The 55395-nt window shown below is 72.3% G+C and carries 55 protein-coding genes and 2 pseudogenes (2 of these 57 cut by a window edge); 35 read left to right on the forward strand and 22 right to left on the reverse strand.

Annotation, left to right across the window (positions count from 1 at the left end):
- Window positions 1-1209: the 3' portion of a hypothetical protein gene (locus ACGFYQ_RS25315; protein WP_393747527.1), read on the forward strand. The gene continues 297 nt to the left of window position 1, outside the view; only the last 1209 of its 1506 coding nucleotides appear in the window; the start codon falls outside the window, past its left edge; its stop codon occupies window positions 1207-1209.
- A 45-nt stretch (window positions 1210-1254) separates the two neighbouring features.
- Here the strand turns inward: ACGFYQ_RS25315 and ACGFYQ_RS25320 are convergent, their stop codons facing one another.
- Both ACGFYQ_RS25320 and ACGFYQ_RS25325 read right to left on the reverse strand, forming a co-directional pair.
- Window positions 1255-1650 (reverse strand): VOC family protein, encoded by a 396-nt coding sequence (locus tag ACGFYQ_RS25320; RefSeq protein ID WP_362389903.1) that lies wholly within the window; start codon window positions 1648-1650, stop codon window positions 1255-1257.
- A gap of 60 nt (window positions 1651-1710) precedes the next feature.
- Window positions 1711-2601 carry a neutral zinc metallopeptidase gene (locus tag ACGFYQ_RS25325; RefSeq protein WP_393747530.1) on the reverse strand — a complete coding sequence of 297 codons (891 nt, stop codon included), beginning with the start codon at window positions 2599-2601 and terminating at the stop codon, window positions 1711-1713.
- Between the two features lie 277 nt (window positions 2602-2878).
- On the opposite strand from ACGFYQ_RS25325, the gene ACGFYQ_RS25330 reads away from it, so the two are divergent.
- From ACGFYQ_RS25330 to amaP, 8 genes are all read left to right on the forward strand, one after another.
- Entirely contained in the window at window positions 2879-4477 is a 1599-nt protein-coding gene (locus tag ACGFYQ_RS25330) for an ABC-F family ATP-binding cassette domain-containing protein (RefSeq protein WP_393747532.1), read from the forward strand.
- 335 nt (window positions 4478-4812) lie between these two features.
- On the forward strand, window positions 4813-5034 hold the full coding sequence (locus ACGFYQ_RS25335) for a helix-turn-helix domain-containing protein (RefSeq protein WP_266937416.1): 222 nt from the start codon (window positions 4813-4815) through the stop codon (window positions 5032-5034).
- A 168-nt stretch (window positions 5035-5202) separates the two neighbouring features.
- Window positions 5203-5982 (forward strand): enoyl-CoA hydratase/isomerase family protein, encoded by a 780-nt coding sequence (locus ACGFYQ_RS25340; protein WP_393747534.1) that lies wholly within the window; start codon window positions 5203-5205, stop codon window positions 5980-5982.
- 519 nt (window positions 5983-6501) lie between these two features.
- Window positions 6502-6933 carry an Asp23/Gls24 family envelope stress response protein gene (locus ACGFYQ_RS25345; RefSeq protein WP_393747536.1) on the forward strand — a complete coding sequence of 144 codons (432 nt, stop codon included), beginning with the start codon at window positions 6502-6504 and terminating at the stop codon, window positions 6931-6933.
- 17 nt (window positions 6934-6950) lie between these two features.
- Complete coding sequence (locus ACGFYQ_RS25350) at window positions 6951-7136, forward strand: hypothetical protein (protein WP_393747538.1); 186 nt, start codon at window positions 6951-6953, stop codon at window positions 7134-7136.
- Between the two features lie 7 nt (window positions 7137-7143).
- Window positions 7144-7548: an Asp23/Gls24 family envelope stress response protein gene (locus ACGFYQ_RS25355; protein ID WP_393747540.1), complete on the forward strand. Its 405-nt coding sequence runs from the start codon at window positions 7144-7146 to the stop codon at window positions 7546-7548.
- Window positions 7545-8138 (forward strand): DUF6286 domain-containing protein, encoded by a 594-nt coding sequence (locus ACGFYQ_RS25360; RefSeq protein ID WP_393747542.1) that lies wholly within the window; start codon window positions 7545-7547, stop codon window positions 8136-8138. Before ACGFYQ_RS25355 ends, ACGFYQ_RS25360 begins: the two co-directional genes overlap by 4 nt.
- A gap of 5 nt (window positions 8139-8143) precedes the next feature.
- Window positions 8144-8701 carry an alkaline shock response membrane anchor protein AmaP gene (gene amaP, locus ACGFYQ_RS25365; RefSeq protein WP_393747544.1) on the forward strand — a complete coding sequence of 186 codons (558 nt, stop codon included), beginning with the start codon at window positions 8144-8146 and terminating at the stop codon, window positions 8699-8701.
- Window positions 8702-8720: 19 nt separating this feature from the next.
- Here the strand turns inward: amaP and ACGFYQ_RS25370 are convergent, their stop codons facing one another.
- From ACGFYQ_RS25370 to ACGFYQ_RS25395, 6 genes are all read right to left on the reverse strand, one after another.
- Window positions 8721-9476, reverse strand: coding sequence for an SDR family oxidoreductase (locus ACGFYQ_RS25370; protein WP_393747546.1), 756 nt, complete (start codon window positions 9474-9476; stop codon window positions 8721-8723).
- Between the two features lie 9 nt (window positions 9477-9485).
- Entirely contained in the window at window positions 9486-10295 is an 810-nt protein-coding gene (locus ACGFYQ_RS25375; RefSeq protein WP_393747548.1) for an SURF1 family protein, read from the reverse strand.
- A 107-nt stretch (window positions 10296-10402) separates the two neighbouring features.
- On the reverse strand, window positions 10403-10636 hold the full coding sequence (locus ACGFYQ_RS25380) for a hypothetical protein (protein WP_328925016.1): 234 nt from the start codon (window positions 10634-10636) through the stop codon (window positions 10403-10405).
- A gap of 185 nt (window positions 10637-10821) precedes the next feature.
- Window positions 10822-11817 carry a DEDDh family exonuclease gene (locus tag ACGFYQ_RS25385; protein ID WP_393747551.1) on the reverse strand — a complete coding sequence of 332 codons (996 nt, stop codon included), beginning with the start codon at window positions 11815-11817 and terminating at the stop codon, window positions 10822-10824.
- 43 nt (window positions 11818-11860) lie between these two features.
- Window positions 11861-14476: an MXAN_6230/SCO0854 family RING domain-containing protein gene (locus ACGFYQ_RS25390; protein ID WP_393747553.1), complete on the reverse strand. Its 2616-nt coding sequence runs from the start codon at window positions 14474-14476 to the stop codon at window positions 11861-11863.
- 147 nt (window positions 14477-14623) lie between these two features.
- Entirely contained in the window at window positions 14624-15250 is a 627-nt protein-coding gene (locus ACGFYQ_RS25395; RefSeq protein WP_393747555.1) for a TetR/AcrR family transcriptional regulator, read from the reverse strand.
- Window positions 15251-15386: 136 nt separating this feature from the next.
- On the opposite strand from ACGFYQ_RS25395, the gene ACGFYQ_RS25400 reads away from it, so the two are divergent.
- Genes ACGFYQ_RS25400 through ACGFYQ_RS25415 form a run of 4 tightly spaced genes read left to right on the forward strand, consistent with a single transcriptional unit; the run spans window position 15387 to window position 19585 of the window.
- The gene (locus ACGFYQ_RS25400; protein WP_393747557.1) at window positions 15387-16184 is read left to right on the forward strand and encodes an acetoacetate decarboxylase family protein; all 798 of its coding nucleotides are present in this window, start codon (window positions 15387-15389) and stop codon (window positions 16182-16184) included.
- A 1-nt stretch (window position 16185) separates the two neighbouring features.
- The gene (locus ACGFYQ_RS25405) at window positions 16186-17070 is read left to right on the forward strand and encodes an SDR family NAD(P)-dependent oxidoreductase (RefSeq protein WP_393747558.1); all 885 of its coding nucleotides are present in this window, start codon (window positions 16186-16188) and stop codon (window positions 17068-17070) included.
- Between the two features lie 11 nt (window positions 17071-17081).
- Complete coding sequence (locus tag ACGFYQ_RS25410) at window positions 17082-18368, forward strand: amidohydrolase family protein (protein ID WP_393747560.1); 1287 nt, start codon at window positions 17082-17084, stop codon at window positions 18366-18368.
- Window positions 18365-19585, forward strand: coding sequence for an amidohydrolase family protein (locus ACGFYQ_RS25415; RefSeq protein ID WP_393747562.1), 1221 nt, complete (start codon window positions 18365-18367; stop codon window positions 19583-19585). Before ACGFYQ_RS25410 ends, ACGFYQ_RS25415 begins: the two co-directional genes overlap by 4 nt.
- Before the next feature lie 28 nt (window positions 19586-19613).
- On the opposite strand, the gene ACGFYQ_RS25420 is transcribed toward ACGFYQ_RS25415, so the two are convergent.
- Window positions 19614-20591, reverse strand: coding sequence for a hypothetical protein (locus ACGFYQ_RS25420; protein ID WP_393747564.1), 978 nt, complete (start codon window positions 20589-20591; stop codon window positions 19614-19616).
- Between the two features lie 114 nt (window positions 20592-20705).
- Here ACGFYQ_RS25420 and ACGFYQ_RS25425 point away from each other — a divergent pair.
- The 3 genes and pseudogenes from ACGFYQ_RS25425 to ACGFYQ_RS25435 form a co-directional block, all read left to right on the forward strand.
- A pseudogene (locus ACGFYQ_RS25425) lies at window positions 20706-21623 on the forward strand (sterol desaturase family protein); the annotation flags it as partial.
- A gap of 218 nt (window positions 21624-21841) precedes the next feature.
- Window positions 21842-22552, forward strand: a complete 711-nt coding sequence (locus ACGFYQ_RS25430) for a lysoplasmalogenase (protein WP_393747566.1) — start codon at window positions 21842-21844, stop codon at window positions 22550-22552.
- A 30-nt stretch (window positions 22553-22582) separates the two neighbouring features.
- Window positions 22583-23626, forward strand: coding sequence for a zinc-dependent alcohol dehydrogenase family protein (locus ACGFYQ_RS25435; RefSeq protein WP_362389862.1), 1044 nt, complete (start codon window positions 22583-22585; stop codon window positions 23624-23626).
- Window positions 23627-23691: 65 nt separating this feature from the next.
- Here ACGFYQ_RS25435 and ACGFYQ_RS25440 read toward each other — a convergent pair whose 3' ends face one another.
- Entirely contained in the window at window positions 23692-25236 is a 1545-nt protein-coding gene (locus tag ACGFYQ_RS25440; protein ID WP_393747569.1) for a S8 family serine peptidase, read from the reverse strand.
- A 258-nt stretch (window positions 25237-25494) separates the two neighbouring features.
- On the opposite strand from ACGFYQ_RS25440, the gene ACGFYQ_RS25445 reads away from it, so the two are divergent.
- The 3 genes from ACGFYQ_RS25445 to moaA all read left to right on the forward strand — a co-directional run bounded on the left by ACGFYQ_RS25445 (window position 25495) and on the right by moaA (window position 28674).
- Window positions 25495-25860 (forward strand): DUF485 domain-containing protein, encoded by a 366-nt coding sequence (locus tag ACGFYQ_RS25445; protein ID WP_362389858.1) that lies wholly within the window; start codon window positions 25495-25497, stop codon window positions 25858-25860.
- Entirely contained in the window at window positions 25857-27485 is a 1629-nt protein-coding gene (locus tag ACGFYQ_RS25450) for a cation acetate symporter (protein ID WP_393747571.1), read from the forward strand. The genes ACGFYQ_RS25445 and ACGFYQ_RS25450 overlap by 4 nt, the downstream gene beginning before the upstream one ends.
- A 199-nt stretch (window positions 27486-27684) precedes the next feature.
- Window positions 27685-28674, forward strand: coding sequence for a GTP 3',8-cyclase MoaA (gene moaA / locus ACGFYQ_RS25455; RefSeq protein WP_393747573.1), 990 nt, complete (start codon window positions 27685-27687; stop codon window positions 28672-28674).
- Between the two features lie 25 nt (window positions 28675-28699).
- Here the strand turns inward: moaA and ACGFYQ_RS25460 are convergent, their stop codons facing one another.
- A complete protein-coding gene (locus ACGFYQ_RS25460; RefSeq protein WP_393747575.1) occupies window positions 28700-28939 on the reverse strand; it encodes a hypothetical protein in 240 nt (79 codons plus the stop codon).
- Window positions 28940-29072: 133 nt separating this feature from the next.
- Complete coding sequence (locus ACGFYQ_RS25465; protein WP_393747650.1) at window positions 29073-29351, reverse strand: DUF3099 domain-containing protein; 279 nt, start codon at window positions 29349-29351, stop codon at window positions 29073-29075.
- Window positions 29352-29591: 240 nt separating this feature from the next.
- On the opposite strand from ACGFYQ_RS25465, the gene ACGFYQ_RS25470 reads away from it, so the two are divergent.
- Window positions 29592-29870 carry a GlsB/YeaQ/YmgE family stress response membrane protein gene (locus ACGFYQ_RS25470; protein ID WP_393747577.1) on the forward strand — a complete coding sequence of 93 codons (279 nt, stop codon included), beginning with the start codon at window positions 29592-29594 and terminating at the stop codon, window positions 29868-29870.
- Between the two features lie 100 nt (window positions 29871-29970).
- Here the strand turns inward: ACGFYQ_RS25470 and tyrS are convergent, their stop codons facing one another.
- From tyrS to ACGFYQ_RS25485, 3 genes are read right to left on the reverse strand one after another with little or no spacing between them, the layout of a single operon-like run.
- Window positions 29971-31239: a tyrosine--tRNA ligase gene (gene tyrS, locus ACGFYQ_RS25475; RefSeq protein ID WP_393747579.1), complete on the reverse strand. Its 1269-nt coding sequence runs from the start codon at window positions 31237-31239 to the stop codon at window positions 29971-29973.
- Window positions 31240-31292: 53 nt separating this feature from the next.
- On the reverse strand, window positions 31293-32696 hold the full coding sequence (locus ACGFYQ_RS25480; protein ID WP_393747581.1) for a metallopeptidase TldD-related protein: 1404 nt from the start codon (window positions 32694-32696) through the stop codon (window positions 31293-31295).
- Window positions 32693-34216 (reverse strand): TldD/PmbA family protein, encoded by a 1524-nt coding sequence (locus tag ACGFYQ_RS25485; protein ID WP_393747583.1) that lies wholly within the window; start codon window positions 34214-34216, stop codon window positions 32693-32695. Before ACGFYQ_RS25485 ends, ACGFYQ_RS25480 begins: the two co-directional genes overlap by 4 nt.
- Before the next feature lie 184 nt (window positions 34217-34400).
- Between ACGFYQ_RS25485 and fabG the strand changes: the two genes are divergently transcribed.
- The 3 genes from fabG to ACGFYQ_RS25500 all read left to right on the forward strand — a co-directional run bounded on the left by fabG (window position 34401) and on the right by ACGFYQ_RS25500 (window position 36567).
- Window positions 34401-35120 (forward strand): 3-oxoacyl-[acyl-carrier-protein] reductase, encoded by a 720-nt coding sequence (gene fabG / locus ACGFYQ_RS25490; protein WP_393747585.1) that lies wholly within the window; start codon window positions 34401-34403, stop codon window positions 35118-35120.
- 5 nt (window positions 35121-35125) lie between these two features.
- Window positions 35126-35896 carry an enoyl-ACP reductase FabI gene (gene fabI / locus ACGFYQ_RS25495; protein WP_393747587.1) on the forward strand — a complete coding sequence of 257 codons (771 nt, stop codon included), beginning with the start codon at window positions 35126-35128 and terminating at the stop codon, window positions 35894-35896.
- Window positions 35897-36105: 209 nt separating this feature from the next.
- Entirely contained in the window at window positions 36106-36567 is a 462-nt protein-coding gene (locus ACGFYQ_RS25500; protein WP_393747589.1) for a hypothetical protein, read from the forward strand.
- A gap of 7 nt (window positions 36568-36574) precedes the next feature.
- Here the strand turns inward: ACGFYQ_RS25500 and ACGFYQ_RS25505 are convergent, their stop codons facing one another.
- Window positions 36575-37252: a FadR/GntR family transcriptional regulator gene (locus ACGFYQ_RS25505; RefSeq protein WP_393747591.1), complete on the reverse strand. Its 678-nt coding sequence runs from the start codon at window positions 37250-37252 to the stop codon at window positions 36575-36577.
- Window positions 37253-37330: 78 nt separating this feature from the next.
- Between ACGFYQ_RS25505 and ACGFYQ_RS25510 the strand changes: the two genes are divergently transcribed.
- The 4 genes from ACGFYQ_RS25510 to ACGFYQ_RS25525 all read left to right on the forward strand — a co-directional run bounded on the left by ACGFYQ_RS25510 (window position 37331) and on the right by ACGFYQ_RS25525 (window position 39818).
- Window positions 37331-38680: a CynX/NimT family MFS transporter gene (locus ACGFYQ_RS25510; protein WP_393747593.1), complete on the forward strand. Its 1350-nt coding sequence runs from the start codon at window positions 37331-37333 to the stop codon at window positions 38678-38680.
- Window positions 38681-38685: 5 nt separating this feature from the next.
- The gene (locus ACGFYQ_RS25515; RefSeq protein WP_393747595.1) at window positions 38686-38805 is read left to right on the forward strand and encodes an SGM_5486 family transporter-associated protein; all 120 of its coding nucleotides are present in this window, start codon (window positions 38686-38688) and stop codon (window positions 38803-38805) included.
- A gap of 145 nt (window positions 38806-38950) precedes the next feature.
- Complete coding sequence (locus tag ACGFYQ_RS25520; RefSeq protein ID WP_393747597.1) at window positions 38951-39190, forward strand: hypothetical protein; 240 nt, start codon at window positions 38951-38953, stop codon at window positions 39188-39190.
- A 106-nt stretch (window positions 39191-39296) separates the two neighbouring features.
- Window positions 39297-39818, forward strand: a complete 522-nt coding sequence (locus ACGFYQ_RS25525; protein ID WP_393747599.1) for a SixA phosphatase family protein — start codon at window positions 39297-39299, stop codon at window positions 39816-39818.
- Between the two features lie 75 nt (window positions 39819-39893).
- On the opposite strand, the gene serB is transcribed toward ACGFYQ_RS25525, so the two are convergent.
- Together serB and ACGFYQ_RS25535 are read right to left on the reverse strand one after the other, a co-directional pair.
- Window positions 39894-41093 (reverse strand): phosphoserine phosphatase SerB, encoded by a 1200-nt coding sequence (gene serB, locus ACGFYQ_RS25530; RefSeq protein WP_393747601.1) that lies wholly within the window; start codon window positions 41091-41093, stop codon window positions 39894-39896.
- Between the two features lie 378 nt (window positions 41094-41471).
- Window positions 41472-43037, reverse strand: coding sequence for a streptophobe family protein (locus ACGFYQ_RS25535; RefSeq protein WP_393747603.1), 1566 nt, complete (start codon window positions 43035-43037; stop codon window positions 41472-41474).
- Window positions 43038-43272: 235 nt separating this feature from the next.
- Here ACGFYQ_RS25535 and ACGFYQ_RS25540 point away from each other — a divergent pair, with 235 nt between their 5' ends.
- The gene (locus tag ACGFYQ_RS25540; protein ID WP_393747605.1) at window positions 43273-45825 is read left to right on the forward strand and encodes an FHA domain-containing protein; all 2553 of its coding nucleotides are present in this window, start codon (window positions 43273-43275) and stop codon (window positions 45823-45825) included.
- Between the two features lie 103 nt (window positions 45826-45928).
- Here the strand turns inward: ACGFYQ_RS25540 and ACGFYQ_RS25545 are convergent, their stop codons facing one another.
- The 3 genes and pseudogenes from ACGFYQ_RS25545 to ACGFYQ_RS25555 form a co-directional block, all read right to left on the reverse strand.
- Complete coding sequence (locus ACGFYQ_RS25545; protein ID WP_393747607.1) at window positions 45929-46606, reverse strand: transglycosylase SLT domain-containing protein; 678 nt, start codon at window positions 46604-46606, stop codon at window positions 45929-45931.
- Window positions 46607-46915: 309 nt separating this feature from the next.
- Window positions 46916-48068: pseudogene (locus ACGFYQ_RS25550) on the reverse strand (S-adenosylmethionine:tRNA ribosyltransferase-isomerase).
- A gap of 92 nt (window positions 48069-48160) precedes the next feature.
- Window positions 48161-48880, reverse strand: coding sequence for an SDR family NAD(P)-dependent oxidoreductase (locus ACGFYQ_RS25555; protein ID WP_393747610.1), 720 nt, complete (start codon window positions 48878-48880; stop codon window positions 48161-48163).
- Between the two features lie 185 nt (window positions 48881-49065).
- Here ACGFYQ_RS25555 and ACGFYQ_RS25560 point away from each other — a divergent pair, with 185 nt between their 5' ends.
- The 3 genes from ACGFYQ_RS25560 (at window position 49066) to ACGFYQ_RS25570 (ending at window position 51235) form a co-directional block, all read left to right on the forward strand.
- The gene (locus tag ACGFYQ_RS25560) at window positions 49066-50199 is read left to right on the forward strand and encodes a GAF domain-containing sensor histidine kinase (protein WP_393747652.1); all 1134 of its coding nucleotides are present in this window, start codon (window positions 49066-49068) and stop codon (window positions 50197-50199) included.
- Window positions 50192-50842: a response regulator gene (locus tag ACGFYQ_RS25565; RefSeq protein WP_393747612.1), complete on the forward strand. Its 651-nt coding sequence runs from the start codon at window positions 50192-50194 to the stop codon at window positions 50840-50842. The genes ACGFYQ_RS25560 and ACGFYQ_RS25565 overlap by 8 nt, the downstream gene beginning before the upstream one ends.
- Window positions 50843-50989: 147 nt before the next feature.
- Window positions 50990-51235 carry a chaplin gene (locus ACGFYQ_RS25570; protein WP_393747654.1) on the forward strand — a complete coding sequence of 82 codons (246 nt, stop codon included), beginning with the start codon at window positions 50990-50992 and terminating at the stop codon, window positions 51233-51235.
- A 296-nt stretch (window positions 51236-51531) separates the two neighbouring features.
- On the opposite strand, the gene ACGFYQ_RS25575 is transcribed toward ACGFYQ_RS25570, so the two are convergent.
- Complete coding sequence (locus tag ACGFYQ_RS25575) at window positions 51532-52317, reverse strand: hypothetical protein (RefSeq protein ID WP_393747614.1); 786 nt, start codon at window positions 52315-52317, stop codon at window positions 51532-51534.
- A 133-nt stretch (window positions 52318-52450) separates the two neighbouring features.
- Between ACGFYQ_RS25575 and ACGFYQ_RS25580 the strand changes: the two genes are divergently transcribed.
- The 4 genes from ACGFYQ_RS25580 to ACGFYQ_RS25595 all read left to right on the forward strand — a co-directional run.
- Window positions 52451-53245: an ABC transporter ATP-binding protein gene (locus ACGFYQ_RS25580; protein WP_393747616.1), complete on the forward strand. Its 795-nt coding sequence runs from the start codon at window positions 52451-52453 to the stop codon at window positions 53243-53245.
- Window positions 53246-53299: 54 nt separating this feature from the next.
- Window positions 53300-53731 carry an NfeD family protein gene (locus tag ACGFYQ_RS25585; RefSeq protein ID WP_393747618.1) on the forward strand — a complete coding sequence of 144 codons (432 nt, stop codon included), beginning with the start codon at window positions 53300-53302 and terminating at the stop codon, window positions 53729-53731.
- Between the two features lie 84 nt (window positions 53732-53815).
- Entirely contained in the window at window positions 53816-54802 is a 987-nt protein-coding gene (locus ACGFYQ_RS25590) for an SPFH domain-containing protein (RefSeq protein WP_393747620.1), read from the forward strand.
- A 105-nt stretch (window positions 54803-54907) separates the two neighbouring features.
- Window positions 54908-55395, forward strand: the 5' portion of a protein-coding gene (locus ACGFYQ_RS25595; RefSeq protein ID WP_393747656.1) for a sulfite exporter TauE/SafE family protein. 283 nt of this gene lie beyond the right edge of the window; 488 of the gene's 771 nt are visible here — the first part of the coding sequence; the start codon lies at window positions 54908-54910; its stop codon lies beyond the right edge, outside the window.

The following is a 55395-nucleotide window of genomic DNA, read 5'->3' on the forward strand; positions in this document are numbered from 1 at the left end:
CTGAACCTGACGCACGGCCAGATCAGAGTCGGCTGGGACCGGGCCCGGCTCGCCGGGCTCGTCGAGGTCCACGGCGGCCACGCCCGGCCCGGCTGGCGGCTGCGCGCCTGGGACCGCGACGACACCGCCGTACTGCGCGGCTGGGTCGCCCTCTTCGACGCCTGGTCCCTCGTCCACCCCGCCCCCGCCGACATCGCCCCCGCGGCCGTCGCCGAGGTCGTCGAGGCGATGCCCCAACTCCTCTCCCTCCTCCAGCTGTCCGCCGGCCCGGTGACCGTCCCAGACCTCCTCGACCTGCTCGGGCAGCGCGTCACCGAACTGCGCGACGAGCGCTGCGAGGTCCCGTACGACGCCCCGCAGGGAGACGCCCCGCGGGACGCCGCGCACGCGCAGCCGACGGTCGACGCGCAGCCGACGGTCGACGCGCAGCCGACGGTCGACGCGCAGCCGACGGTCGACGCGCAGGCGATCGTCCCCGCGCCGCCCGTCCCGCTCGCCCGGCTGCTGCGCTGGGCGCTCGGCGGACTCGCCGCCGTGGACGCCGTCACCCTCGGCCCCGCACAGGCCGCGCTCACCCCGCTCGGCAGCTGGGCGGTCTGGGTCAAGCTGGAGCAGATCTGCGTCGCCGCGCAGAGCCCCGCCGGGAACATCGAGCAGTCCGCCGCCGCCATGCTGCACGGCTGCGCCCGGCTCACCCCCGGCCCGGCCCGCGCCGAGTACCAGGCCTGGCTCGCCGCCCGGCCCGTCCGCCACGCCGTGGCCGAGCTCCTGCACGCCGCCCGCGGCGAGGACGCCCTGCTGCGCGGCCTCGCCTTCGAGGCACTGCGCGTGGTCGGAGCCCCCGCCGAGCCCGAGGTGCGCGCCGCCGTGCGCGAGCCCGCCCTGCGCCCCTACGCCCTGCTCTGGCTCGCCGAGCACGACGGGGTCGACCCCGACGAGGCGCAGGACGTCCTCACCGCCGAGGAGTCGACCTGGCTCTGGGTGGACACCGCGGCCGCCATCGCCGACCACGGCGAAGCCGACCTGCTCGCCCGCCACCTCGACTCGGCCGTCCGCACCACCGTCCCGCGGCTGCTGGACGAGGTCCGGGCGGTGGGTCACCCGCGCACCGTGCAGGTCCTGGTCGCGCTGGCCGCGGCCCACCCCGACCCGGCCCTGGCCAAGGCGGTCCGCCGGGCCGCCTTCCAGGTCCACACCGGCGGCGTGTAGCCCCCGTCGGGACGCGGACGGACGCGGACGTACCCGCCGCGGGTCTCAGACCTGCGGCGCGTACGTCCCGAAGCTCCAGATGTTGCCCTCGCCGTCCCGGGCCATGTAGTCGCGGGAGCCGTAGTCCTGGTCGGTGGGCTCCATCAGGATCTCCGCACCGTGCTCGGCGGCCCGCCGGTGGTGCGCGTCCACGTCCTCGACCACGACATAGACCCCCGCCGGTCCCGCGTCGCCCATGGCCTTGTCGAACACCCCGCCGGTGCCCTTGCTCCCCAGCATCACCAGGCCGTTGCCGTAGGCCAGCTCCGCGTGCACCACCGAGCCGTTCTCACCCTCGTACACCGCGACCTGGCTGAAGCCGAAGGCCTCGGTCAGCAGCTTGATGGCCGCCTTCGCGTCGCGGTAGACCAGCGTGGGACAGATGGACGGAACGCCTGCCATGACGATCACTCCCTCTCGTGACGGTGACCCACGTCACAGCATGGCAGGCGCCGCCGACAGTCAGCGGAAGGTGTTGCACTGGGCCATGTCGCCCGTCCGGTAACCCTGGTAGAACCACTGCTGGCGCTGTTCGGCCGACCCGTGGGTCCAGGACTCCGGTGTGACCCGGCCCTGGAACTTCTCCTGGATCCGGTCGTCGCCGACCGCCGCCGCCGCGTCCAGCCCGTCCCTGATGTCCTGGTCGGTGAGGCTGGTGATCAGCGGCCGGCCGGTGGACTCGTCCGGGGTCTTCGTCGCGTTGTGCGCCCACACCCCGGCGTAGCAGTCGGCCTGCAGCTCGACCTTGACGGCGTTGCTGTCCGGGCCCTGCTGTCCGTCCTGGGCCCGCTGGAGGGTCCCGGTCAGGTTCTGGATGTGGTGCCCGTACTCGTGGGCGACCACGTACGCCTGCGCGAAGGGGCCGCCGCTCGCGCCGAACTTCGTCCGCAGGTCGTCGAAGAAGCCCAGGTCCAGATGGACCTTCCGGTCGGCGGGGCAGTAGAAGGGGCCGACCGCCGAGGTGGCCGCCCCGCAGGCGGTGTCCACACGGCCGGTGAAGAAGACCGTCGACGCCGGGGTGTACGTGCCGCCGCGCCTGGTGAACTCCTGCCTCCAGAAGTCCTGGGTGCTGTTGACCACCGCGACCAGCCGGCAGTCCTCCCGGGCGTTCGCGGCCCGCCCCGTCCTGCAGGCCTGCTTCACCTCGTCGACGGACGACGAGGCCGGCGCCGGCTCCTGGTCCCCGGAGGACAGCCCCAGCTGCTCGGGTCCCACACCGAACAGAAGGCCCATGACCAGTGCGATCAGCCCGACGATGCCGCCGCCGATGGTGGCCCGCCCGCCGGGGACGCGGCTGCCGCGCCGGTCCTCGACCTCGGAAGTGTCCAGATTGGCGTCGTCGTCGAACTGCATCCCGTACCGCCCTCGATTCGTGGAACCACGGGGGCCACGTGTCCGTCCCTGCGGCGAGTATCAACCCGTTCATCCTGATACGCGCCCGGGCCCGCCGGTGCGATCCATGAGCCGAACGGGGGACAGGGGAGAGGGCCGCCGGTCGACCGGCGGCCCGATAAGTAGTTGCGCACCCCCGGTAGAATGACTCCCATGGCAAATCTCCTCGCGGATTAGCGGCGTCGAAGCATCGCGTCCTGCCCCCCTTCCGCCGTCCCCACCGCCCTGGAGTATTTCCGTGATCACCGCCACCGGCGTCGAGCTGCGCGCCGGCGCCCGCGTCCTCATCGAGTCCGCCTCCTTCCGTATCGCCAAGGGCGACCGCATCGGCCTCGTCGGCCGCAACGGAGCCGGCAAGACCACGCTCACCAAGTGCCTCGCGGGCGAGGGGCAGCCCGCCGCCGGCTCCATCGCCCGCTCGGGCGAGGTCGGCTACCTCCCGCAGGACCCGCGCACCGGCGACCTCGACGTCCTGGCCAGCGACCGGATCCTGTCCGCGCGCGGCCTCGACGTCCTCCTCAAGAAGATGCGGATGAACGAGGAGCGCATCTCCAGCGGCTCCGGCGCCACCCGCGAGAAGGCGCTGCGGCAGTACGAGCGCCAGGAGACCGAGTTCCTCACCAAGGGCGGGTACGCAGCCGAGTCCGAGGCCGCCACCATCTCGGCCGCCCTCGGCCTGCCCGACCGGGTGCTCGGCCAGCCGCTGCACACCCTCTCCGGCGGTCAGCGACGCCGCGTCGAGCTCGCCCGGATCCTGTTCTCGGACGCGGACACCCTGCTCCTCGACGAGCCGACGAACCACCTCGACGCCGACTCGATCGTCTGGCTGCGGGACTACCTGAAGAACTACCGCGGCGGCTTCATCGTGATCTCCCACGATGTCGACCTGGTCGAGACCGTCGTCAACAAGGTCTTCTACCTGGACGCCAACCGCGCCCAGATCGACGTCTACAACATGGGCTGGAAGCTCTACCAGCAGCAGCGCGAGGCCGACGAGAAGCGCCGCAAGCGCGAGCGCCAGAACGCGGAGAAGAAGGCCGCGGCCCTGAACTCGCAGGCCGACAAGATGCGCGCCAAGGCCACCAAGACCGTCGCCGCCCAGAACATGGCCAAGCGCGCCGAGCGGCTGCTGTCCGGCCTGGAGGCCGTCCGCGTCTCCGACAAGGTCGCGAAGCTGCGCTTCCCGGACCCGGCACCCTGCGGCAAGACCCCGCTGACCGCCGAGGGCCTCTCGAAGTCGTACGGCTCGCTGGAGATCTTCACCGACGTCGACCTGGCCATCGACAAGGGCTCGCGGGTCGTCATCCTCGGCCTCAACGGCGCCGGCAAGACCACCCTGCTGCGCCTGCTGTCGGGCACCGAGAAGCCGGACACCGGCGCCGTGACCCCCGGCCACGGCCTCAAGCTCGGCTACTACGCCCAGGAGCACGAGACCCTGGACCCCGAACGCACGGTCCTGGAGAACATGCGGTCCTCCGCGCCCGACCTGGACCTGGTCGCCGTGCGCAAGACGCTCGGCTCCTTCCTCTTCTCCGGCGACGACGTGGACAAGCCCGCCGGGGTGCTCTCCGGCGGTGAGAAGACCCGCCTGGCCCTGGCCACGCTGGTCGTTTCCTCGGCGAACGTGCTGCTGCTCGACGAGCCCACGAACAACCTCGACCCGGCCAGCCGCGAGGAGATCCTGGGCGCCCTGCGCACGTACAAGGGCGCGGTCATCCTCGTCACGCACGACGAGGGCGCGGTCGAGGCGCTGGAGCCGGAGCGGATCATCCTGCTCCCGGACGGCGTCGAGGATCTGTGGGGCCCGGACTACCGGGACCTGGTCGCCCTCGCCTGATCCAATTCCTTATGGATCATTCGGCTCAGGGGTGATCCATCATCTGAGTGAGACGGTCTCGTACCGTTGCGCGTCGTACGACGGCCCCGGCCGCGCCCGTGAGGGTGCGCGGCCGGGGCCGTCCGTTTTCCGTCGTCCTGCCCCTGACCTGGCGATTTCCGGTGAGGGCGGCGAAGTGTGACGGAGGTCATGTGGCGGAAGAGGAGATTCCGTTCTGCTCGGGTGTCCACCCCTCGGGAAATGCGGCCGTACCGACCTTGCGGAATGGGTGGCCAGGAAGCGTGGGAGGGGTGATCATGAGAAGTCCAGAGCGCACTTCCCATGAGGAGGCACGGGTGGCCGAGACTCTGAAGAAGGGCAGCCGGGTAACCGGCGCCGCGCGCGACAAGCTCGCGGCAGACCTGAAGAAGAAGTACGACTCCGGTGCGAGTATCCGGGCGCTGGCCGAGGAGACCGGCCGGTCCTACGGATTCGTCCACCGGATGCTCAGTGAGTCCGGGGTCTCGCTGCGCGGTCGCGGTGGCGCGACACGCGGCAAGAAGGCGGCTGCGGCCTGACCCCGGTCCCATCGGTTCCAACGTTTGAATGCTTCAAGGCTTCAAAAGGCTTCAACATGGTCAAACGGTTCCTTCGGTGACCCCCGGTCGGCCTTGTGGTCGGCTGGGTGGTTACTGTGCAGTCACTTAGGCCGGGTTCGCGGCCGACTGCACACCGGAGGCATACGGATGACTCTGCTCGACAAGGACGGCGTACGACTCACCGTCGACGACGCGGTCGCCACGGTGACATTGACCAATCCGGCCAAGCGAAATGCCCAATCCCCCGCGCTCTGGCGGGCTTTGGCGGATGCCGGAAGGTCGTTGCCGGGCACCGTCCGGGTCGTTGTGCTGCGCGGTGAGGGCAAGTCCTTCTCCGCCGGGCTCGACCGGCAGGCGTTCACCCCCGAGGGTTTCGAGGGCGAGCCGTCCTTCCTCGATCTGGCACGCGGTTCGGACGAACTGCTCGACTCCACCATTGCCGAGTACCAGGAGGCATTCACCTGGTGGCGGCGTAACGACATCATCTCCGTCGCCGCCGTGCAGGGGCACGCGATCGGCGCCGGCTTCCAGCTCGCGCTCGCGTGCGACCTGCGCGTGGTCGCGGACGACGTGCAGTTCGCCATGCGCGAGACCAGCCTCGGGCTGGTCCCGGACCTGGCAGGCACTCAGCCCCTCACCTCGCTGGTCGGGTACGCCCGCGCGCTGGAGATCTGCGCCACGGGCCGCTTCGTGCATGCCGAGGAGGCGGAGCGGGTCGGCCTCGCCAACCTCGTGGTGCCTGCGGACGAGCTGGACGCGGCCGTCCAGGACCTGACCACGGCGCTGCTGGCTCCGGCGAGGGATGCCGTCGTCGAGACCAAGGTGCTGCTGCGTGACGCGCAGTCGCGGCCGTACGACGAGCAGCGTGCCGCCGAGCGTGCCGCCCAGGCCCGCCGCCTCCGCGACCTGGCAGGCCTGTCCGACTGACCCACCGCCGGGGCCCCGCCCCGGCCCCCCGCGCCTCAAACGCCGGCGAGGCTGAAAAGACCTGGGGCTCCGCCCCAGACCCCGCGCCTCAAACGCCGGCGAGGCTGAAAAGACCTGGGGCTCCGCCCCAGACCCCGGGCCTCAAACGCCGGCGAGGCTGAAAGACCTGGGGCTCCGCCCCAGACCCCGCGCCTCAAACGCCGGCGGGGCTGGATGTGGCTGATGCCGTCCGCCAGCGCTCCGCGCCCCACTCCGCGGAGCGGGCTGGATTGCGCGGAGCGCAATTTCCGTTCCGCCGGGCGGTAGGTGCGAGCGGAGCTCAGGCAGAATTCAGCCCCGCCGGCGTTTGAGGCGCGGGGTCTGGGGCGGAGCCCCGGTCTTTGAGCCCCGCCGGCGATTGGCGCGGGGGCGGGCGGAGCCCGGGAAATGGTTCCGGCCGAGCGGCGTAGTCCTGGGGCGGCGGCGGCGTCGCGCGCTTACCGTGGTGCGGAGGAGTCCGCACGCGCGAAGGGACATGCGATGACCGAATCCACATCGGGCAGCCCCGGCAAGGCGCCCGCCGACCGGGGCCGCACGAGCATCGCCGACGGCGTGGTCGAGAAGATCGCCGGGCTGGCCGCCCGCGAGGTGGTCGGCGTACACGCCATGGGCAGCGGCAGCGGCCTCTCCCGTACCTTCGGCGCCGTCCGCGATCGCGTCCCCGGCGGCGCCAAGGCCTCCGTCAGCCGCGGCGTCAAGGCGGAGGTCGGCGAGGTCCAGACCGCCCTCGACCTGGAGATCGTCGTCGACTACGGCGTGTCGATCCGGGACGTGGCACGGGCGGTCCGTGAGAACGTCATCTCGGCGGTCGAGCGGATGACCAGCCTGGAGGTCGTCGAGGTCAACATCGCGGTCAGCGACGTCAAGCTGCCCGATGAGCCCGACGAGGAGCCGGAGCCGCGACTCCAGTAGCCGAGAGGAGCCCCGCAATGAGCATGGCGGTCGCCGGCCTGTTCGCCGGCATGGCCCTGGCGTTCGCCGGGTATTTCGGCGGATTCGGAGCCTTCCTGCTGGTGGCGGCACTCGGTGCCGTCGGCTTCGTCGTCGGCCGGGTCCTCGACGGGGACCTGGAACCCGGTGACCTGTTCCGCCGCCGCGACGACCGGCGCGGGTGAGGCGCCGATGAACACCCCGCCCCAGGCCACCCCACCCCAGTCCACTCCGCCCCGGGCCACCCCGCCCCGGGTGGCGCCTGCCGACCGGGGGTCGACCCGTATCGCCGACCGGGTCGTCGCCAAGATCGCCGCCCAGGCGGCCCGGGAGGCGCTCGTCATGCGGCCCGAGCAGGCGGCGGCCCCGCACGCCACGGTCACCGTGCACCACGACATCGCCCGGGTACGGGTGAGCCTGGAGCTCGGCTACCCCTCCGACCTCGCCGCCCAGTGCGCGGCCGTACGCCGTCAGGTCGCCCTCCGCGTCGAGGAGTACGCGGCGATGTCCGTACCCGAGGTGGACATCGACATCGAGCACCTGCACTCCCCGCACATCCGGCCCACCACCGCCGGACGGGACCGGCGGCTGCGGTGACGGACTCCTCCCAGGCCTCCCAGGCCCCTCAGGCCCACCGGCCGCCCCGCGCGCACCGGCCGCACCGCTTCCGCTCCGCCCGCCGCGTCCCGGCCGCCCTCACCGCCCTCGCCGTACTCGGGGTGGCGGGGGTGTTCCTGTACGATCTGGCCGCCGTACGGGCCGACCGGCCGGGCATGCGGTGGCGCCGCGAGCTCGCCGACCAGCTTGACCGGCACACCCCGGCCGACCTGGGCGTACTGCTGGGCGGCGGAGCCCTCGCCGTGGCCGGGGCGGTGCTCCTGCTGCTGGCGCTGGCTCCCGGGAAGCGCGGCATCCTCCCGATGCGGACCCCGGACCCGGCCGCCGGGGTACGCGCCGGGCTCGGCCGCAAGGACGCCGCGCAGGTACTGCGGGACCGGGCCATGGAGGTGTCCGGGGTGCGGTCGGTCCGGGTCAAGGTGGGCCGATCCCACATCCGGGTACGGGCCACCTCGCACTTCCGCGAGCTGGACGAGGTACGGGCCGACCTGGACGCGGTGCTCGCCGTCGGCGTCGAGGAACTGGGCCTCGCCCATCCTCCGCAGCCGCGCGTACGGGTCAGGAGGTGAGCGGGATGCTCGGGGTGGTGAACCGGATCCTGCTGGCGCTGGCCGGTCTGGTCCTGCTGGCGGCCGGGACCGCGGTGCTCACGGCGTCCTGGCCCCTCGGCGGCCGGCACGCCCCGCTGCTGACGGACGAGGCCCGGCGCCGGTACTGGCACGCCGAGGGCTGGTGGTGGTGGGCGGTGCTCGCCGGCCTCGCCCTGTGCGTGCTGCTCGCGCTGTGGTGGCTGCTGTCCCAGCTGAGGCGCTCGCGGCTGCGGGCGGTGGTCGTCGACACCGGGGACGGGGCGTTCGCCCTGCTGCGGGGGCACGCTCTGGAGGAGGCGGTGGCCGCGGAGGCCGGCGCCCTGGAGGGGGTCGCCCGCTGCCGGGTCGCGCTGCGCGGCAGGCGGGGGTCGCCCGCGCTGCGGGTCGCGCTGGAACTCGAACCCCACGCGGTCCCGGCCGACGCCCTGGCCGCCCTCGCGGGCCCGGTCCTGACCCACGCCCGCACCTCGGCGGGTCTCGCCGGACTGCCGACGGAGGCCCGCCTGAAGGTGGCGTCGCACCGGGCCCAGCGGGTGACGTAGACGCAGGGCGGACGGCGGCTCAGAAACCGTGCCGGGAGCCGCCGTCGACCGGGACCATGACGCCCGTCAGGTACGAGGCCGCCGGGGAGAGCAGGAACGCCGCCGTGCGGCCGAACTCCTCCGGGGTGCCGTAACGCCGCAGCGGGATGCGGGACTCGTTCCCCGCCCGCGCGGTCTCCGCGTCCCCGGACAGCGCGTCGAGCTCCCGCACGCGGTCGGTGTCGATCCGGGCGGGGAGCAGGCCGACGACCCGGATCCCCCGCGGGCCGAGGTCCACCGAGAGGGACTTGGCGAAGCCGGCCAGGCCCGGGCGCAGGCCGTTGGAGATGGTCAGGCCGGGGATCGGCTCGTGGACCGAGCCCGACAGGACGAAGCCGATGACCCCGCCCTCGCCCAGCTCGGCGGCGGCCGCGCGCGCGAGGCGGACCGCGCCCAGGAAGACCGACTCGAAGGCGGCCGCCCACTGCTCGTCGGTGTTGTCCGCCGCGAGGCCCGGGGCCGGGCCGCCGACGCTGATGAGGATGCCGTCGAAGCGTCCGAAGCGCTCGCGCGCGGTCTCGATGAGGCGCCCGGCCGCCGCCGGGTCGGAGTTGTCCGCCGCCACACCCACGGCGTTCGGGCCGAGCGAGGCGGCGGCGTCGGCCGCCCGCTTCTCGTCCCGGCCCGTCACGACGACCTTCGCGCCGTCGGCGGTCAGTTCCCGGGCGGAGGCGAAGCCGAGGCCGCGCGTGGCGCCGGTGACGATGTAGACACGGTCCTTCAGTCCAAGATCCATGCCGACACGCTACGCCGTCGCCGGTTCCCGGTCGGCGCCGGATCCGGGTCCGGCCGCCTCTCCGGCGGCCGCCGCCTCCTCGCGCTCGCGCTTCTCACGCCGTACGAGGACCAGCCAGCCCGCCGGGACCGCGCCCGTGAACAGCCACCACTGGACGGCGTACGCCATGTGGGGGCCGATCGAGTCGTGGTCGGGCTCGGGGATGGTCTCCGGGCCGCCGTCGGAGGCGGCCGTGCGGTCGAGTTCGAGATAGCCGCCGAGGACGGGCCGGCCCAGGGACTCCGCCTGCTGTGCGCTGTTGATCAGCATCACCTGGCGGTCCGGCAGTCCCTTGCGGTCCTTGATGCCGCTGCCGCCGCTGGTCTCGTCGGCCTTCAGCCGGCCGGTGACCGTGACCTCGCCCGTGGGGGCGGCCGGCACCGGCGGGTACGCGCGGGGGTCGTCGCCGCCCGGCACCCAGCCGCGGTTCACCAGCACCACCCGGCCGTCGGCGAGGACGAGCGGGGTCACGACGTGGAAGCCGACCTTGTCGTCGGCCGAGGTCCGCATCCGCACGACCACCTCGTGCGCGGTGTCGTACGTGCCGGTCGCGGTGACCGTCCGCCAGAAGTCCGCGCGGGGGACCCGATGGCCGGGGGAGGTGACCTCGGTCACGGGGACCGGCTTCGCCCGCAGGTTCGCGGCGATCAGCTCGTTCTGGGCGACCCGGTGCTCATGGCGGTGGAACTGCCAGAACCCCAGCTTGATCATCACGGGGATGAGGACGAGGGCGATGAGGGTGAGGCACACCCACTGCCGGGTCAGCACAAAGCGGTACACGCCCACGACGGTACCCCCAGCGGATCGGCCCCGGACGGCCGGGTGGCCGTCCGGGGTCTCGGGTACGGGGTCACGGGGTACGGGGGACGCGGTGTCGGGCGTGGTCGTCAGGCGTGGTCCTTGATGCCCACCTTCCCCTCCGCGCGGGCGCAGTGCGCCCCGCAGAACCACTGCCCCTCGACCTCGACGCCCTGTCCGATGATCTGGACCCGGCAGTGCTCGCAGATGGGCGCCATGCGGTGAATGGCGCAGGAGAAGCAGTCGAAGACGTGCACGGCGCCCTGCGCGTGCACCTCGAACGACATGCCGTAATCGTTTCCGCAGACCTCACAACGTGCCATGCGCCGCATGCTCCGCACGGCGGCGGACCGGAACAAGATCCACCGGGGTGAGTCGCCGCGTCGGCACCCACCCGGCGCAATGTCCGGGTCTTCGGCCGGTGCTCGGGCCCGGTCTCAGGCGCGGGCTCAGCCGTGGGCCGCGGCCCGGGCTCAGCCGTCGGCCGCGGCCGGTCCCAGGCCCGGGCTCAGCCGTCGGCCGCGGCCCGGTCCTCGGCGGCCGCCACATCCCGCAGCAGGTGGGTGAAGGCCGCCTCGTCGACGACCGGGGTGCCGAAGGACTTCGCCTTGACCGTCTTCGAGGTCGCCGAGTCGGGGTCGTTCGTCACCAGCAGGCTGGTGAGGCGCGACACACTCGTCGCGACGTGCAGGCCCGCCTCGACCGCGCGGTCCTCCAGCAGCTCCCGCTCCACCGAGGTGTCGCCGGAGAAGGCGATCCGCATGCCCTGCTTCAGCGGCTTGCCGTCCTCGAAACGCCCGGGGTTCGGGTACGGGCACGGCGGCCGCTTGCGCGAGGGCCGCCAGCTGCCGCTCCCGTACGAGGCCTGGTACCCGACGCGCGGGGTGACGGGGGAGTCCGACCACTCCGTCAGCGGACGGCACTCCAGCAGGGGCAGCCGTACGCCGTCGCGCGCGGCCGCGTGCAGGGACGGACGGAACGCCTCCGCCAGCACCCGGGCGTCGTCGAGCGCGTGGTGCGCGCGCTGCTGGACCACGCCGAAGTGCGCGGCGAGCGACTCCAGCTTGTGGTTGGGCAGCGGGAGGTTCAGTTCCTTCGACAGGGCGATGGTGCACAGCCGCTGACGGACCGGCGCGGTCCCGGCGGCCCGCGCGTACTCCCGGGCGATCATCTGCCAGTCGAAGATGGCGTTGTGCGCGACCAGCACCCGGTCCGCGAGCCGGCCGGCGAACTCCTCGGCGACGTCCTTGAAGAGCGGCGCGTCGGCGAGCATCGCGCTCGTCAGACCGTGGATCCACACCGGTCCCGGGTCCCGCTGCGGGTTGACCAGGGTGTACCAGTGGTCCTCCACATTGCCCTGCGCGTCGAGCCGGTAGACGGCGGCGGAGACTATCCGGTCGTCGCGAGCGAGCCCGGTGGTCTCCACGTCGACGACCGCGTACCCCTGTGGGTACGCGGTCGGCCACATCGTCTCTGCGGTCGTACGGTCGTCGAGCATGGTCACAGAGGATATCGGCCCCGACCGACAGCCGTGGCCCGAAGGCCCGTCAGTCCAGCCAGTGCAGCTCCGCCACCAGGTACCCGACGCCCTTGCAAACAAGGGATCCGGCCACTTCGGCGGGCCCCGGGAAGACCCGGCACGTGGTCCCCGTGGCATCCTGCGTGGTCACGCTCGCGGACACCGTGGCCACGAACACGTGCTTGCCCGAGGCCAGTTCCCCGGCGGCCGCGTCGGCGTCGGCGGGCTCCCGCCGCTCCTGTGGCTCCTCCAGGGCGGCGATCCGCGAGGCGAATCCGGCCACGGGCTCGTCCGCCCCGGCCCGGTACAGCCACAGCTCGTCGGGCAGCCCCGGATGCGGAGCCCGGCGTATGACGGCCACCTCGCGGGAGCGGGCCGCGGCCCGCAACACCGCCAGGTCCCACACGGTGGTGCGGGCGCCGGAGCGGAAGTGCTCCCACACGTCGCGGGCGACGGACGCCAGCCGGTCCCCGTGCGAGCGGACGCTCTGGAAACCCCCGGACGCCGGAAGGTGGACGTCCGCCCACAGGGCCCGGCGGGCGGCCAGGTCCATGACCATCGGCATGGACACCCGGGACTCGCCGGCCAGGTCGAAGCGCTGGCGGACGGTGCGCGGATCGTACGAGGCGTCGCGCGGTCCGTCCGCCGGCAGGCCCATGAAGCCCGCGAAGGCGTCCGGCAACTCGTCGAAGGGCACGTTGTTGTAGCTGAGGACCAGGGGCACGGCGAAGACGTCCCCGTTCCTCGCGAGCGCGGCCAGGTCCAGGTCCACGTACTCGGTGGCACCGTCGGGAGCGGGCGCCGAGGTGAAGTCGCCCGAGTGCGTGGCGGCCCCGCGCGGCCCGTGCCGCAGGGAGGTGTAGTCGCACAGGCCGGTGAACTTCCACTCGGCGTCGAAGAAGGCGACGGACAGGTCCAGGTCGGTGCGGTTGCCCGCGGGCTCGGTCCAGTGCAGGAACAGCCGCAGCACCTCGCCCTCCGGCAGGGTCTGCGTGCTGCCGCGCGGGACGGCGACCAGGGACTTGGCGGCGGTGCGCTCACCGAAGGGCACGGTGAGGTCCGCGAGCCCCGAGTCCAGGACGGCCAGGCCGAACGGGTCCCACGCGTCGGAGCCGAACCGGCGCAGCACCTCGGCCTCCAGCCGGGCGGTGACCGCCTCGACGAGGGGCGCGGGCAGCGGGGCCCGTTCCTCCCGCGCCACCTGGGCCCGGGCGACCTGGCCGCGCGGGAAGAACACCCGGCGCCCGCCCCTGCGGTCCTGCGCCCGGATCCGCAGCGCGCCGAGCGCGGACAGCAGCGGGCCCGCGCCCACCTTGGGCAGCCCCCGCTCAAGTGCCTTCTCCAGCTCGGGCAGGAGCTCCTCGCCCGGGTGCAGGCGCAGGAGGTGGTCGAGGCGGCGTACGAGTTCACCCGGGCGCTGCCCGGCGAACGCGGCCGCGGCCCCCGCGTCCCCCGCGGCGAGGGCCTGCTCCAGCCGGCCCGCCCAGGTGGCGGGCCGGATCCGGTCCCCGTCCACGCGCACGGCGTCCGGGTGCGCGGCGGCCGTCTCCAGCAGCGCCGCGCCGAGCGGGGTGGCGGCGGACACGGTGGTGCCCCGCAGCACGGCGAAAGCGAGGGCGGCCCGGGGGTGCCGGGCGTGCCGCTCGAAGGGATGCAGGGTCTCGGCGGCCCGCTTCCAGGCCGCCGGATGCCGCAGCACGTCCTCGACCAGGTTCTCCGTGGGCAGGGCGTCGAGCGCCGCGAGCAGTTCCCGGCGCAGCGGCCGGTCCGGGCTCGTGAACCGGGGGAGCGGCAGCAGGCCCGCCTCCCCGCCGGACAGTACGGCGAGCAGCCGCAGCACGTCGGTGGCGGTGGTCAGCAGTCGCAGCAACGGCTCCCGGTCGGCGACCCTGGGCAGCAGCGTGCCCAGGACCAGCGCCTTGGTCTCCCGTACGGGGATCTCCTCGTCCAGCCATTCCAGATCCGCCGGGACGGCGGCCAGCAGGACGGCGAGGTCCTCGCGGTCCTGCGGGGAGAGCGGGGTCTCCTGCCAGAGGAGGTGCTTCACCTCCGTGAGCACGTCCACACTCTGGTCGCCCAGGCTCAGCCGCCGCAGCGGGCCGGGGGATGCGGTCTTGGACTCGCGGGCTCCGGTGCGCAGGAAGGGGTCGGCGGGGTCGATCGGGAGGTAGCAGACCGGGCAGACCGTGTAGTCGCGGGTGTCCCAGCACAACCGGCACACGAGATGGGCACACGGATCGACGGGGAAGACGGTGCAGGCTGTCCCGCAGAGCGCGCAGATCTGGGAGGGCTGCTGGGCGAGGAGGCTGAGGACCCGGTCCACGTACAGCCGGTCGGTGTCCTCGGGGACGGAGTGCGGGAAGTGGCGGAAGAGCGGGACGTGGGTGCGGTCCGAGCCGAGCAGCTCGTCCACCTGCGCCACCAGCCGGGCCCCGGCCGCGTCCAGGCCGGCGGGGGAGAGGGAGCTCAGGGCGGCGTACAGCCCGGGGCACACCGAGTGGCCCCGGTCGAGCAGGTCGGTCTCCAGCCGCCGCATGCCCGGGGACGGGATCGGGCCCGGCGTGTCCCCCGCGTCCGACGCGGGTGCGTGGTCGACGTAGACGGTCCGGAGCCGGCGCAGCAGGACGGACTCGATGGCAGACACTGGTTGTGGATTCCCCTCCGCGAACGACAAAGCGGGGGCGGAGAGTGGGCGCGCGGGTTCTTTGTAAAAGGAGTGAGAAGGATGCACGCCGCGGAGCCGCCCCCGCACGGCCGATCCCATCACGGGCCCGCGCGCCGGGCAAACCGATTAGCCGCGCGGCGAGTTCAACAGCGCGTCCGTCAGGGCCCGTACGGACAGCAGGAACAGCCGCTCCGGATCCGCGGGGCGGGCCAGGGCGCGGGCGAGGGCCGGGTCGTCGGGGGCCGCGTCCGGGTCCCAGAGCTCGCCCTCGCCGGGCGACTGGGCGGGCGAGCGCTCGCGGTTGCGCTCGACGAGCAGGAACCCGACGATCTGGAACTGGACCGCGCGCACCGCGTCGGCAGCCCGGGCGCCGCGCAGCCCCGCGGCGTGCACCTCGTGCACGAGTGCCTGCTGCGCGGGCAGGAACATCCGCTCGGTGAGCCCGCGTTCGTGGACCATCGCGATCAGGTGCGGGCGCCCGCGCAGTTCGCGCCGCAGGATCCGGGCCACCGAGAGGATCCGCTCGGAGGGTGTGCGCCCGGTGGGGCGGATGGCGCCCATCTCCTGGACGGTCCGCTCCACGAGGGCGTCGAGCAGCGATTCGCGGTTGCCGACGTGCCAGTAGATGGACGTGACAGCGGTGCCCAGCTCGGCGGCGAGTTTGCGCATGGTCAGGGCTGCCGGACCGTGCTGCTTGACCAGGGACGCGGCGGCGTCGAGTACCTCCGGGCGGGTCAGCGTGGATCTGGCCATGTCGGCGGCCGCCAATCTGTCGGAACGTCAGTTCTCGTGCGTGCAGGGGTCTTTACCCTTCATCGGCGTCGGTGTAACTGTGTTACAGAACCTCCCCGGCTTCCGCTGGGAGGGGACCGGAAGGGTGGTGCGAGACATGGCACGCGTACGGTACGGAGCGCGCACCGAGGCCGAGATCGCGGCGTCGCGCGAGAAGAGTTCCAAGCTCCCCGACATCTGGTCCACCGGCGTGGTGGCCGTCTGGGAGAGCGACCCGGACGTGGTGGCGGCGGTCCTGCCGCCGCCGCTCAAGCCCGCCGACCGGCCCCTGGTGCGGGCCAACATCAGCAAGGTCGACCTGCCCGGCTACCCCCTCGGCGCCGGCTCGGTGGCCGTCGCCGCCCAGCACGGAGGCGTCGAGGGCTGGTACCCGCTGGTCATGCCGATGACCCATGAGCGCGCCCTGATCGGCGGCCGCGAGGTCTTCGGCGAGCCGAAGAAGCTGGGCGAGGTCACCGTCGAGCGCGAAGGTCTCGTCGTACGGGCCTCGCTGGCCCGGCACGGGATCGCCTTCGTGGAGGTGCGCGGGGCGGTCGACCGCGAACTGCCGCTGCCCGAGCCCACCCAGAAGACCGACTTCTACTTCAAGTTCCTTCCCGCCGTGGACGGTTCGGGCTTCGACGCGGACCCGGTCCTCGTGCACTGCACGCGCAACGAGAAGGTCCGCAAGCTGGAGCACATCACCGGGGACGTGGTGCTCCGCGAGTCGATGTTCGATCCCGTGGCCGACCTCCCCGTACGCCGGGTCGTGGAGATCACCATCGGCGAGAAGACCACCGACCAGAAGGGCAAGGTCGTCGAGCGGGTCAGCGCCCAGGCCCTGCTCCCGTACATCCACCAGCGCTACGACGACCCGATGCAGATCCTCGACGGGCTGCCCGAGGGGAGTGCGTGACATGCGGCTCGAACCGGGACAGGTCGCCGTCGTCACCGGCGCCGCCAGCGGCATCGGCCTCGCGATGGCCCGCCGCTTCTCCGCCGAGGGGCTGAGGGTCGTCCTCGCCGACGTGGAGGAAGCCGCCCTGCGCAAGGCCGCCGACGAGCTCGCCGCGGACGGCGCCCAGGTCCTCGCCAAGGCCGTCGACGTCAGCGACCGCGACTCGGTGGTCTCGCTCGCCGACGCCGCGTACGAGGCCTTCGGCGCCGTGCACGTGCTCTGCAACAACGCGGGCGTCGGCTCAGGCGCCGAGGGCCGGATGTGGGAGCACGAGCCCAACGACTGGAAATGGGCCTTCTCCGTCAACGTATGGGGCGTCTTCCACGGCATCCAGGCCTTCGTCCCCCGCATGATCGCCGCCGGCGCCCCCGGCCACGTCGTCAACACCTCCTCCGGCGACGGCGGCATCGCCCCGCTGCCCACCGCCTCCGTCTACGCCGTCACCAAGGCGGCCGTGGTCACCATGACCGAGTCCCTGTACGCCCACCTCAAGGCGGAGGGCGCGGCCGTCGGCGCCTCCGTCCTGTTCCCGGGACCGCACATGCTGCGCACCGGCCTGTGGGAGTCCCACCGCAACCGGCCCGAGCGCTACGCGAAGCAGCGCCCGCGCAAGTCCCCGTACCGCAGCCTCGACCAGTACGAGGCCGCGATGCGAAAGGCCGGCCACGAGGTGGACTTCACCCCGGTCGAGGAGGTCGCCGAGCACGTGGTGGACGGCATCCGCGCCGACCGGTTCTGGATGCTCCCGGCGAGCGAGCACAGCGACCGGCAGATCCGCGCCCGGTCGCAGTCGATGCTCGACCGGGCCAACCCCGCCTACCTGGAAAGCTTCATCCTCGACTGAGGGGCGTTGTAGTGAGTGCGTACGAAGACCCGTACCTGATCATCTCCTCCGACTGCCACGCGGGCCTCCCCACGGAGCGGTACCGGCCCTACCTCGACTCCCGCTTCCACCGCCAGTTCGACGAGTTCCTCGGCGAGCGCGACGCCCGCCGTGCGGAGGCCACCCGCCTGGGCGTCCGCAACGAGGCCTTCGCCGAGAAGTGGTTCCACGACCACGAGGAAGGCCTCAAGGGCGGCTGGGACACCGGACAGCGGCTGAAGGAACTCGACGGCGACGGCGTGGCCGCCGAGGTCGTCTTCCCCGACGCGGACGCCGTCGACAGCCAGACCGCGGCCCCCTTCGGCGTGGGCCTGGGCCTCTCCGGCGACCAGGACCCCGAGCTCGGCATGGCGGGGGCGCGGGCGCACAACCGCTGGCTGGCCGAATTCGTGTCGCAGACCCCCGAACGGCACTGCGGGGTCGCCCTGCTCCCCATCACGGGCGAGCCGACAGAGGTCGTCGCGGAGATCCACCGGGCCAGGGAGTCCGGGCTGGGCGCGCTGATGATCCCCGCGATGTGGGTGGACAAGGCGCCCTACCACGACCGGCGCTACGACCCCGTGTGGGCGGCGGCGGCCGAGACGCGGATGCCGATCGTCACCCACTCCGGGTCCTCGCCGCGCCATGAGTACGGCGACCACCTGGGCATCTTCGTCTCCGAGGTCACCTGGTGGCCGGCCCGCCCGCTGTGGTTCCTGCTCTGGTCCGGGGTCTTCGAACGGCACCCCGGCCTGAGGTTCGGCGTGGCGGAGTCGGGCTGCTGGTGGCTCCCGAACCAGCTCTGGTTCATGGACCGGCTCTACCTCGGCGCGCACGGCGGCAAGAAACTCTCGCCGTTCGAGGAGCTGAAGCGCCCGCCGAGCGAGTACCTGGACCGGCAGGTCTTCATCTGCGCGACGAACACCAAGCGCCGGGAACTGGCCCAGCGCTACGAGATCGGCGTGGACAACATCCTGTGGGGCTCGGACTTCCCGCACCCCGAGGGCACCTGGCCCGCCACCCGGAACTGGCTGAGGAAGACCTTCCACGACATCCCGGTGGAGGAGACCCGCCGCATGCTCGGCCTGGCGGCCGCCGAGGTCTTCGGCTTCGACACCGCGAAACTGGCCCCGATCGCCCGCCGGATCGGCCCCACCCCGGCCGAGCTGGGCCAGTCCCCGGACCAGGCGGCGGTGGAGGCCTCCTGGGCACGCTCCCGCGAGGTGGGCCGGCACTGGCTGACGGAGCACGACTTCCCGGTCCTGGGGGTCTCGGAATGACCGGCGACCGGTACACCGTGATCTCGGCGGACTGCCACGCGGGCGCCGACCTGCTGGACTACAAGCCGTACCTGGAGAAGCGGTACCACGACGATTTCGACGCCTGGGCCGCCACCTACGTGAACCCGTACGAGGACCTCCTCGCGGACACGGCGGACAAGAACTGGAACTCCCGGCGCCGGCTGGCCGAGCTGGAGGCGGACGGCATCGTCGCCGAGGTCGTCTTCCCCAACACCATCCCGCCGTTCTTCCCCAAGGCCTCCCTGATGGCCCAGCCGCCGACGGCCGCGGAGTACGCGACGCGCTGGGCCGGGCTCCAGGCCCACAACCGCTGGCTGGCGGACTTCTGCGCGGACGCGCCGGGCCGCCGGGCGGGCGTCGTCCAGATCCTGCTGAACGACGTGGACGCGGCGGTGAAGGAGATCCGCCGTACGAAGGAGGCGGGCCTGACGGGCGGCATCCTGCTGCCCGGAGTCCCGCCCGGCTCGACGGTCCCGGAGCTCTACTCGGCCGCGTACGACCCGATCTGGGCGGTGTGCGACGAGCTGGACGTCCCGGTCAACCACCACGGCGGCTCGGCGTCCCCGCCGCTCGGCGACGAACCGGCGGCCCGCGCCGTGTTCATGGTGGAGACGACCTGGTTCTCGCACCGCGCCCTGTGGCACCTCATCTTCGGCGGAGCCTTCCGCCGCCACCCGGGCCTCAAGCTGGTCCTGACGGAACAGGGCTCCGGCTGGATCCCGGGCGTGATGGAGATGCTGGACTACTACCACGGCCGCCTCGTCGCGGCCTCGGTGACGGCCGAGTCCAAGTTCGGGGCGGGCCTGGCGGAAGCCATGGGCAAGGGCCCGGGCGAGGTCTGGCGGGACAACTGCTTCGTGGGAGCGAGCTTCATGCGCCCCCACGAGGTCCCGCTCCGGGAGCGGATCGGCCTCGACAAGATCATGTGGGGCAGCGACTACCCCCACGACGAGGGCACCACCCCCTTCTCCCGCGAAGGCCTCCGCATCGCCTACGCGGGCCTCCCGCGGGAGGAGGTCGCCGCGATGGTCGGCGGCAACGCGGCCCGCGTCTACGGCTTCGACCTGCGGATGCTGGACGAGGTCGCAGCGAAGCACGGCCCCCTGGTCGAGGAGATCGCGCAGCCCCTGACGGAGATCCCGCCGGAGGCCACGAGCCCGGCCTTCGCCCGGGGCGGCTCGGTCCGCGTCTGGTGACACCCCGGTTCCCCGCCGGAGCGGCTCATCAGATGTAGGTGAGCCGCTCCGGCGGGATCCGGTCGACCCCGGTGAACGCGGTACGCCGGTCCAGCTCCAGCCGCAGGGAGTCCAGCCCCGCCAGGGGGGAGAGGCCGACGGTCCCGGCACACTCGGCGAGCCGCAGGCGGGTGAGGTTCGCCCCAGACGTCCGGGTCCAGTTCCGGGGCCTCAGGGTGCTCTTTCCCGACCCCGCCGGGCCGCGCATCAGCACCCGCTCGGCACCGCGCAGCGCCTGTTTCACGTCGGCCGAGGTCCGGTGGGGCTCGGGCGCCCCTCGAAGGGTCGGATCGCCGCTGACCACGAGGCTGATGTAGGCCAGATCCAGCGGCCACTCCGGCCGGGACCCGCTGAGGGTGAGGCCGAAGAGCTCCAGACGGCCGTGGGTGCGGGCGATGTACTCGGCGTAGCGTTCCTCGAAGGCGAGAGCCGGCCCGTCGCCCGTCTGGTGCAGCCGGTCCAGGGAGCGCGCCAACTCCCCTGTCCGGCGGACCAGTTCCACATCGGCCCGGGCGCCGAAGCCCGGCAGGGTCGTCGCGTACTCCACCGCGTGCTCGCAGCACAGCCGTACGAGCCGTCGGTAGAGGGCCTGCGCGCCCTCGCCGAGGCCCGGCGGGGGAGGCGGCAGGGCCGACGCCAGGGCCGACGGGTCCAGGTCCGCGGCGAACAGGGCCTCCGCGTCCAGGGCGCCCAGCGCGGCGAAGGTGTCGCCCACCGCGTCCACCGCCGCCAGGCGTTCGTGCTCCGGGAGCCGGGCGCAGGCCTCGCCCAGCCGTGCTGCGAGCGCACCGGCCAGCCGGCGCATCTCGGCCTCGCCCAGCTCGGCCGGCGGCTTGCGCCAGCGCGGGGCCGGACCGGCCGCATCCGCCGTCAGGCCCGCCCCCGGAGACCGGGCCAGCAGGGACTTCACCAGTGCGCCCGCCGCCGTGCCCGCCACCCGTAAGAGAACCGTCTCGAAACCCGTCATACCCCGCCCTCCCCTTGGCCCGGACATCATCTCGCGAACCCGCGGTAACCCAGATGGATACCGATCGGTAACAACCTCTAGCGGCACCCCCGAAGCCGCCTCTATGGTGCGGACATGCCGAACCTGCCCGATGTCGTGCTGTGGTCCATACCCGCCTTCGTGCTGCTCACCGTCGTCGAGCTGGTGAGCTACCGGATCCATCCCGACGAGGACGCCGCCGGGTACGAGACCAAGGACGCCGTCACCAGCGTCGGCATGGGACTCGGCAGCATCGTCTTCGACCTGCTCTGGAAGATCCCGGTCGTCGCGATCTACACCGCCGTCTACGAGCTCACCCCGCTGCGGGTGCCCGTGGTGTGGTGGACCCTCCTGCTCATGCTGCTCGCGCAGGACTTCCTCTACTACTGGCAGCACCGCGGGCACCACGTGATACGGATCCTCTGGGCCTGCCACGTCGTCCACCACAGCAGCCGCAAGTTCAACCTCACCACCGCCCTGCGCCAGCCGTGGACCAGCGCCACCACCTGGCCGTTCTACCTGCCGATGATCGCCCTCGGCGTACACCCCGCCGTCATCGCCTTCTGCTACTCGGTCAACCTCGCCTACCAGTTCTGGATCCACACCGAGCGGATCGGCAAGCTGCCGCGGCCCGTCGAGTACGTCTTCAACACGCCCTCCCACCACCGCGTCCACCACGCCTCCCAAGGCGGCTACCTGGACCGCAACTTCGCCGGGATCCTGATCATCTGGGACCGGATGTTCGGCTCCTGGGTGGGGGAGACCGACAAGCCCGTCTTCGGCCTGACGAAGAACATCAACACCTACAACCCGCTGCGCGTGGCCACCCACGAGTACGCCGCCATCGCCCGCGACGTACGGGCCGCCACGAGCTGGCGCGAGCGCGCCGGACGCGTCTTCGGCGGCCCCGGCTGGCAGCCTGCCCGGGTCCAGGCTCCGGCCCAGGTCCAGGCCCCGGCTCAGGCCCACGCCCCGGCTCAGGCCCAGGCCCAGGCCCCGGCTCAGGCCCAGGCCCAGGCCCCGGCTCAGGCCCAGGCCCAGGCCCCGGCCCAGGCCCAGGCCCAGGCCCCGGCCCAGGCCCAGGCCCCGGCCCAGGCCCAGGCCCAGGCCCCGGCCCAGGCCCAGGCCCAGGCCCAGGTCCAGGTCCAGGCCCAGGAGCAGGCCCAGGCCCCGGCCCAGGAGCAGCCCCCCGCCCCGGCGCCCCAGCCCGCCGCCGCCCCGGAACCCGCCGCGTGAGCGCCACCGAGTCCCGTACGCCGTCCTGGGCGGCCCGCACCGCGCCCGCCGCCGGCGGCCTCGCGGGCCGCGTGCTGCTCGGCGCCTTCGCCGCGGCCACGGCCCTGGACCTCGGCTCGCTGCTCGCCGGCTGGCACCTCGGGCACGTCCTCGCCAAGCCGCTGCTGATGCCGCTGCTGGTGGCGTACGTGATCACCCGCGGCGCCCCCCGACTGCTGGTCGCCGCCCTGCTCTTCGGCTGGGGCGGGGACCTCGCCCTGCTCTTCGACGCCGAGCCCGCCTTCCTGATCGGCATGGGCTCCTTCGCCGCCGGGCACGTCTGCTACCTCGTGCTCTTCGGCCGGCGCGGCACCAACGCCCTGCTCGGAGGCGCGTACGCCCTCGCGCTGATCGGAACCGTCGCGCTGCTCTGGTCCGACCTCCCGGCCGACCTGCGCATCCCCGTCGCCGGCTACAGCCTGCTGCTCACCGCCATGGCCTACCGCTCCAGCGCCCTCGGGCTGCGGGCCGGGGCGGGCGGGGCGCTGTTCCTGCTCTCGGACACGCTCATCGCCACCGGCGTCGCCGCATGGCCCCAGCTGCCCCGGCCGGACTTCTGGATCATGGCCACCTATCTGGCCGCGCAGTTCCTCCTGGCCACCGGCGGACCCGCCCGCGAACAGGCGTACGGTAGGGAAGCCCCACAAGGGCGGCACAGCCACGACTGAACGATCCCCGAGCCGGAGGACTGCACCACCATGCGCGCCACCGTCATCCACGCCCCGCACGACATCCGCGTGGAGGAGGTGCCCGACGCTGCGATCCAGCGCCCCGAGGACGCCGTCGTCCGCGTCCTGCGTGCCTGCATCTGCGGAAGCGACCTGTGGGCCTACCGCGGCGAGGCCGAGCGCCAGCCCGGCCAGCGCATAGGCCACGAGTTCCTCGGCGTCGTCGAGGAGACCGGCTCCGCCGTGTCGGGCCTCAAGGCCGGCGACCTCGTCGTCGCCCCCTTCATGTGGTCCGACGGCACCTGCGACTACTGCTCCGAGGGCCTGTACACCTCCTGCGTGCACGGCGGCTTCTGGGGCTCGGTCGGCCACGACGGCGGCCAGGGCGAGGCGGTCCGCGTACCGCACGCCGACGGCACCCTGGTGAAGCTGCCCGCCGCGGCCGTCTCCGACGACCACCTGCTGACCGGGCTGCTCGCGCTCTCCGACGTCATGGGCACCGGCCACCACGCGGCGCTGGGCGCGGGCGTGCGCAAGGGCTCCACGGTCGCCGTCGTCGGTGACGGCGCGGTCGGCCTGTGCGGCGTCCTCGCCGCCAAGCGCCTGGGCGCCGAGCGGATCATCGCCCTGGGCCGCCACGCCGTCCGGACGGACATCGCCAAGCTCTTCGGGGCCACCGACGTCGTCGCCGAGCGCGGGGAGGCCGCCGAGGCCGCCGTCCGCGAGCTCACCGGCGGCCAGGGCGCGCACGCGGTCATCGAGGCCGTCGGCACCGAGCAGTCCATGCGCACCGCCGTGAACATCACCCGCGACGGCGGGGCCATCGGCTACGTCGGCGTCCCGCACGGCAGTGGCACCGGTCTCGACCTCGGCGTCATGTTCGACCGCAACATCACCCTGCGCGGCGGCGTCGCCCCCGTCCGCGCGTACATACCGGAGCTGCTGGAGGACATCCTCAGCGGCGCCATCGACCCCGCGCCCGTCTTCGACCGGGCCGTCTCCCTCGACGAGGTTCCGGACGGCTACCGAGCGATGGACGACCGCAGCGCGCTCAAGGTGCTGATCAAGCCCTGACGCCGGCATGAAAAGGAGAGGGCCGGGCGGGGTGACCCCCGCCCGGCCCTTTCGTGTAGGAGCTGTTACTTCACGGCCTTGAGCGCGTCGACCACGCCGTAGCCGTAGTAGCCGGTCTGGCCCCACTTGCTCACGCAGGTGGTGGCGTTTATCAGAGCGCCGGTCGCGTCGTAGACCTGGGCCGGGCAGGCCGTCTTGGTGGCCTGGCCCTTGAGCATCGCCTGCAGCTGCGACGGCGTGGCCGACGGGTGCGCGCTCTTGAGCAGGGCCGCGACGCCCGCGACGTGCGGGGTGGCCATCGAGGTGCCCTGCTTGTAGCCGTAGGCGCCGCCCGGGACGGTGGACAGCACGCGGCCGTTGGCGTCCGGGGTGGCCGGGACCTGCCACTTGTCGCCGCCGGGGGCCGCGACGTCCGCCACGCCCAGGCCGAAGCTGGAGTAGTACGACTTGAAGCCCTTGTCACCGGTCGCGGTCACCGTGACCACACCCGGCAGCTGGGTCGGTACGTCCAGGCAGACGCGCGGGTCGATGGTGCGCGGCGTCGGGGTGGTGTCGTTCGGGCTGGTGTCGTCGACGATCGAGTCGGACGCCAGGTCGAAGTTCTCGTTGCCCGCCGCGGCGACGTTCAGCACGCCCTTGCGCTGGGCGTAGTTGCTCGCCCGGGTGAGGGCCTCCACCAGCGCCTTCTGGTCGTCGTCCGTCTTGCAGTTGAAGTACCAGGGGTCGACGTAGTAGCTGTTGTTGGTCACCTCGATCCCCTTCTCGGCGGCGAACATGAAGCCGCACACGACCGCCTCGGTGTAGAACAGGCTGGTCCCGGGCTCGCTCACCTTGATCGCGGCGAGCTTCACACCGGGCGCGACACCGCTGACGCCCACGCCGTTGCGCGGGGCCCCGATGGTGCCGGCCACGTGCGTGCCGTGGTCGCTGCCGTCCACGTACGGGCGCCATGCGCCCTCGGAGGTGTCCGGTACGCCGCCGACGCAGTTGGCCGACTGCTCCTTGGAGAAGTTCGCGGCGAGATCCGGGTGGGTGTCGTCGACACCCGTGTCGATGATGCCCACCGTGACGTCGGGGCTGCCATCGTTGATCTTGTGAGCCTGATCGGCCTTGATCGCGCGCAGGTCCCACTGGTTGGACTCCAGCGGCTCCTGGCCCGGCGCCGCGTCCGCCGCCGCCTTGGCGGCGTCCGCCGCGCTGAGCTTCTGCGTCGTGCCCTCCTCGGTGGTCTGCACCGTCTGCAGGGGGGCCGTCCGGGTGGCGCCGACGGACACGAACAGTCCGCGCTGGGCCCGCAGCTGCTTGGCGAACTCCGGGTTCTGGGAGTGCGCGACTATGACGCCGATCTGCTCATGCGCCGTCACCACGGTTCCACCGGCGCGCTCGACGGCCTTCTTCGCCGCCGTCACCGTGGCGTACGAGTTCAGGTTCGCCACGTACGACAGCTTGGGCCCGGTGGTGTCGGCCTTGGAGGCCGTGGCCGCGTCCGCCGTGTTGCCCAGCGGAGCGGCGGAGGCCGCGACCGAGGGCAGGAAGGCGAGCGAGGCGGTGAGCGCCAGGCCGACCGGAACGGCGAGAGCTCGCCGGCGGCCGGATCCCAGATGAGCCATGGGTTCTCCACATCATCCTTGAAAAAACCGTCCGGTCGTGGTCACGGCGGACGGGTTCATGACATGTGGAACCTAGTGCCGGTGTTCGCTTCTGCGCCATCCGTTCGAGAAATCAGTCTCTGAAGAACCCGCGGGTGTTGAACCGTCCCGACGCGCCGGCCGTGCCGTTGACAGGGGGGCTCAGCACCACTGTCCCCCCACACGGAGGTTGTTATGTCCGTCGTCCCCACCGCGCCCGCATCGCAAGGAGAACCCCCCGTGACCACCGAAGCAGCGCCGCCACCGGGCAGCGCGGGAACGCCCCCGGCGGTCCCCACGGCCGAAGATTTCGGACACGTCCAGCAGAGCGCCGAGTTCGCCGAACTGCGCCGCTCCTACCGTTCCTTCGCCTTCCCGCTGACCGTGGCCTTCATCGCCTGGTACCTGCTCTACGTACTGCTGTCCAACTACGCGGGCGGCTTCATGGGGACCAAGCTCTTCGGTAACATCAACGTCGCCCTCGTGCTCGGCCTCGCCCAGTTCGCGACGACCTTCCTCATCGCCTGGCTGTACTCGCGGCACGCCGCCACCAAGCTCGACCCCAAGGCCGCGGCCATCAAGGCGAGGATGGAGGCCGGCGAATGAGCGGCTCGCTCCACCTGACGACGGTCGCGGCCGGTGCCACCGAGCACCGCCCGCTGATCATCACCCTCTTCGGCCTGTTCGTCGTCGCCACCCTGATCATCACGATCTGGGCCGGCCGACAGACGAAGGACGCCGCCGACTTCTACGCGGGCGGCCGCCAGTTCACCGGTTTCCAGAACGGCCTGGCCATCTCCGGCGACTACATGTCCGCCGCGTCCTTCCTCGGCATCGCCGGTGCCATCGCCCTCTTCGGCTACGACGGCTTCCTCTACTCCATCGGCTTCCTCGTCGCCTGGCTGGTCGCCCTGCTGCTCGTCGCCGAGCCGCTGCGCAACTCCGGCCGCTACACGATGGGTGACGTCCTCGCGTACCGGATGCGCCAGCGGCCCGTCCGTACCGCCGCCGGCACCTCCACCATCGTGGTCTCGATCTTCTACCTGCTCGCCCAGATGGCCGGCGCCGGCGTGCTCGTCTCGCTGCTCCTCGGCATCACCAGCGACGGCGGCAAGGTCGCCGTCGTCGCCCTCGTCGGCGTCCTGATGATCGTCTACGTGACCATCGGCGGCATGAAGGGCACCACCTGGGTCCAGATGATCAAGGCCGTCCTGCTGATCGCGGGCGCTCTGCTGATCACCTTCCTGGTGCTGGTGAAGTTCAACTTCAACATCTCCGACCTGCTGGGCAAGGCCGCCGAGAACAGCGGACAGGGCGCCAAGTTCCTGGAGCCCGGGCTGAAGTACGGCAAGGACGCGACCACGAAGCTGGACTTCATCTCGCTGGGCATCGCCCTGGTCCTGGGCACCGCCGGACTGCCGCACATCCTGATCCGCTTCTACACCGTGCCCACCGCCAAGGCCGCCCGCAAGTCCGTGAACTGGGCCATCGGCATCATCGGCGCCTTCTACCTGATGACGATCGCCCTCGGCTTCGGCGCCGCCGCCCTGCTGAAGCGCGCCGACATCCTGGCCTCCAACAAGGCGGGCAACACCGCGGCCCCGCTGCTCGCCCAGGAGATCGGCGGCGGGGCCGACTCCACCGGCGGCGCCATCCTGCTCGCCGTGATCTCCGCGGTCGCCTTCGCCACCATCCTCGCGGTGGTCGCGGGCCTCACCCTGGCCTCCTCCTCGTCCTTCGCCCACGACCTCTACGTGAACGTGATCCGCAAGGGCAAGGCCACCGAGCAGGAGGAGGTGCGCGCGGCCCGCTGGTCGACCGTGGTCATCGGCGCCGTCGCCATCGGCCTGGGTGCCCTCGCCCGCGACCTGAACGTCGCCGGCCTGGTCGCCCTCGCCTTCGCGGTCGCCGCCTCCGCCAACCTGCCGACGATCCTCTACAGCCTCTTCTGGAAGCGCTTCAGCACCCAGGGAGCGCTGTGGTCGATCTACGGCGGCCTGATCTCCGCGGTCGGCCTGGTGCTGTTCTCCCCGGTGGTCTCCGGGAAGCCCACCTCGATGTTCAAGGACGCGGACTTCTACTGGTTCCCGCTGGAGAACCCGGGCATCATCTCCATCCCGCTCGGCTTCCTGCTGGGCTGGCTCGGAACCGTCCTGTCGAAGGAGAAGGCGGACCCCCAGAAGTTCGCCGAGCTGGAGGTCCGCTCCCTCACGGGAACCGGGGCTCACTGAGCGGGTTCACCGAGCGGCCCACCGAGCGGGCCCACCGAGCTCTATGAGTTCGGCCGAACACCGTGCGTGGCCGCGTCGTACTTCCCTACGACGCGGCCGCGTTACGTCTCGTTCATTTGGGGACCCCTTCATGACACAGGCGTCACGTAGGCTCGATTTATCGAACCTCTACAGATCCGGACAGGGGAGGGGGCCCACAGTGCTTCTCGACACATACGGCCGCGTGGCAACTGACCTGCGCGTCTCGCTCACCGACCGGTGCAATCTGCGCTGTACCTACTGCATGCCCGAGGAGGGCCTGCAGTGGCTCGGAAAGTCCGATCTGCTGAGCGACGAGGAGATCGTGCGGCTGATCCGCATCGCGGTCACCCGGCTCGGGATCACCGAGGTCCGCTTCACCGGCGGCGAGCCGCTGCTCCGCCCCGGCCTGGTCGGGATCGTCGAGCAGTGCGCGGCCCTGGAGCCCCGCCCCAAGATGTCGCTGACCACCAACGGCATCGGCCTCAAGCGCACCGCGCAGGCCCTGAAGGCCGCCGGCCTGGACCGGGTGAACGTTTCCCTGGACACCCTGCGGCCCGAGGTCTTCAAGACCCTCACCCGCCGTGACCGCCACAAGGACGTCATAGACGGCATGGCCGCGGCCCGCGAGGCCGGCCTCACCCCCGTCAAGGTCAACGCGGTCCTCATGCCGGGACTCAACGACGACGAGGCCCCCGACCTGCTGGCCTGGGCCGTGGAGAACGCGTACGAGCTCCGCTTCATCGAGCAGATGCCGCTCGACGCCCAGCACGGCTGGAAGCGCGACGGCATGATCACCGCCGGTGACATCCTGCAGTCACTGCGCACCCGCTTCACGCTCACCGAGGAGGGCGCCGACGAGCGCGGCTCCGCCCCGGCCGAGCGCTGGGTGGTCGACGGCGGCCCGGCCACCGTCGGCGTCATCGCCTCCGTCACCCGCCCGTTCTGCGGCGCCTGCGACCGTACGCGGCTCACGGCCGACGGCCAGGTGCGTACGTGCCTGTTCGCCACCGAGGAGTCGGACCTGCGCGCCGCCCTGCGCTCGGGCGCCCCGGACGAGGAGATCGCCCGGCTCTGGAAGGTGGCGATGTGGGGCAAGAAGGCCGGGTCCGGTCTCGACGACCCGTCCTTCCTGCAGCCCGACCGCCCAATGTCGGCGATCGGCGGCTAGGTCCTGTCCGGCGTCGGGGCGAGCGCTAGCGCTCGCGCTCCGAGCCCTCCGGCTGCACCCACTCGTCGAGCTTCACGACGTCCTTGAGGAAACCGCGGACCCCCAGGAACTGGGAGAGGTGTTCGCGGTGGTCCCCGCAGGCCAGCCAGGTCTTGCGCCGCTCCGGCGTGTGCAGCTTCGGGTTGTTCCACGCCAGCACCCAGACGGCCGCGTCGCGGCAGCCCTTGGCGGAGCATGTGGGGGTCTCGGTATCAGGGGAGGTCACGCCTCAACCCTACGGAAAGGCGACGCCGAGCAGCCACGGGGGGAGCTGCCCGGCGTCGGTCCGTCGCTCCGACGGGGGATGCGGAGCGCGTAGGCAGTATGTCACGCAGGACCCGGTACGGTGCACCGGAACTTCATGATTGATCTGAGCTTTTCTTGAGGTTTTCCGCGTCCAGCGCAGGCCTCACGGGAGCCGGGATGAAGTGCGAGGGCAGCGAGGGGGCCGACTCGCGCCCCGCGTTGGCGATGACCACGGCGACGTAGGGCAGCAAGGCGCCCGCGATCAGCGTCACGATCGCCACCGGGCGCTGCACGTTCCACAAGAGCACGGTCGCGATGACCGACAGGGTCCTGATCGCCATCGAGATCACATAGCGTCGCTGACGGCCCCGCACATCCTCGGCGAGCCCCATCCGCGCGCCGGTGATACGGAAGACCTCGGCCCCGTTCCGCTTCTGTCGCTTCGTCCGCTCCACGCTTCACCACCCGATCACCCGCCGGACACTCCCCGGCCCGGACCCTCCCACCGTACGCGGCCTCCCGGACCGCGAGGAGAGGGGGTGTCCCCCGAATGGGGTGCCCGAAATGCGCGGTACGCCGTACGGGCCGAGACTGGGCGCACGTGCGCACAACGCGCCAGGAGGAGGCTCGACATGTCTTGGTTGTGGGCGATCATCGTCGGTTTCGTGTTGGGCCTGATAGCCCGGGCCATCCTGCCGGGCAAGCAGCACCAGCCCCTCTGGCTGACCACGATCTTCGGCATCATCGGCGCGGTCCTCGGCAACGCCGTCGCCACCTGGATCGGCGTCGAGGACACCAAGGGAATCGACTGGACCCGGCACTTGCTGCAGCTGGCCGGAGCGGTCCTGATCGTCGCTCTCGGCGACATGGCCTACAAGGCGGTCCGGGGCAACAAGCGGCAGATGACCTAGTCGGCCCCCGGGCATGACGGAGGGGCCGGCCGGACTTCGTGTCCGAACCGGCCCCTCCGCCGTGCTCGTGCCGTGCCGCCCCGCGAGGCGTTCTCAGGCGTCAGGCGCCGGTGACCTCGACCGCGGCCAGGCTCTTCTTGCCGCGGCGCAGCACCAGCCACCGCCCGTGCAGCAGGTCCTCCTTGGCGGGGACCGCGTCCTCGGCGGTGACCTTCACGTTGTTCACGTAGGCCCCGCCCTCCTTCACGGTCCGGCGGCCGGCCGACTTGCTCGCGACCAGACCGGTCTCCGCCATCAGGTCCACCACCAGGCCGAGCTCCGCCACCTGGGCGTGCGGCAGCTCGGACAGGGCCGCGGCCAGCGTGGCCTCGTCGAGCTCCGCCAGGTCGCCCTGGCCGAACAGCGCCTTCGACGCGGCGATCACGGCGGCGCACTGGCCGGCGCCGTGCACCAGCGTGGTCAGCTCCTCCGCCAGCGCCCGCTGCGCGGCGCGGGCCTGCGGCCGCTCGGCGGTCTGCGCCTCCAGCGCCTCCAGCTCCTCACGGCTCTGGAAGGACAGGATCCGCATGTAGGTGGAGATGTCCCGGTCGTCCACGTTCAGCCAGAACTGGTAGAACGCGTACGGCGTGGTCATCTCCGGGTCCAGCCAGACGGCCCCGCCCTCGGTCTTGCCGAACTTGGTGCCGTCCGCCTTGACCATCAGCGGGGTCGCCATCGCGTGCACGACCGCGCCCGGCTCGACCCGGTGGATCAGGTCGAGGCCGGCCGTCAGGTTGCCCCACTGGTCGGAGCCGCCCTGCTGGAGCACGCAGCCGTGGCGCCGGTAGAGCTCCAGGAAGTCCATGCCCTGGAGCAGCTGGTAGCTGAACTCCGTGTAGCTGATGCCCTGGTCGGACTCCAGCCGCTTGGCGACCGAGTCCTTCGTCAGCATCTTGTTGACGCGGAAGTGCTTGCCGATGTCCCGCAGGAACTCGATCGCGGACATGCCCGCCGTCCAGTCCAGGTTGTTCACCAGGACCGCCGCGTTCTCGCCCTCGAAGGACAGGAACGGCTCGATCTGCGAGCGCAGCCGGTTCACCCACTCCGCGATGACCGCGGGATCGTTCAGGGTCCGCTCGGCGGTCGGGCGGGGGTCACCGATCTGACCGGTGGCCCCGCCGACCAGCGCGAGCGGCCGGTTCCCGGCCAGCTGGAGCCGGCGCATGGTGAGCACCTGCACCAGGTGCCCCACGTGCAGCGAGGCCGCGGTCGGGTCGTAGCCGCAATAGAACGTGACAGGACCGTCCGCGAACGCCTTGCGCAGCGCTTCTTCGTCGGTGGACTGGGCGAAGAGCCCGCGCCACTTCAGTTCGTCGACGATGTCCGTCACGGTTCTCTCGACTCCTTTTGGTGTAGGGAAATACAAAGCCCAGTCTAGGTGGGTCAGACCCCCTGGCTGACCGAGCTCATGTTGAAGTCCGGGATGCGCAGCGCCGGCATCGCGGCCCGGGTGAACCAGTCGCCCCACTCGCGCGGCAGGGTCTTCTCGGTCCGGCCGGCCTCCGAGGCCCGCGACAGCAGGTCCACGGGGGACTCGTTGAACCGGAAGTTGTTGACCTCGCCGACGACCTGCCCGTTCTCCACCAGGTAGACGCCGTCCCGGGTCAGGCCCGTGAGCAGCAGGGTGGCCGGGTCGACCTCGCGGATGTACCAGAGGCAGGTCAGCAGCAGGCCCCTCTCGGTGCCCGCCACCATCTCCTCCAGCGACTTGTCGCCGCCGCCCTCCAGGAGCAGGTTCCCGAAGGCCGGGGACAGCGGCAGGCCGGTCAGCCCGGCGGTGTGCCGGGTCGTGGTCAGCCGGGTCAGCTCCCCGTCCCGGATCCACTCGGTCGCCGGGACCGGCAGGCCGTTGTCGAACACCGAGGCGTCGTCCCCGGAGCTGTGCGCGATCACGAACGGCGCGGACTCCAGGCCCGGCGCGTTCGGGTCGCTGCGCAGGGTCAGCGGGAGCTCCGACAGCTTCTCGCCGACCCGGGTGCCGCCCCCGGGCTTGGAGAAGACCGTACGGCCCTCCACCGCGTCCCGGGCCGCCGCCGACCACATCTGGTAGATCAGCAGGTCGGCCACGGCGGTCGGCGGCAGCAGGGTCTCGTACCGTCCGGCAGGCAGCTCGATCTTCCGCTCCGCCCAGCCCAGGCGTACGGCGAGCTCCGCGTCCAGCACGGTCGGGTCCACGTCCTTGAAGTCCCGGGTGGCGCGGCCGGCCCAGGCCGAGCGCTGCCGGTCGGGGGACTTGGCGTTGAGCTCCAGGGTGCCCTTGGGCTGGTCGTGGCGCAGCCGCAGGCCCGTCGAGGTGCCGACGTACGTGGAGACCAGCTCGTGGTTGGCGAAGCCGTACAGCTCCCGGCCGCCCGCGCGGGCCCGGGCGAAGGCCTCGCCGAGGGCCGGCGCGAAGTCCGCGAACACCGCCGAGGAGGTCTCGGCGGGGGAGTCCGTGAAGTCGGGCGAGGCCGGGGTCCCGGTCACCAGCGGCTGGGCGTCCTCGGCGGGACCCGCCCCGCGCGCGGCCGCCTCGGCGGCCCGGACCAGCGGCTCCAGGTCCGCGGCGGTGACGGCGGAGCGCGAGACGACCCCCGAGGCCGTGCCCTCCTTGCCGTCGACCGTGGCGATGACGGTGAGGGTCCGGCCGCGGGTGACACCGTTCGTCGTCAGGGCGTTGCCCGCCCAGCGCAGATTGGCGCTCGACTCCTCGTCGGCGATGACGACGCAGCCGTCGGCGGTGGACAGCTCCAGGGCCCGCTCGACGATCTCGTGGGGCTTGGTGCGTCCGTTCGAAAGCGTGCTCATCGGCCGGCCTCCTGCGTGGTGTTCAAGATGTTCACGTCGCGGAACAGCGCGGACGGGCAGCCGTGCGAGACGGAGGCCACCTGGCCCGGCTGGGCCTTGCCGCAGTTGAAGGCGCCGCCCAGGACGTAGGTCTGCGGGCCGCCGACCTTCTCCATCGAGCCCCAGAAGTCGGTGGTCGTGGCCTGGTACGCGACGTCGCGCAGCTGCCCGGCCAGCTTGCCGTTCTCGATCCGGAAGAACCGCTGCCCGGTGAACTGGAAGTTGTAGCGCTGCATGTCGATCGACCAGGAGCGGTCGCCGACCACGTAGATCCCGCGCTCGACCCCGCCGATGAGGTCCTCGGTGGACAGGCCGCCCGGATCCGGCTGGAGCGACACGTTCGCCATGCGCTGCACGGGCACGTGCCCGGGGGAGTCGGCGTACGCGCAGCCGTTCGAGCGGCCGAGACCGGTCAGCTTCGCGATCCGCCGGTCCAGCTGGTAGCCGACCAGGGTGCCGTCCTTGACCAGGTCCCAGCTCTGCGCCTCGACGCCCTCGTCGTCGAAGCCGACCGTGGCCAGCCCGTGCTCGGCGGTGCGGTCACCCGTCACGTTCATGATGGGGGAGCCGTACTTGAGCTTGCCGAGCTGGTCGAAAGTGGCGAAGGAGGTCCCCGCGTACGCCGCCTCGTAACCCAGCGCCCGGTCGAGCTCGGTGGCGTGGCCGATGGACTCGTGGATGGTCAGCCACAGGTTGGACGGGTCCACCACCAGGTCGTAGCGCCCGGCCTCCACGCTCGGCGCCCGCATCTTCTCGGCGAGCAGCCCCGGGATCTGCTCCAGCTCGGCGTTCCAGTCCCAGCCGGTGCCGGTCAGGTACTCCCAGCCGCGCCCGGCCGGCGGGGCGATGGTGCGCATGGAGTCGAACTCGCCGGTGGTGGTGTTCACGGCGACCGCCGTGAGCTGCGGGTGGATCCGGACCCGCTGCTGGGTCGTCACGGTGCCCGCGGTGTCGGCGTAGAACTTGTTCTCGTGCACGGCGAGCAGCGAGGCGTCCACGTGCGCGACCCCGTCGGCCGCCAGCAGCCGCGAGCTCCAGTCGGCGAGCAGGGCCGCCTTGTCCGCGTCGGGAACCTCGAAGGGGTCCACGTCGTAGGCGGAGATCCAGGTCCGCTCGGAGTGCACCGGCTCCTCGGCCAGTTCCACCCGCTCGTCGGAGCCCGCGGCCTTGATCACCTGGGCGGACAGCTTCGCCATGGCCACGGCCTGCGAGGCCACCTTGGCGGCGGCGTCCATGGTCAGGTCCACACCGGAGGCGAACCCCCAGCTGCCTCCGTGCACCACGCGGACCGCGAACCCGAGGTCGGTGGTGTCGGAGCCGCCGGAGGGCTTGGCGTCCCGCAGCCGCCAGGAGGCGCTGCGGATCCGCTCCAGCCGGAAGTCGGCATGCTCGGCGCCCAGCGCGCGCGCCCGGGCGAGCGCCGCGTCGGCGAGCGCCCGCAAGGGAAGCGCGGTGAAGGCCGCGTCGATGGAATGGGGCACGGAAGTCCTCCCGGGGTCGGAGCCGGTCGCCCCGATCATGTCGCGCTCAGGGCTCTTGTGCCTACATCTTTCTGTAGGGACTCGACAGAGCCCGCCGCAAGGCCCTGTCGGAGGTCGATTCTCCGTACGAGGGACACGGCCTATAGGTTTTCGGTATTCAGACCGCTAGCGAAAGGGTGATCCGTTGAGCCGCTCGGTTCTCGTCACCGGAGGAAACCGGGGCATCGGCCTCGCCATCGCCCGTGCCTTCGCGGAGGCCGGAGACAAGGTCGCGATCACGTACCGGTCCGGCGAGCCGCCGGAGGCACTGACCTCGATCGGCGTCCTGGCGGTCCGCTGCGACATCACCGACTCCGAGCAGGTGGAGCAGGCCTACAAGCAGATCGAGGACACGCACGGCGCGGTCGAGGTGCTGGTGGCCAACGCCGGCATCACCAAGGACACGCTGCTGATGCGGATGTCCGAGGAGGACTTCTCCTCGGTCGTCGACACCAACCTCACCGGCACCTTCCGGGTGGTCAAGCGCGCGAACCGTGGCATGCTCCGTGCCAAGAAGGGCCGCGTCGTCCTGATCTCCTCGGTCGTCGGACTGCTGGGCTCGGCGGGTCAGGCCAACTACGCCGCCTCCAAGGCCGCGCTGGTCGGCTTCGCCCGCTCGCTCGCCCGTGAGCTGGGCTCCCGCAACATCACGTTCAACGTGGTCGCCCCCGGCTTCGTCGACACGGACATGACTAAGGTGCTCACCGACGAGCAGCGCGCGGGCATCGTGGGCCAGGTGCCGCTCGGCCGTTACGCGCAGCCCGAGGAGATCGCGGCAGCCGTGAGCTTCCTGGCGTCCGACGACGCCGCGTACATCACCGGAGCCGTCATTCCCGTTGACGGCGGATTGGGCATGGGTCACTGATCACCATGAGCGGAATTCTCGAGGGCAAGCGCATCCTCATCACCGGGGTGCTGATGGAATCGTCCATCGCTTTCCACACCGCCAAGCTGGCCCAGGAGCAGGGCGCCGAGGTCATCCTGACCGCGTTCCCGCGCCCGACGCTGACCGAGCGCATCGCCAAGAAGCTGCCCAAGCCGGTCAAGGTGATCGAGCTCGACGTCACCAACCAGGAGCACCTGGACCGCCTGGAGGACCTCGTCCGTGACGAGCTCGGCGGCCTCGACGGCGTCGTGCACTCCATCGGCTTCGCGCCGCAGGACGCCCTCGGCGGCAACTTCCTGAACACGCCGTTCGAGTCGGTCGCCACCGCCATGCACGTTTCGGCGTTCTCGCTGAAGTCGCTGACCATGGCCTGCAAGCCGCTGTTCCCGCGCGAGGGCGCGGCCGTCGTCGGCCTCACCTTCGACGCGCAGTTCGCGTGGCCGCAGTACGACTGGATGGGCCCGGCCAAGGCCGCGCTGGAGGCCACCAGCCGCTACCTCGCCCGTGACCTGGGCAGGGAGAACATCCGCTGCAACCTGGTCTCGGCCGGCCCGATCGGCTCGATGGCCGCGAAGTCCATCCCGGGCTTCTCGGAGCTGGCGGACGTCTGGAACTCCCGTTCCATGCTGGAGTGGGACATGAGCGACCCGGAGCCGGCGGGCAAGGGCGTCGTCGCCCTGCTGTCGGACTGGTTCCCGAAGACCACCGGCGAGATCGTCCACGTGGACGGCGGCCTGCACGCGATGGGTGCCTGACGGCCCCTGACTCCGTACGGCGGCGGCCGCGCTTCCCCTCCGGGAGGCGCGGCCGCCGCCGTTCGCGTGCCCTCGGAGCGGCCTGCGGCGGCGCACTCGATCGAATGTTCGCCGTCTGGCCGGATCTTCCCGAGTCGAAAACCGGGACAGATGCCTGCAAACTGGCCGAGTCGGGATCTTCCCGGCTCCTGCGGGGAGGAGGTACGGGAGTGCGAGCGAGAACGAGCCGGACGCTGGCGCTGCTGTTCACCTCGGCGATCCTCACCGGACTCCTGGGCCCGGGCGCGCTCGCGCAGCCCGCGGGCGAGGAATCGGCGCCCGGCCCCGAAGCGGTCGCCCCTGCCGTGGTGGACCCCGCCGTGGTCGACACCGCCGTGGTGGACCTCGCCGACATCCCCGCCGAACCCCCCGTACAGCCATCGCGGCCCGCCGTCCGCGATCTCTTCGGCGCCGACTGCGACACCGAGATCAACGGCTCGCAGGTGACGGCGCGCTGCCACAACGGCTACCCGGAGACCGACCTGGTGCGGCTGCACGTCGAGTGCGACCGATGGTGGGACGTGGACGGCGACGGCGCCGCCGTGGCCGTCGGCCCGGCCGGGCGCGTCGAACTCGTCAGCCGCTGCTGGAAGGAGGTCCGCTCGGCCTGGGTCAGCCACGAGCGGCCGTGATCCACCCTCAGGCGGTGCCCTTTCCGAGGCAGGCGAAGGGATAGCCCGCCGCCTCCGAGGCGGCCGCGTCCCCGTCGCCCCGCCGAATCGCCTCGATCAGCCGCCCGTGGTCCAGATGGGCTGAGGGGTGCAGTTCGGTCCCGACGTCCGCGCGCAGCCAGTCCGCCACCAGATCGCCGAGGTCCGCGTACAGCTCGACCAGCACGTCGTTGTGCGAGGCCGTGACCACCGCCATGTGCAGGCTCACGTCCGCCGCCACGAACAGCTCCGCGTCCCCGCTCGCCCACGCCTCCTCGCGCCGCGCCAGCAGCGCGTCCAGCTGTACGAGGTCCCGCTCGGTCCGCCGCTCCGCCGCCAGCCGGGCGGCCGAGGACTCCAGGGTCGAGCGCAGCTCGGCGATGTGCCGCGGTTCTGCCCCGGCGAAACGGCGGTGCATCACCCCGGCCAGCTCGCTGGTGGCGATGACGTAGGTACCCGAGCCCTGCCGGATGTCGAGCAGGCCGTTGTGCGCGAGCGCCCGCACGGCCTCGCGCACGGTGTTGCGGGCGACGCCGAGCAGCTCCACCAGCTCCGGCTCGGTGGGGATGCGGGCGCCGACCGGCCACTCGCCGGAGGTGATCTGGTTCCGCAACTGGGTGATCACCTGGTCGACGAGCGCGGAGCGCCGTGGCGAGGTCAGCGGCATGGGTCCTCTTCGTTCCTGTCGGGGGCGAGACTGAGGGCGACTGGACAATCAATCATCCCATGATTCTATGATGGGGGAATGCTTGACGATGACGTACAGACGCTCGACCGGCCCGCCGGGGGCCACAAGCCCTCGCGGCACGTCACCGGCGAGGCCGGGGCCGCGGCGGACCACGCCGCGGCCGCCGCCCCGAGCGCACCGGCGCAGCCGGCTTGGCTCGGTCCGGTGCTCATCGTCGGAATCGTGCTGGCCGCCCTCAACCTGCGGCCCGCCATCACCAGCCTCGGCGCCCTCTTCGAGGAGACCCGCACGGGCCTCGGCATGAGCGGCACCGTCGCCGGACTCATCACCTCCGTCCCCGCCCTCTGCTTCGCCGTCTTCGGCGTCACCGCGCCCCGGCTCTCCCGCCGCTTCGGCCCGGCCGCCGTCGTCTGCGCCGGCATGGCCGCCGTCGCCGCGGGCCTGCTGATCCGCCCCTTCGCGGGCAACGCCGCCGCCTTCCTCGCCGCCAGCGCGCTGTCCCTGGCCGGCATAGCCCTGACCAACGTCCTGCTCCCGGTGATCGTCAAGCGCTACTTCCCGGACCGGGTCGGCACCATGACCGGCCTGTACTCCATGGCGCTGGCCGCCGGCACCTCGCTCGCCGCCGCCGCGACCGTCCCGCTGACCGGCGCCCTCGGCGGCAGCTGGCGCACCGGCCTGCTGGTCTGGGCCGTGCTCGCACTGGTCGCCGTACTGCCCTGGCTGCCCATCGCCCGCGCCTCCCGGCGCGCCGCACAGGCCGCGGCCGCCGCCGCCGGCTCCGGCGAGGGGACAGCCGTACGGGCCGACACCGGCCCCCGGGTCGTCCGCAGCCGTACCGCCTGGGCCCTGGCCTGCTACTTCGGCCTCCAGGCCACCGGCGCGTACATCACCATGGGCTGGCTCCCGCAGATCTTCCGCGACGCCGGAGTCTCCGCCTCCACCGCCGGCGTGCTGCTCGCCGTCACCATGGTCATGGGCGTCCCGCTCGCCTTCGTCATCCCCGGCCTGGCCGGCCGGATGCGGAACCAGGGCCCCATCGCCGTCACCCTCGGCCTCTTCGGCCTCGCCGGCTACCTCGGGCTCTACTTCGCCCCGGCCGCCGGCGCGTGGGCCTGGGCGCTCCTGCTCGGCGTCTCCAACTGCGCCTTCCCCCTCGTCATCACGATGATCGGACTGCGCACCAAGTCCCCGGCCGGCGTCGTCAAGCTCTCCGCCTTCGCCCAGAGCACCGGCTACCTCATCTCCATCCCCGGGCCCCTGGTCATCGGCACCCTCTACCAGCACAGCGGCGGCTGGGACCTGCCCCTCGCCCTGATGGCCGGACTCCTCGTCCCGCAGATCGCGCTCGGCGTCCTGGCCGGACGGGACCGCACCATCGAGGACGAATGCGGCATGCGAGACTGAGCGGCATGTCGCCCGTACTTGAACCCAACCCGCAGAACGGCCACAGGAAGCTCGGCCTCGTGCTCGGCGCGATGCTCGTCGTGTCCGTGATCATCTCCGTCATCGCGGCGATCGCCTCTCCGTGACGGGGAGGGTTGGTGGGGTTATCCCCACCAACCCCTAGGGGGCCAGGGTCAGGGTGAACTGGGGTGCGCCCCGGATGGGAACCGCCGCCTCGAATCCATAGATTCGAAGGAGCGAGCCAGTCCCGTCAGCACCCCGGAGGCGGCCATGTCGGCCCCCACGCACACCCGCTCCCTCCCGTCCGGCCCCCGAGCCGCCGCCCGGGCCGCCGCCGGCGCCCGGCACGGCGCCGACGCCCGCCTGCACTGGTGGGCGCTGGCCCTGCCCGCGCTCGCCTTCGGCCTCTTGCTGCTCCTGCTCGCGGGGTCCGGCGAGGCCCACGCCGCGAGCGGCGAGGCCACCGGGCTGATCCACGTCACCCAGCAGCTCCTGCGCGCCGTCGGCTGAACCGCGTACGTCGGGGTACGCCGGGCTGCGCCGGGCCGCCCCACCACCGTGTGAGGGCGTTCAACACCCTGCGCCCCGTGGCCCGTTTCATGCGAAGCTGGGAGCCATGAGCGCCGACACAACCCGCAGGATCGCCCTCCTCCGGCACGCCAAGGCCGACTGGCCCGAGGTGTCCGACCACGACCGTCCGCTGGCGGAACGAGGCCGCAAGGACGCACCGGCCGTCGGTCTGAAGCTCGCCGACACCGGCATCGCCTTCGACCTGGCCCTCTGCTCCGCCGCCGCCCGCACCCGCGAGACCTGGAAGCTCGCCGTCCAGGAGATGCCGCACCGGCCGAAGACCACGTACGAGGAGAGGCTCTACGACGCCTCGCTGGGCGAGCTCATCGCCCTGCTGAACGAGACCTCCGACGAGGTCAACGACCTCATCGTCATCGGCCACAACCCCGGCATGCACGCCCTCGCCGACGCCCTCTCCGGGCGCGCGCAGGGCGACACACTGGCACGCCTGACCCGTACCGGATTCCCGACCGCGGCCCTCGCCATCGTCTCCTTCACCGGCTCGTGGAAGTCCCTGGAGCACGGCGTGGGCACGCTGGTCGACTTCTGGACCCCCAAGGGGCACTGACCGGGGAGCACGGACCGGAGGAGGGCCCCGGCGGCCGTCGCGGCTGCCGGGGCCCTCCCGCGTCGTAGGTACGGATCAGGCCAGGTCGGCGGCTTCGATTTCCTCGCGGGTGATCCCGAGCAGGTACAGCACCGCGTCGATGAAGGGCACGTTCACCGCGGTGTGCGCGGCCTCGCGGACCACCGGCTTGGCGTTGAAGGCCACGCCCAGCCCGGCCGCGTTCAGCATGTCCAGGTCGTTGGCGCCGTCGCCGATGGCCACCGTCTGGGACAGCGGTACGTCGGCCTCCGCGGCGAAGCGGCGCAGCAGCCGGGCCTTGCCCGCCCGGTCCACGATCTCGCCGGTCACCCGGCCGGTCAGCTTCCCGTCGACGATCTCCAGCGTGTTGGCGGAGGCGAAGTCCAGCCCCAGCCGTTCCCGCAGATCGTCCGTCACCTGGGTGAAACCGCCGGAGACCACGCCCACCTGGTAGCCGAGCCGCTTGAGCGTACGGATCAGGGTCCGGGCGCCCGGGGTCAGCTGCACCTCGGCGCGGACCTTGTCGACGACGGAGGCGTCCAGCCCCGCCAGCAGAGCCACGCGGGCGTGCAACGACTGCTCGAAGTCCAGCTCGCCGCGCATCGCGCGCTCGGTGACCTCGGCGACCTCGGCCTCGCACCCGGCGTGCGCGGCGAAGAGCTCGATGACCTCGTCCTGGATCAGGGTCGAGTCCACGTCCATGACGACCAGGCGCTGGGCCCGGCGGTGCAGCCCGGCCGAGACCACGGCCACGTCCACGCCGATCTGCGCGGAGGCGGTGGCCAGCGCGGTGCGCAGGGGCTCGGTCTCGGTGCCGGAGACGGCGAACTCCACGGCGGTCACCGGGTACTTGGCGAGCCGGAAGATACGGTCGATGTTGCCGCCGGTCGCGGTGATCCTGGCCGCTATGGCCGCCGTGGACTCGGCGGTGAGCGGGTGCCCGAGCACGGTGACGTGGGACCGGCCACTGCCGCGCGGCCGGTTGTCACCGGTACCGGACAGGATCTCGGCCTGCAGCTTGAGCGACTCGGCCCAGCTGTGGACGGTGGCCCGCAGCTCGCCTTCGGCTCCGTCGGCGGGCTTGGTGACGAGGGCGCACAGGACGATGCGGCCACGGGTGACGACCTGCTCGATGTCGACGACGTCGACGGAGTAGGCGGCGAGGGTGTCGAACAGCCCGGCGGTGATCCCGGGACGGTCCTTGCCGAAGATCTTGACGAGGAGGGTGGGGACGTCGGAGGTCTGCGATGCGCTCATGGTCCCCTCACCGTATCTTCCCGCCCTCCAGGACAGGACCCCCGTCCCATTCCCTGAACGCGCCGCTCGCGCGGCTCGGCGCCGGGGCGCCTCTCCGGCTTCGCGACGCTGCGCCGGACTCCGTCCGCCGATCCGGGGCGGAGCCGGGGCCGGGGCCGGGGCCCTGCGGGGCTTCCCCCACCCCGCCCCTTCTCCCCCAGCTACCGCTGGGAGGGGCCCCCAGAAACCGGGCTCTGCCCGGACCCGGGCCTCAAACGCCGGACGGGCTGAAGATCAGCCCCGCCGGCGATTGAGGCGCGGGGGTCTGGGGCGGAGCCCCAGGGAACGGTGGAAGGGCGGGGCGGGGAGCGGCTCCGCGCAGCGGCCCCGTGCCGACGGTCACCGCGGCTTCGGCGGTGGCGGATCCTCTGGCGGGGGCGGCGGGGTGAAGGGCGGTCGCCGGGCCGGCTTCGGCGCCCTGGGCGGCCTCGGCGGGATGCCGGTGACCGTCACGTCCCAGGAGGCGTCCGGGTCCAGGTACGGGGAGGCCCGCCCCGACGGCGAGGCGGTCGGCGCACCGGGGCCGGGCCCCGTCGGGGCGGTGGCCGCGGGGCCGGGCCACGCCGGAGTGGCGTCGGGTCCGGCTGATCCGCCGGGGCCGAGCCGCCCGCCCGGCCCGGGGCCGGGCCACCCCGGGCCGGCGGACGGCAGGCGGACCCGGCGGCGCCGGGTCAGGAGGGCGCCCGCCGCGCCCGCCGCCGCTCCCCACGCCGCGCCCAGCGCCAGGGCGAGCGGGACGGACCCCCGCAGCGACACCCCGGCATCCACCGCGTCCACGCCCAGCACCGCCGGCGACGCGTCCGCCGAGAACCCCGTCAGCCACACCAGCCCCGCCAGGGCCACCCCGGTCACGGCCGACAACCGCGCCGCGCACCCCGCGATCCCGCGCCCCGGAGTCCGTACGGCGGCCAGCACCCCCGCGTAGAGCACCAGCAGCGCCGCCCCCGCGACCAGCAGCCAGACCCGCCCGTCGTACTCCGCCAGCCGGGCCACCGTCACCGGCTCCCGCGCCGGGCCCGTCAGCAGCTCGTCCAGCGGATCCGGCAGCAGCCGGGCCGGCGCACCCGAGGCCCGGCCGCTCAGCGGGACGAAGAGCCCCAGGAGCACGCCCGCCCAGGTCCCGTTCGGCGCGCCCAGCAGCGCCGCGCCCAGCACCCGCCCGGGGTGCTCGTCGCCCAGCGCCGCCCACACCGCCGCGGCCAGCCCGGCCGCCACCGCCACCAGCAGCATCGCCACCACCGCCGAGACGGCCGGCCGCAGCCGCGCCGGCGACGCGGGCCCGCGCCGCGAGACCAGCAGCGCCAGCGCCAGTACCACCGCCGCCCACACCCCCGCCCCCAGCAGCGTCGGCCCCGGCTCCACCGAGAACCCCACCCGGGCCCGTGCCTCGACCAGGTCCCCGACGCGGTCGGGGAGCAGCCCGCCGATGTCCCCGATACCGGGGATCTCGACCTTCGCCGGGGTCTTCGGCAGCACGGCCCCGTCGAGGGTGACCACGTCGTGCCCGACCCACGCCAGCGCGCCCGCCGCGCCGACGAGCAGCGCCGCGACCACCACCACCCGCGCGGCCGTCTCACCGGGGGCCGCCCCGGCCCGTACCGAACGCAGGAACAGCCCGGCCAGGACCAGGGCCCCGGCCAGCCCCACACCCAGGGGTACGACGTCCAGCGAAGCCCCGGCGCCCGCCCCGGCCACCCCGAAGACCGACAGGTCGCCCGAAGGGGTCACGGTGCCGCCCACGGCCAGCACGACCACGGCCGCGGTCATCGCCCCGAGCGAGCCTCCCGTCCCGTCGGCGCCCAACAGGCGGAGCCCGAGCGCCGCGACCCCCGCCATCACCACCAGGGACCAGCCCACGGTGGCGATCCCGCACAGCAGGACGTCTCCCCAACGGATGCGGCGCATGAGCGGTCCCCCGATGCGAGCCGAGCGGAGCGGTCCGAGCGGGACGGCCGGGCGAGAAGTCCCGTATCTCACTCTCCGGGTGACTTTCGCCCCCGTCAACGGGCAGGCGCAGACGCCCTGGCAAGGCCCGGATTCCACATGTGGCCGTGGGCCTGAAATAGTTCCCCCGGATGTTCGCCATCCCTAGACTCCCTGACGTCATGGGGGATTCTCGGGGGACTTAAGTGGGGCTGGAGTGCCGGAACTCGTACTGGAATTGAATGGAAGGACCTGGACGCTCGATCCGTCCAGGTCGTACTCCCTGGGGCGTGATCCCCAGGGAGATGTGGTGATCGATGACGCCCGGGTGTCCTGGCGGCACGCCACCATCAGCTGGAACGGCCGTGGTTGGGGCATCGAGGACCACGGCAGCACCAACGGGACCTACGTACACGGGGCTCGGGTGCAGCAGGCCGAACTCGTGCCCGGGACGCCGGTCCACCTGGGCAACGCCACCGACGGCCCGCGGCTGAATCCCGTCGGTGCCGCCGCGCCCCAGCCGGCCGTGGCCCAGCAGGCCCAGCAGGCCCCGGCTCAGGCGTACGCCCAGCCGCAGGCGCCCGCGTACCAGGCCCCGCAGCAGCAACAGCAGCCCCAGCAGCAGGCCTGGGCACAGCAGCAACAGCAGCCGCAGCACGCGCAGCCGCAGCAGCAGCCGCACGTCCCGCACCAGCAGGGCGGCGGCCCCGCCGCGGCCCGCCCGGCGCAGGGTGCCGCCCCGCACCACGGGGGCGACCGCAGCCCGACGACGTTCCACCAGCTGTCGCTGGGTCACGTCATGCGGATCGGCCGTGCGCTGGAGAACGAGCTGGTGGTCTCCGACCTCCAGGTCTCGCGCCACCACGCCGAGTTCCGCTCGATGCCCGGCGGCCGGTTCGAGATCCACGACCTCGGCAGCCACAACGGCACCTACGTCAACGGTCAGCCGCTGCCCAAGTCCGGCACCGCGCTGCTCGGCCCGAACGACATCGTCGGCGTCGGCCACTCGACGTTCCGGATCGTCGGCGACCGCCTCGAGGAGTTCGTCGACACCGGCGAGGTCTCCTTCTCGGCCCGCCACCTCACGGTCACGGTCGACGGCGGCAAGCAGATCCTCAAGGACGTCACCTTCGGCGTCCCGGAGAAGTCGCTGATCGGCGTCATCGGCCCGTCCGGCTCCGGAAAGTCGACGCTCCTCAAGGCGCTGACCGGCTACCGGCCCGCCGACCAGGGTGACGTCCTCTACGACAACCGCAACCTGTACAAGCAGTTCGCGGAGCTCCGCCAGCGCATCGGCCTGGTCCCGCAGGACGACATCCTGCACAAGGAACTCAAGGTCAGCACCGCCCTGAAGTACGCGGCCAAGCTCCGCTTCCCGGGCGACACCGCCGAGTCCGAGCGCGACGCCCGGATCAACGAGGTGCTGCGCGAGCTCAAGCTCGACATCCACAAGGACAAGAAGATCACCTCGCTCTCGGGTGGTCAGCGCAAGCGCGTGTCCGTGGCCCTGGAGCTGCTCACCAAGCCGTCGCTGATCTTCCTGGACGAGCCGACCTCCGGCCTCGACCCGGGCATGGACCGCGACGTCATGCAGCTGCTGCGCGGCCTCGCCGACGACGGCCGCACGGTCCTGGTGGTCACCCACTCGGTCGCCGAGCTGGCCATCTGCGACAAGCTGCTGGTCATGGCCCCGGGCGGTTCGGTCGCCTACTTCGGTCCGCCGGACGAGGCGCTGAACTTCTTCGGCTACACCACGTGGGCCGACGTCTTCTCGGCGTTCGAGAACTACCGCGACTACGACTGGGCCGGCCGCTGGAAGGGCTCGCAGCACTACCAGCTGTACGCCGCCGACCTCGACGCGGTCGCCCCGCAGTCCGTCGCGATGCCGTCCGCGCAGCAGATGATGCCCCCCAAGCCGCAGGGCTGGGGCTCGCAGCTGTGGACGCTGATCCGCCGCTACCTCTCGGTCATCGGCTCCGACAAGGGCTTCATCGGCCTGATGCTGATCCTGCCGGCGGTCCTGGGCGTGGTCTCGACGGTCATCCCCGCGAAGTTCGGCCTGGCGCCGCCCGTGGCGCCGTCCCGCTTCAACGGCGACGCCGGCACGATCATGCTGATCCTCGCGGTCGGCATGTGCTTCTCCGGCGCCGCCAACTCGGTCCGCGAGCTGATCAAGGAACGGGTCATCTACGAGCGGGAGCGCGCGACCGGCCTGTCCCGGTCGGCGTACCTCATGTCGAAGGTGATCGTCCTCGGCATCATCACGGCCGTCCAGGGCGTGATCATCTGTGCCATCGGCTTCACCCCGCGCGACCTGCCCACCGAGGGCCTGCTCATGCCGCCGGCCGTCGAGATCTGCCTGTCGGTCATCGCGCTCGGCTTCACCTCGATGATGTTCGGCCTGGTGATCTCCTCGCTGGTGAAGACCGCCGAGAAGACCATGCCGCTGCTCGTGATGTTCGCGATCGTCCAGGTCGTCTTCACCGGCATCCTCTTCCAGGTGTACGACTCCCCGGGCCTGGAGCAGTTCGCCTGGCTGATGCCGTCCCGCTGGGCCATCGCCGCCGCCGGCACCACCCTGAACCTCGGCAAGCTCATGCCGCCGTGGGACGCCGACAACCCGACCAACACCGACCCGCTCTGGGACGCCACGGTCGGCCAGTGGAGCCTGAACATCACCATCCTGCTGCTCATCGGCATCGCCTGCGGCTTCCTGGTGCAGCGCCTGCTGCGCCGCCACGAGCCCGAGGTCATGCGGGCCGGCAAGTAGTCCGGCCGCAGGGCTGCCCGTACGCACGAACGCCTCAGGGCGGCACCCGGTACTCCGGGGGCCGCCCTGAGGCGCATGGGGGGTCTTGGATGCCGTCGGCGTCCTAGTAGGCGCTGTTGACGTTGTCCATCGAGCCGTAGCGGTCGGCCGCGTAGTTGCAGGCGGCGACGATGTTGGCGACCGGGTCGTACTGGTCGAACTTGGTGCCCTTGACGTGGTACGCCTTGAAGGTCGGGTAGATGACCTGGAGCAGACCCTTGCTGGGGATGCCGTTCTGGGCGTTGATGTCCCAGTTGTTGATCGCCATCGGGTTGCCGCTGGACTCACGCATGATGTTCTTGTGGATACCGGCGTAGGTGCCCGGAATGCCCTCCTTCTTCATGATGAAGAGGGCTTCCTTGATCCAGCCGTCCAGGTTGTTCGCGAAGACGGGGGTGCGGGCGGCGGAGCGGCTCGCGGCGGCCTTCTGCTCGCGGTCCTTCTTCGCGGCGGCCTCGGCCTTGGCCTTGGCGGCGGCGTCAGCCTTGGCCTTGGCGTCCTGCGCCGCCTTGTCGGCGACGACCTGCTGCACGGAGAGGTGCTGCTGTACGGCCTTCGTCTGCGCGCCGTCGACGACCTGGGTCCAGGCGACGGGGGCGGCGGAGACCGTCTCGGCCTGGGCGGCGTCGGCCGGGACGAGGGAGAAGGCGAGCGCGGCGGCACTGAACGTGGCGACACCGGCAATGGACAGCTTGTGTGCCTTCGTCAGACGACTGTGACCGGGAGTGCTGGAAGCAGACATGGCGGGGCAACCTCTTCGAATCGCGGGAGCCGCAGGAAAGCGCCGCGAGGATCCGGGGATCCGCGGCGCTGTGCGGCGAGAGCAATTCTTAGCGGCGGCAAAAACCTGTGGCAAAGGTGTGACGTACGATCCCGCTTAGTGGATCACGGGCGGGCGCCGAGGCCCGATTTCAGGCCTCGGCGCTACGCGCGCCCGTGCTGACAGGACCTTTACCCGTCCACTAGGGAGCTTCGTAAGTGATGTGGGTCCTATGTGCGGGCTCACATCGGGCACGTAACGGTCTCACCATGCGTTGCTTGAGCAACGCACTCAGTGACCGGCCTCATCCTTGAGTAGCAGATGGACGTCCCCGAACTCGTGCCAGAGGCAGAGACGGGCCACCGCCTCCGCATACCCGAGCTGTACGGCCGCGCGCCCCGCGACCGCCTCCAGCATCAGCAGATGGGACGCCTCCGGCTCGTGCAGCCCGGTCAGCAGCCCGTCCACCACCCGCACCCCGCGCTCCGGCGTCACCACCAGGTCCGTCCAGCCGGCCGCCCTGCGCACCACCCCCCCGCGCGTCCGCGGCCGACTCCAGGGCCCGTACCGCCGTGGTCCCCACCGCGATCACCCGCCCGCCCGTCGCCCTCGCGGCGTTCACCAGCCACGCCGTGGTCGCTGGTACCTCGTACCGCTCCGGGTACGGCGGCTCGTGCGCCTCCTGCGAGGCCACGCCCGTGTGCAGGGTCAGCGGGGCGAACTGCACCCCCCGGCTCACCAGCCGCGCCACCAGCTCGGCGGTGAAGGGCCGCCCGGCGCTCGGCATCTCCGCCGACCCCGCCCCGTCGGCCCTCGGCACCGCGAACACCGTCTGGTACGCCGACAGCGGCTGGTCCCGCTCGGTGTACGCGTACCGGATCGGCCGCCCGTACGCCCGCAGCAGGCCGGGCACGTCCACCCGTTGCCCGGCCGCCACCCATGGTGGAGGCGCTACGCGCCGCCCCTCCTCCGTCGAGGGCCGCGCCCACCACAGCCGGTCCGAGCCCGCCACGAGGGGCTCCTCCAGTACGAGGTGATGCCCGCCCGGCAGCTCCACCACCGCCCCGGCCGGCCCCCCGGCGCGCGGCCCCGTCGTGCCCCGGCCGGCCGGGGTCCGCAGCTCCACCGACCACCGTCCCCCGTCGCCCCGGGTGGAGAAGTGCACCACCAGCGCTTCGCCGCCCTCGCCGCCCAGCCGGGCGTCCACGGCGGCCGCCAGTGTGGCCGAGGTGTTGACCACCAGCACGTCCCCGGCCCGCAGCAGCTCCGGCAGCTCCCGGAAGGCGTGCAGCGACACCTCCGTACTGCCCCGCGAGACCAGCAGCCGCACCGCGTCCCGGCCCAGCCCCGGCCCGCGCTGCTCGGCCGGAACCCGGGCCAGCAGGTCCGGCGGAATGTCCCTTATATACAGACCCTTCTGCCGGAGTGCCGGACGCCCGCCCACGGCTCCGCTCACCGCCCCGCTCACCGCCCCGCCCACGGCTCCGCTCACCGCCCCGCTCACCGCCCCGCCCACGGCTCCGCTCACCGCCCCGCTCACCGCCCCGCCCCTGCTCCCGCGCCCGCCGCCAGCCCCTCCGCCGTGTACCGCCCGCTCGGCAGCCCGTCCGCCACCAGCCGCAGCAGCACCGGAGCCACCTCCTCCGGCGTCGGCAGCCCCGCCAGGTCCTCCCCGGGCTCGGCCGCCGCCATCATCCGCGTCCGCATCGAACCCGGGTCCGCCCACCACACCCGCAGCCCCGGCTCCTCCACCGCCAGTACGGCCGACAGCAGATCCCCGGCCGCCTTGGTGGCCCCGTACGCACCCCACGTGGCGTACGGAACCACCGCGGCGTCCGAGCTGATGTTCAGCACCGCCCCGGCCGCCGAGGCCCGCAGCAGCGGCAGCCCCTCCTGGACCAGCCCCAGCGGCCCGACCACATTGACCTCGAAGGCCTCGCGCAGCCCGTCCAGCGGATGGAGCGCCAGCGGCACCAGCGGCTCCGCCCCCAGCACCCCCGCGTTGTTCACCAGCAGGTCCAGCCCGCCCAGCTCCCGCGCCGCCGCCAGCAGCGCCGCCCGGTGCTCACCCGAGGAGACGTCCCCCGCCACCGCCACGACCCTCACCCCCGCAGCCCGCTCCAGCCCGGCCGCGGCCTCCTTCAGCGCCGCCGCGCCCCGCGCACTCAGCACCAGGTCCCAGCCGCGCGCCGCCAGCTCCCCGGCCAGTGCCCGGCCCAGCCCCCTCGACGCCCCCGTCACCACCGCCACCGACATGACCGCACCCCTCGCCTTCCGTACCGATCAGCAGATGCCCCCAACCTAGGAAGCCCGCACCCGCCGCCGCGTCGGTCGCGCGGACCACCCGTACCGGTCCGTTGGACCTACGTCCACGGTTCCGTCCACCGCCCGATCCCGCAGGTCACGGCCGCCGGTACGGTGAGGCCATGACCGGTAGTCCCATGTACGGCGGACCCCGCAGCGGCCTGGCCGCCGTGAGCACCGCGCTGCTCGCCATGAGCCGCCGCCTGGAGGTCCGCGACGTCCTGCGCACGATCGTCGTGTCGGCCCGCGAGCTCCTGGACGCCGAGTACGCGGCCCTGGGCGTCCCGGACGACCACGGCGGCTTCGCCCAGTTCGTCGTGGACGGCATCAGCGCCGAGCAGTGGCGCCGCATCGGCCCGCTGCCCCGCCAGCACGGCATCCTCGCCGCGATGCTCCACCAGGACGGCCCCGAGCGGCTGGCCGACGTACGCCAGGACCCGCGCTTCGAGGGCTGGCCCGCCGCCCACCCCGAGATGTCCGACTTCCTCGGCCTGCCCGTCCGGGACGGCGAGGAGATCCTCGGCGCCCTCTTCCTCGCCAACAAGAAGGGCCTGCGTGGCTTCACCGACGAGGACGAGGAACTCCTCTCCCTCCTCGCCCAGCACGCCGCGATAGCCCTCACCAACGCCCGGCTCTACGAGCGCAGCCGCGAGCTCACCATCGCCGAGGAACGCTCCCGCCTCGCCCACGAGCTGCACGACGCCGTCAGCCAGAAGCTCTTCTCGCTGCGCCTCACCGCCCAGGCCGCCGCCGCCCTCGTGGACCGCGACCCGGCCCGCGCCAAGGACGAGCTCCAGCAGGTGGCCGCCCTGGCCGCCGAGGCCGCCGACGAACTGCGCGCCGCCGTGACCGAGCTCCGCCCGGCCGCGCTGGACGAGGACGGCCTGGTCGCCACCCTCAGGACCCACGTCCACGTACTGGACCGTGCGCACACCGCGCACGTCACCTTCACCTGTGACGGCGTACGGGCCCTCCCCTCGACCCAGGAGGAAGCCCTCCTGCGCGTGGCCCAGGAGGCCCTCCACAACGCCCTGCGCCACTCGGGGGCGGACCGGGTCGAGGTCACCCTGGCCAAGAGCCCGGCCGGGGGAGCGGTCCTCAAGGTCGTCGACTCCGGCAAGGGCTTCGACCCCCAGGCCGTCCGCAGCGCCGGCCGCCACCTGGGCCTGGTCTCCATGCGGGACCGCGCCGACGGCGTCGGGGGCCGGCTCACCGTGCACTCGGAGCCCGGCAAGGGCACCACGATCGAGATGGAGGTCCCCGGTGGCTGACACCCCCAGCCGGATCCGCGTGCTGCTGGTCGACGACCACCAGGTGGTCCGCCGGGGCCTGCGCACCTTCCTGGAGGTCCAGGACGACATCGAGGTGGTCGGAGAGGCCTCCGACGGCGAGGAGGGCATCGCCCGCGCCGAGGAGCTGCGCCCCGACGTGATCCTCATGGACATCAAGATGCCGGGCACCGACGGCATCGAGGCGCTGCGCAGGCTGCGCGAGCTCGCGAACCCGGCGCGGGTGCTGATCGTCACCAGCTTCACGGAGCAGCGGACCGTGATCCCCGCCCTGCGGGCCGGCGCGGCGGGATACGTCTACAAGGACATCGACCCCGACGCCCTCGCCGGAGCCATCCGCTCCGTCCACGCCGGTCACGTCCTCCTCCAGCCGGAGGTGGCGGTGACCCTGCTCTCCCAGGAGGACCAGAGCCCCTCCGCCGGCCGGCCCGGCTCACTGACCGACCGCGAGCGCGAGGTACTGGGCCTCATCGCGGACGGCCGCTCGAACCGGGAGATCGCCCGCGCGCTGGTCCTCTCCGAGAAGACGGTCAAGACCCACGTCTCGAACATCCTGATGAAGCTGGACCTGTCCGACCGGACGCAGGCCGCGTTGTGGGCGGTCCGGCACGGAATCGCCGAGTGACGGCATGATTCGGACCGTCTCGTTCCGGACTGAGATTCATACGGTCGGGTGTATGTAGCCCACATGGCGTATCCCGATCGCCGGGTGACCGTTCTCCATGGCGTGCCGCGACGGCTGGTCGCGGCAGACGTACTGGAGGACGAGAACGTGAAGAACTTCAAGAAGGCCGCAGCCGTCACCATGATCGCGGGCGGCCTCCTGGCCGCCGGCGCCGGTGTCTCCTCGGCGCACGGCGGTGCGTCGGCGGAGGGCGAGGCCCTGAACTCGCCCGGCGTGGCCTCCGGGAACCTGCTCCAGGTCCCGGTCCACGTCCCCGTGAACGTGGTCGGCAACTCGGTCACCGTGATCGGCCTGCTCAACCCGGCCTTCGGCAACACCGGCGTGAACGCCTGACCCCCGCGCCCGACCCCCGCGGCCCCGCTTCCCCCCTCTCCCCGGGAAGCGGGGCCGCCGCCGTTCCTGCGCCGGACAATCCGCCGCCCCGGCCTTCCGGCGCCGCCGGGTACATGTTGAGCCCCGCCGGCGTTTGAGGCGCGGGGGTCCGGGGGCGGAGCCCCCAGCTGCCCCGGCGCAGCCGCTGCCCGGCCTTCCGGCGCCGCCCGGGCAAATTCAGCCCCGCAGGCGATTGAGGCGCGGGGTCTGGGGCGGAGCCCCAGGAGCCCCAGGAGCCCCGGCGCGGCCGGCCCCGGCTAGCGCCCCCGCTCGCGCTCCTCGACGGCAGAGTTGTACGCCGCGACAAGGGCCCGCCGAGCCACCCGCTCCACCGGCCGCAGAGCCTCGGCCCGCGCCGCCATCTCCGAGGCGGCCACCGCACCCCCGTGCCCGTTCTCGTACGCAAGCGACACCATCAGGTCCACCCGCTGCGCCAGCGCCAGCACCCGTACGGCCCGTGGCGGATACCCCGGAGCCAGGACGTCCCGTCCCGCCTCCGCCCGCGCCCGGTACGCCGACAGCGCCGCCCCCGCCACCGGCCCCGACCCCGCCACGTCCAGCCGCGTCAGCACCACGGTCGCCTCGCGCAGCGCCTCCGCCAGCTCCCGCTCCGCCTCGCCCAGCGACGGCACGTCCGCCGGCGGAGCCTCCCGTACCGGCAGGCAGTGCCAGGTCACCGACACGTGCACGTCCCCGGCCGGCCCGGCCTCGGACACCTCCGGCACCAGCCCCAGCGCCGCACCCACCGCGACGACCGCCTCCTCCGCGTCCAGCGCCCTCGCGTTGAACTCCGGCGGCCCGCTCAGCCCCAGCGGGTGCCCCGGCGCCGGCAGCGCCACCCGCAGCCCGGTCACCCCCAGCGCCCGCATCCGCCCCAGCGCCAGCGTGAGACCCACCGGACCCGATTCCCCGGGCAGCCCCGCCACCCGGTGCACGGCGTCCTCGCCCACGATCGACAACACGGCCTCGTCGGGCGAGACCAGACCGGCCAGCAGTGCGTTCCCCCAGGCGGCCAGCCGCCCTGAACGTGGTTCGAAAAGCATCCCCCAACTCTACGGACCCGCCCCGTGGCCCGGCCCCGGCCCCGGACCCCTCCGCGAGTGGCGTAGGTTTTCCCCTGGGGCTGCGCCTGCCGGCGCACAGAGAACCGTGACTGCAAGGGGTGACAACACGCTCATGAGCGATGTTCTGGAGCTGGTGGACGTATCCGTGGTCCGCGAGGGCCGGGCTCTGGTGGACCAGGTCTCCTGGTCGGTGAAGGAGGGGGAGCGCTGGGTGATCCTCGGCCCCAACGGTGCCGGCAAGACCACGCTGCTGAACCTCGCCTCCAGCTACCTCTTCCCGACCAAGGGCGCCGCCACCATCCTCGGCAGCACCCTCGGCAAGGTGGACGTCTTCGAGCTGCGCCCCCGCATCGGCATCGCCGGTATCGCGATGGCCGACAAGCTGCCCAAGCGGCAGACCGTCCTGCAGACCGTCCTCACCGCCGCCTACGGCATGACGGCGACCTGGCAGGAGGAGTACGAGGACGTCGACGAGCAGCGCGCCCGCGCCTTCCTCGACCGCCTCGGCATGACGGACTACCTCGACCGGAAGTTCGGCACCCTCTCCGAGGGCGAGCGCAAGCGCACGCTGATCGCCCGCGCCCTGATGACCGACCCCGAGCTGCTGCTCCTCGACGAGCCGGCCGCCGGCCTGGACCTCGGCGGCCGCGAGGACCTCGTACGCCGCCTCGGCCGCCTCGCCCGCGACCCGCTCGCGCCCTCCATGGCCATGGTCACGCACCACGTCGAGGAGATCGCCCCCGGCTTCACCCACGTCCTGATGATCCGCCAGGGCAAGGTCGTCACCGCGGGCCCGATCGACCTCGAACTGACCTCCCGCAACCTGTCGCTCTGCTTCGGCCTCCCGCTGGTCGTCGAGCGCAACGGCAACGACCGCTGGACCGCCCAGGGCCTTCCCCTCGGCTAGTACGAGCCCCCCGCACCCTGTCCCGACCGCGCCCACCGGACCTACCATGACCATGTGGACGACATCGACGCATGGGTGTGGTGGCTCGTCGGAGCGGTCGGACTGGGCATCCCCCTCGTCCTGACGGCGATGCCGGAGTTCGGCATGTTCGCCGTCGGAGCGGTGGCGGCGGCCGTCACGGCGGCTGTGGGCGGGGGAATGGTGGCCCAGGTCCTGGTCTTCGTGATCGTGTCGGTCGCGCTCATCGCGGTCATCCGGCCGATCGCCAACCGGCACCGCGACCAGCGGCCCCAACACCGCAGCGGCATCGACGCGTTGAAGGGCCGGAGCGCCGTCGTCCTCGAACGCGTCGACGGCAGCGGCGGCCGCATCAAGCTCGCCGGCGAGATCTGGTCGGCGCGCACCCTCGACGCGGACAGCAGCTTCGAACCCGGCCAGTCCGTGGACGTCGTGGAGATCGACGGGGCGACCGCCGTCGTCATGTGACAAGCAGCCTGCTCGCAGCCCGCGGGTCTGCGAGACTCCGTTCAACGGGGCAGCACAGACAGCCGGAAGGGCACGGGGAACCGCATGCAACCGATCATCATCGTCCTGATCATTCTGATGGTTCTGGTCTTCATCGCACTGGTCAAGACGATCCAGGTGATCCCTCAGGCCAGCGCCGCCATCGTGGAGCGGTTCGGCCGCTACACCCGCACTCTCAACGCGGGCCTCAACATCGTCGTCCCGTTCATCGACTCGATCCGCAACCGGATCGACCTCCGCGAGCAGGTCGTCCCCTTCCCGCCGCAGCCGGTCATCACCCAGGACAACCTGGTCGTCAACATCGACACCGTCATCTACTACCAGGTGACCGACGCCCGCGCCGCGACGTACGAAGTGGCCAGCTACATCCAGGCCATCGAGCAGCTCACCGTCACCACGCTGCGCAACATCATCGGCGGCATGGACCTGGAGCGGACCCTCACCTCCCGCGAGGAGATCAACGCCGCCCTGCGCGGGGTCCTCGACGAGGCCACGGGCAAGTGGGGCATCCGCGTCAACCGCGTCGAGCTCAAGGCCATCGAGCCGCCGACCTCCATCCAGGACTCGATGGAGAAGCAGATGCGCGCCGACCGCGACAAGCGCGCCGCGATCCTCCAGGCCGAAGGCGTCCGCCAGTCCGAGATCCTGCGCGCCGAGGGCGAGAAGCAGTCCTCCATCCTCCGCGCCGAAGGTGAGGCCAAGGCCGCCGCCCTGCGCGCCGAGGGCGAAGCCCAGGCCATCCGTACGGTGTTCGAGTCCATCCACGCCGGCGACGCCGACCAGAAGCTCCTCGCCTACCAGTACCTCCAGATGCTCCCGAAGATCGCCGAAGGCGATGCCAACAAGCTCTGGATCGTGCCGAGCGAGATCGGCGACGCCCTCAAGGGCCTCTCCGGCGCCATGGGCAACTTCGGCCCCATGGGCGGCGGTTCCGGCTTCAACCCGCAGAACTCCGGCAAGGACGGCGGCGGCATCCCCGCCGCCCGCGACAAGGACGCCGCGGACCGCCGCGAACAGCCCCCCATCGACTGACCGGCCATCCCCCTCCTGCATGATCAGTGAGGCCCCTCGACCTTCATGGCGGGGAGGCGACTCACTCATGCAAAGGGGATGGCCCAGTCCATGTCCATGTTCTCGATGTCCGTCTGGGAATCACTCGCGGTCTTCGCCGCCGGCATCGGCGCCGGCACCATCAACACCATCGTCGGCTCCGGCACCCTGATCACCTTCCCGGTGCTGCTCGCCACCGGCCTGCCGCCGGTCACCGCCAACGTGTCCAACACCCTCGGCCTGGTGCCCGGTTCCATCAGCGGAGCCATCGGCTACCGCAAGGAGCTCCAGGGCCAGCGCGCCCGCATCATCCGGCTCGGCGCCGTGTCGCTCGTCGGCGGACTCGCGGGCGCCGTCCTGCTCCTCACGCTGCCGTCCGACTCCTTCGACACGATCGTGCCCGTCCTCATCGGACTGGCCCTCGTGCTCGTCGTCCTCCAGCCGCGCCTCGCCGCCGCCCTGCGCCGGCGCCAGGAGGCCGCGGGCGGCGACACCGGCCACCCCGACGGCGGCCCCCTGCTGTTGTCCGGGATGCTGTTCTCCAGCGCGTACGGAGGCTACTTCGGGGCCGCCCA

It is taken from the genome of Streptomyces sp. NPDC048258 (assembly GCF_043201995.1).
Lineage (GTDB): Bacteria > Actinomycetota > Actinomycetes > Streptomycetales > Streptomycetaceae > Streptomyces.

Coding starts and splice junctions, on each gene's coding strand:
- ACGFYQ_RS25320 (WP_362389903.1), bottom strand. CDS start 1,650: ATGGCAGGCGTTCCGTCCATCTGTCCCACGCTGGTCTACCGCGACGCG.
- ACGFYQ_RS25325 (WP_393747530.1), bottom strand. CDS start 2,601: ATGCAGTTCGACGACGACGCCAATCTGGACACTTCCGAGGTCGAGGAC.
- ACGFYQ_RS25340 (WP_393747534.1), top strand. CDS start 5,203: ATGACTCTGCTCGACAAGGACGGCGTACGACTCACCGTCGACGACGCG.
- ACGFYQ_RS25345 (WP_393747536.1), top strand. CDS start 6,502: ATGACCGAATCCACATCGGGCAGCCCCGGCAAGGCGCCCGCCGACCGG.
- ACGFYQ_RS25350 (WP_393747538.1), top strand. CDS start 6,951: ATGAGCATGGCGGTCGCCGGCCTGTTCGCCGGCATGGCCCTGGCGTTC.
- ACGFYQ_RS25355 (WP_393747540.1), top strand. CDS start 7,144: ATGAACACCCCGCCCCAGGCCACCCCACCCCAGTCCACTCCGCCCCGG.
- amaP (WP_393747544.1), top strand. CDS start 8,144: ATGCTCGGGGTGGTGAACCGGATCCTGCTGGCGCTGGCCGGTCTGGTC.
- ACGFYQ_RS25370 (WP_393747546.1), bottom strand. CDS start 9,476: ATGGATCTTGGACTGAAGGACCGTGTCTACATCGTCACCGGCGCCACG.
- ACGFYQ_RS25380 (WP_328925016.1), bottom strand. CDS start 10,636: ATGGCACGTTGTGAGGTCTGCGGAAACGATTACGGCATGTCGTTCGAG.
- ACGFYQ_RS25395 (WP_393747555.1), bottom strand. CDS start 15,250: ATGGCCAGATCCACGCTGACCCGCCCGGAGGTACTCGACGCCGCCGCG.
- ACGFYQ_RS25400 (WP_393747557.1), top strand. CDS start 15,387: ATGGCACGCGTACGGTACGGAGCGCGCACCGAGGCCGAGATCGCGGCG.
- ACGFYQ_RS25405 (WP_393747558.1), top strand. CDS start 16,186: ATGCGGCTCGAACCGGGACAGGTCGCCGTCGTCACCGGCGCCGCCAGC.
- ACGFYQ_RS25415 (WP_393747562.1), top strand. CDS start 18,365: ATGACCGGCGACCGGTACACCGTGATCTCGGCGGACTGCCACGCGGGC.
- ACGFYQ_RS25420 (WP_393747564.1), bottom strand. CDS start 20,591: ATGACGGGTTTCGAGACGGTTCTCTTACGGGTGGCGGGCACGGCGGCG.
- ACGFYQ_RS25435 (WP_362389862.1), top strand. CDS start 22,583: ATGCGCGCCACCGTCATCCACGCCCCGCACGACATCCGCGTGGAGGAG.
- ACGFYQ_RS25440 (WP_393747569.1), bottom strand. CDS start 25,236: ATGGCTCATCTGGGATCCGGCCGCCGGCGAGCTCTCGCCGTTCCGGTC.
- ACGFYQ_RS25450 (WP_393747571.1), top strand. CDS start 25,857: ATGAGCGGCTCGCTCCACCTGACGACGGTCGCGGCCGGTGCCACCGAG.
- ACGFYQ_RS25465 (WP_393747650.1), bottom strand. CDS start 29,351: ATGGGGCTCGCCGAGGATGTGCGGGGCCGTCAGCGACGCTATGTGATC.
- ACGFYQ_RS25470 (WP_393747577.1), top strand. CDS start 29,592: ATGTCTTGGTTGTGGGCGATCATCGTCGGTTTCGTGTTGGGCCTGATA.
- ACGFYQ_RS25480 (WP_393747581.1), bottom strand. CDS start 32,696: ATGAGCACGCTTTCGAACGGACGCACCAAGCCCCACGAGATCGTCGAG.
- fabI (WP_393747587.1), top strand. CDS start 35,126: ATGAGCGGAATTCTCGAGGGCAAGCGCATCCTCATCACCGGGGTGCTG.
- ACGFYQ_RS25505 (WP_393747591.1), bottom strand. CDS start 37,252: ATGCCGCTGACCTCGCCACGGCGCTCCGCGCTCGTCGACCAGGTGATC.
- ACGFYQ_RS25510 (WP_393747593.1), top strand. CDS start 37,331: ATGCTTGACGATGACGTACAGACGCTCGACCGGCCCGCCGGGGGCCAC.
- ACGFYQ_RS25515 (WP_393747595.1), top strand. CDS start 38,686: ATGTCGCCCGTACTTGAACCCAACCCGCAGAACGGCCACAGGAAGCTC.
- ACGFYQ_RS25520 (WP_393747597.1), top strand. CDS start 38,951: ATGTCGGCCCCCACGCACACCCGCTCCCTCCCGTCCGGCCCCCGAGCC.
- ACGFYQ_RS25525 (WP_393747599.1), top strand. CDS start 39,297: ATGAGCGCCGACACAACCCGCAGGATCGCCCTCCTCCGGCACGCCAAG.
- serB (WP_393747601.1), bottom strand. CDS start 41,093: ATGAGCGCATCGCAGACCTCCGACGTCCCCACCCTCCTCGTCAAGATC.
- ACGFYQ_RS25535 (WP_393747603.1), bottom strand. CDS start 43,037: ATGCGCCGCATCCGTTGGGGAGACGTCCTGCTGTGCGGGATCGCCACC.
- ACGFYQ_RS25545 (WP_393747607.1), bottom strand. CDS start 46,606: ATGTCTGCTTCCAGCACTCCCGGTCACAGTCGTCTGACGAAGGCACAC.
- ACGFYQ_RS25555 (WP_393747610.1), bottom strand. CDS start 48,880: ATGTCGGTGGCGGTGGTGACGGGGGCGTCGAGGGGGCTGGGCCGGGCA.
- ACGFYQ_RS25560 (WP_393747652.1), top strand. CDS start 49,066: ATGTACGGCGGACCCCGCAGCGGCCTGGCCGCCGTGAGCACCGCGCTG.
- ACGFYQ_RS25575 (WP_393747614.1), bottom strand. CDS start 52,317: ATGCTTTTCGAACCACGTTCAGGGCGGCTGGCCGCCTGGGGGAACGCA.
- ACGFYQ_RS25580 (WP_393747616.1), top strand. CDS start 52,451: ATGAGCGATGTTCTGGAGCTGGTGGACGTATCCGTGGTCCGCGAGGGC.
- ACGFYQ_RS25590 (WP_393747620.1), top strand. CDS start 53,816: ATGCAACCGATCATCATCGTCCTGATCATTCTGATGGTTCTGGTCTTC.